At 65.4% G+C, this 55931-nt stretch carries 53 protein-coding genes (2 of these 53 running past the window's edge); 28 read left to right on the top strand and 25 right to left on the bottom strand.

Annotated features, from left to right (window positions below):
• Positions 1-1184 carry the 3' portion of an HlyD family type I secretion periplasmic adaptor subunit gene (locus tag AC1ROK_RS06955; protein ID WP_492845203.1) on the top strand. Its footprint begins 151 nt before the window's first position, so only the last 1184 of its 1335 coding nucleotides appear in the window; its start codon lies beyond the left edge, outside the window; the stop codon is at positions 1182-1184.
• Between the two features lie 38 nt (positions 1185-1222).
• Here the strand turns inward: AC1ROK_RS06955 and dgoD are convergent, their stop codons facing one another.
• From dgoD to AC1ROK_RS06940, 3 genes are read right to left on the bottom strand one after another with little or no spacing between them, the layout of a single operon-like run.
• A complete protein-coding gene (dgoD, locus tag AC1ROK_RS06950; RefSeq protein ID WP_492845201.1) occupies positions 1223-2398 on the bottom strand; it encodes a galactonate dehydratase in 1176 nt (391 codons plus the stop codon).
• An 18-nt stretch (positions 2399-2416) separates the two neighbouring features.
• On the bottom strand, positions 2417-3565 hold the full coding sequence (locus AC1ROK_RS06945; protein ID WP_492845199.1) for a mandelate racemase/muconate lactonizing enzyme family protein: 1149 nt from the start codon (positions 3563-3565) through the stop codon (positions 2417-2419).
• A 53-nt stretch (positions 3566-3618) separates the two neighbouring features.
• On the bottom strand, positions 3619-4320 hold the full coding sequence (locus AC1ROK_RS06940) for a GntR family transcriptional regulator (RefSeq protein WP_492845197.1): 702 nt from the start codon (positions 4318-4320) through the stop codon (positions 3619-3621).
• Positions 4321-4521: 201 nt separating this feature from the next.
• Here AC1ROK_RS06940 and AC1ROK_RS06935 point away from each other — a divergent pair, with 201 nt between their 5' ends.
• Complete coding sequence (locus AC1ROK_RS06935; RefSeq protein WP_492845195.1) at positions 4522-6003, top strand: ABC transporter substrate-binding protein; 1482 nt, start codon at positions 4522-4524, stop codon at positions 6001-6003.
• Between the two features lie 131 nt (positions 6004-6134).
• On the opposite strand, the gene AC1ROK_RS06930 is transcribed toward AC1ROK_RS06935, so the two are convergent.
• Genes AC1ROK_RS06930 through AC1ROK_RS06920 form a run of 3 tightly spaced genes read right to left on the bottom strand, consistent with a single transcriptional unit; the run spans position 6135 to position 9253 of the window.
• Positions 6135-7025 (bottom strand): SMP-30/gluconolactonase/LRE family protein, encoded by an 891-nt coding sequence (locus tag AC1ROK_RS06930; RefSeq protein WP_492845193.1) that lies wholly within the window; start codon positions 7023-7025, stop codon positions 6135-6137.
• Positions 7022-8134, bottom strand: coding sequence for a cellulase-like family protein (locus tag AC1ROK_RS06925; RefSeq protein ID WP_492845191.1), 1113 nt, complete (start codon positions 8132-8134; stop codon positions 7022-7024). The genes AC1ROK_RS06930 and AC1ROK_RS06925 overlap by 4 nt, the downstream gene beginning before the upstream one ends.
• Positions 8135-8137: 3 nt before the next feature.
• Complete coding sequence (locus AC1ROK_RS06920; RefSeq protein WP_492845189.1) at positions 8138-9253, bottom strand: cellulase-like family protein; 1116 nt, start codon at positions 9251-9253, stop codon at positions 8138-8140.
• 146 nt (positions 9254-9399) lie between these two features.
• On the opposite strand from AC1ROK_RS06920, the gene AC1ROK_RS06915 reads away from it, so the two are divergent.
• The 6 genes from AC1ROK_RS06915 (at position 9400) to AC1ROK_RS06890 (ending at position 14912) form a co-directional block, all read left to right on the top strand.
• A complete protein-coding gene (locus AC1ROK_RS06915; RefSeq protein ID WP_492845187.1) occupies positions 9400-10140 on the top strand; it encodes a FadR/GntR family transcriptional regulator in 741 nt (246 codons plus the stop codon).
• Positions 10141-10171: 31 nt separating this feature from the next.
• On the top strand, positions 10172-11371 hold the full coding sequence (locus AC1ROK_RS06910; protein ID WP_492845185.1) for a mandelate racemase/muconate lactonizing enzyme family protein: 1200 nt from the start codon (positions 10172-10174) through the stop codon (positions 11369-11371).
• A 26-nt stretch (positions 11372-11397) separates the two neighbouring features.
• Positions 11398-12378, top strand: coding sequence for a substrate-binding domain-containing protein (locus tag AC1ROK_RS06905; RefSeq protein ID WP_492845183.1), 981 nt, complete (start codon positions 11398-11400; stop codon positions 12376-12378).
• Between the two features lie 70 nt (positions 12379-12448).
• On the top strand, positions 12449-13429 hold the full coding sequence (locus tag AC1ROK_RS06900) for an ABC transporter permease (protein WP_492846357.1): 981 nt from the start codon (positions 12449-12451) through the stop codon (positions 13427-13429).
• A complete protein-coding gene (locus AC1ROK_RS06895; protein ID WP_436092249.1) occupies positions 13426-14157 on the top strand; it encodes an ATP-binding cassette domain-containing protein in 732 nt (243 codons plus the stop codon). Before AC1ROK_RS06900 ends, AC1ROK_RS06895 begins: the two co-directional genes overlap by 4 nt.
• Entirely contained in the window at positions 14157-14912 is a 756-nt protein-coding gene (locus AC1ROK_RS06890; RefSeq protein ID WP_492845181.1) for an SDR family oxidoreductase, read from the top strand. The genes AC1ROK_RS06895 and AC1ROK_RS06890 overlap by 1 nt, the downstream gene beginning before the upstream one ends.
• A 129-nt stretch (positions 14913-15041) precedes the next feature.
• On the opposite strand, the gene groL is transcribed toward AC1ROK_RS06890, so the two are convergent.
• Both groL and groES read right to left on the bottom strand, forming a co-directional pair.
• The gene (gene groL, locus AC1ROK_RS06885) at positions 15042-16670 is read right to left on the bottom strand and encodes a chaperonin GroEL (protein ID WP_492845180.1); all 1629 of its coding nucleotides are present in this window, start codon (positions 16668-16670) and stop codon (positions 15042-15044) included.
• A 51-nt stretch (positions 16671-16721) separates the two neighbouring features.
• Positions 16722-17036: a co-chaperone GroES gene (gene groES / locus AC1ROK_RS06880; protein WP_492845178.1), complete on the bottom strand. Its 315-nt coding sequence runs from the start codon at positions 17034-17036 to the stop codon at positions 16722-16724.
• Positions 17037-17509: 473 nt separating this feature from the next.
• On the opposite strand from groES, the gene AC1ROK_RS06875 reads away from it, so the two are divergent.
• Complete coding sequence (locus AC1ROK_RS06875; RefSeq protein WP_492845176.1) at positions 17510-18169, top strand: L,D-transpeptidase; 660 nt, start codon at positions 17510-17512, stop codon at positions 18167-18169.
• Positions 18170-18295: 126 nt separating this feature from the next.
• Positions 18296-18583, top strand: coding sequence for a hypothetical protein (locus tag AC1ROK_RS06870; RefSeq protein ID WP_492845174.1), 288 nt, complete (start codon positions 18296-18298; stop codon positions 18581-18583).
• 60 nt (positions 18584-18643) lie between these two features.
• Here AC1ROK_RS06870 and AC1ROK_RS06865 read toward each other — a convergent pair whose 3' ends face one another.
• From AC1ROK_RS06865 to AC1ROK_RS06810, 12 genes are all read right to left on the bottom strand, one after another.
• Complete coding sequence (locus AC1ROK_RS06865) at positions 18644-19216, bottom strand: dihydrofolate reductase family protein (RefSeq protein WP_492845172.1); 573 nt, start codon at positions 19214-19216, stop codon at positions 18644-18646.
• Positions 19216-19731 carry an SRPBCC family protein gene (locus tag AC1ROK_RS06860; RefSeq protein ID WP_492845170.1) on the bottom strand — a complete coding sequence of 172 codons (516 nt, stop codon included), beginning with the start codon at positions 19729-19731 and terminating at the stop codon, positions 19216-19218. Before AC1ROK_RS06860 ends, AC1ROK_RS06865 begins: the two co-directional genes overlap by 1 nt.
• Positions 19731-20069 (bottom strand): ArsR/SmtB family transcription factor, encoded by a 339-nt coding sequence (locus tag AC1ROK_RS06855; RefSeq protein WP_492845168.1) that lies wholly within the window; start codon positions 20067-20069, stop codon positions 19731-19733. Before AC1ROK_RS06855 ends, AC1ROK_RS06860 begins: the two co-directional genes overlap by 1 nt.
• Before the next feature lie 142 nt (positions 20070-20211).
• The gene (locus tag AC1ROK_RS06850; protein WP_492845166.1) at positions 20212-21444 is read right to left on the bottom strand and encodes a metal-dependent hydrolase family protein; all 1233 of its coding nucleotides are present in this window, start codon (positions 21442-21444) and stop codon (positions 20212-20214) included.
• A gap of 13 nt (positions 21445-21457) precedes the next feature.
• Positions 21458-22423: an ABC transporter ATP-binding protein gene (locus tag AC1ROK_RS06845; RefSeq protein ID WP_492845164.1), complete on the bottom strand. Its 966-nt coding sequence runs from the start codon at positions 22421-22423 to the stop codon at positions 21458-21460.
• On the bottom strand, positions 22416-23408 hold the full coding sequence (locus AC1ROK_RS06840; protein ID WP_492845162.1) for an ABC transporter ATP-binding protein: 993 nt from the start codon (positions 23406-23408) through the stop codon (positions 22416-22418). Before AC1ROK_RS06840 ends, AC1ROK_RS06845 begins: the two co-directional genes overlap by 8 nt.
• 12 nt (positions 23409-23420) lie before the next feature.
• On the bottom strand, positions 23421-24368 hold the full coding sequence (locus tag AC1ROK_RS06835; RefSeq protein ID WP_492845160.1) for a succinylglutamate desuccinylase/aspartoacylase family protein: 948 nt from the start codon (positions 24366-24368) through the stop codon (positions 23421-23423).
• An 18-nt stretch (positions 24369-24386) separates the two neighbouring features.
• Positions 24387-25229 (bottom strand): ABC transporter permease, encoded by an 843-nt coding sequence (locus tag AC1ROK_RS06830; protein ID WP_492845158.1) that lies wholly within the window; start codon positions 25227-25229, stop codon positions 24387-24389.
• Between the two features lie 4 nt (positions 25230-25233).
• A complete protein-coding gene (locus tag AC1ROK_RS06825; protein WP_492845156.1) occupies positions 25234-26214 on the bottom strand; it encodes an ABC transporter permease in 981 nt (326 codons plus the stop codon).
• 34 nt (positions 26215-26248) lie between these two features.
• Positions 26249-27421, bottom strand: coding sequence for a M24 family metallopeptidase (locus AC1ROK_RS06820; RefSeq protein ID WP_492845154.1), 1173 nt, complete (start codon positions 27419-27421; stop codon positions 26249-26251).
• 290 nt (positions 27422-27711) lie between these two features.
• A complete protein-coding gene (locus AC1ROK_RS06815; protein WP_492845152.1) occupies positions 27712-29247 on the bottom strand; it encodes an ABC transporter substrate-binding protein in 1536 nt (511 codons plus the stop codon).
• A 95-nt stretch (positions 29248-29342) separates the two neighbouring features.
• The gene (locus AC1ROK_RS06810) at positions 29343-30383 is read right to left on the bottom strand and encodes a GntR family transcriptional regulator (protein ID WP_492845150.1); all 1041 of its coding nucleotides are present in this window, start codon (positions 30381-30383) and stop codon (positions 29343-29345) included.
• Positions 30384-30639: 256 nt separating this feature from the next.
• Here AC1ROK_RS06810 and AC1ROK_RS06805 point away from each other — a divergent pair, with 256 nt between their 5' ends.
• Together AC1ROK_RS06805 and AC1ROK_RS06800 are read left to right on the top strand one after the other, a co-directional pair.
• A complete protein-coding gene (locus AC1ROK_RS06805; RefSeq protein ID WP_492845148.1) occupies positions 30640-31806 on the top strand; it encodes a hypothetical protein in 1167 nt (388 codons plus the stop codon).
• Positions 31806-32306, top strand: a complete 501-nt coding sequence (locus tag AC1ROK_RS06800) for a hypothetical protein (protein ID WP_492845146.1) — start codon at positions 31806-31808, stop codon at positions 32304-32306. The genes AC1ROK_RS06805 and AC1ROK_RS06800 overlap by 1 nt, the downstream gene beginning before the upstream one ends.
• 144 nt (positions 32307-32450) lie before the next feature.
• Here the strand turns inward: AC1ROK_RS06800 and AC1ROK_RS06795 are convergent, their stop codons facing one another.
• Positions 32451-34445, bottom strand: a complete 1995-nt coding sequence (locus AC1ROK_RS06795; protein WP_492845144.1) for a family 43 glycosylhydrolase — start codon at positions 34443-34445, stop codon at positions 32451-32453.
• A gap of 203 nt (positions 34446-34648) precedes the next feature.
• Between AC1ROK_RS06795 and AC1ROK_RS06790 the strand changes: the two genes are divergently transcribed.
• The 6 genes from AC1ROK_RS06790 to AC1ROK_RS06765 all read left to right on the top strand — a co-directional run bounded on the left by AC1ROK_RS06790 (position 34649) and on the right by AC1ROK_RS06765 (position 41597).
• Entirely contained in the window at positions 34649-35269 is a 621-nt protein-coding gene (locus AC1ROK_RS06790) for a hypothetical protein (protein WP_492845142.1), read from the top strand.
• Between the two features lie 393 nt (positions 35270-35662).
• The gene (locus tag AC1ROK_RS06785) at positions 35663-37585 is read left to right on the top strand and encodes an ABC transporter substrate-binding protein (RefSeq protein ID WP_492845140.1); all 1923 of its coding nucleotides are present in this window, start codon (positions 35663-35665) and stop codon (positions 37583-37585) included.
• A gap of 202 nt (positions 37586-37787) precedes the next feature.
• Complete coding sequence (locus tag AC1ROK_RS06780) at positions 37788-38792, top strand: ABC transporter permease (RefSeq protein ID WP_492845138.1); 1005 nt, start codon at positions 37788-37790, stop codon at positions 38790-38792.
• A 6-nt stretch (positions 38793-38798) separates the two neighbouring features.
• Positions 38799-39656: an ABC transporter permease gene (locus tag AC1ROK_RS06775; protein WP_492845136.1), complete on the top strand. Its 858-nt coding sequence runs from the start codon at positions 38799-38801 to the stop codon at positions 39654-39656.
• Positions 39657-39660: 4 nt separating this feature from the next.
• Complete coding sequence (locus AC1ROK_RS06770; protein WP_492845134.1) at positions 39661-40689, top strand: ABC transporter ATP-binding protein; 1029 nt, start codon at positions 39661-39663, stop codon at positions 40687-40689.
• A complete protein-coding gene (locus AC1ROK_RS06765; RefSeq protein WP_492845132.1) occupies positions 40686-41597 on the top strand; it encodes an ABC transporter ATP-binding protein in 912 nt (303 codons plus the stop codon). The genes AC1ROK_RS06770 and AC1ROK_RS06765 overlap by 4 nt, the downstream gene beginning before the upstream one ends.
• A 255-nt stretch (positions 41598-41852) precedes the next feature.
• Here AC1ROK_RS06765 and AC1ROK_RS06760 read toward each other — a convergent pair whose 3' ends face one another.
• Positions 41853-42554: a GntR family transcriptional regulator gene (locus AC1ROK_RS06760; RefSeq protein WP_492845130.1), complete on the bottom strand. Its 702-nt coding sequence runs from the start codon at positions 42552-42554 to the stop codon at positions 41853-41855.
• A 104-nt stretch (positions 42555-42658) separates the two neighbouring features.
• Positions 42659-43669: a LacI family DNA-binding transcriptional regulator gene (locus AC1ROK_RS06755; RefSeq protein WP_492845128.1), complete on the bottom strand. Its 1011-nt coding sequence runs from the start codon at positions 43667-43669 to the stop codon at positions 42659-42661.
• A gap of 122 nt (positions 43670-43791) precedes the next feature.
• Between AC1ROK_RS06755 and AC1ROK_RS06750 the strand changes: the two genes are divergently transcribed.
• From AC1ROK_RS06750 to AC1ROK_RS06730, 5 genes are all read left to right on the top strand, one after another.
• Positions 43792-44760 (top strand): hypothetical protein, encoded by a 969-nt coding sequence (locus tag AC1ROK_RS06750; RefSeq protein WP_492845126.1) that lies wholly within the window; start codon positions 43792-43794, stop codon positions 44758-44760.
• Positions 44757-45926 carry a serine hydrolase domain-containing protein gene (locus AC1ROK_RS06745; RefSeq protein WP_492845124.1) on the top strand — a complete coding sequence of 390 codons (1170 nt, stop codon included), beginning with the start codon at positions 44757-44759 and terminating at the stop codon, positions 45924-45926. Before AC1ROK_RS06750 ends, AC1ROK_RS06745 begins: the two co-directional genes overlap by 4 nt.
• A 96-nt stretch (positions 45927-46022) precedes the next feature.
• A complete protein-coding gene (locus AC1ROK_RS06740) occupies positions 46023-47321 on the top strand; it encodes an ABC transporter substrate-binding protein (RefSeq protein ID WP_492845122.1) in 1299 nt (432 codons plus the stop codon).
• Between the two features lie 2 nt (positions 47322-47323).
• Positions 47324-48265, top strand: a complete 942-nt coding sequence (locus AC1ROK_RS06735) for a carbohydrate ABC transporter permease (protein ID WP_492845120.1) — start codon at positions 47324-47326, stop codon at positions 48263-48265.
• On the top strand, positions 48262-49086 hold the full coding sequence (locus AC1ROK_RS06730) for a carbohydrate ABC transporter permease (RefSeq protein ID WP_492845118.1): 825 nt from the start codon (positions 48262-48264) through the stop codon (positions 49084-49086). Before AC1ROK_RS06735 ends, AC1ROK_RS06730 begins: the two co-directional genes overlap by 4 nt.
• Positions 49087-49121: 35 nt before the next feature.
• Here AC1ROK_RS06730 and AC1ROK_RS06725 read toward each other — a convergent pair whose 3' ends face one another.
• A complete protein-coding gene (locus tag AC1ROK_RS06725) occupies positions 49122-50156 on the bottom strand; it encodes a LacI family DNA-binding transcriptional regulator (RefSeq protein WP_492846355.1) in 1035 nt (344 codons plus the stop codon).
• 158 nt (positions 50157-50314) lie between these two features.
• Here AC1ROK_RS06725 and AC1ROK_RS06720 point away from each other — a divergent pair, with 158 nt between their 5' ends.
• The 5 genes from AC1ROK_RS06720 to AC1ROK_RS06700 all read left to right on the top strand — a co-directional run bounded on the left by AC1ROK_RS06720 (position 50315) and on the right by AC1ROK_RS06700 (position 55261).
• On the top strand, positions 50315-51355 hold the full coding sequence (locus tag AC1ROK_RS06720; protein ID WP_492845116.1) for a Gfo/Idh/MocA family protein: 1041 nt from the start codon (positions 50315-50317) through the stop codon (positions 51353-51355).
• Positions 51352-52293: a sugar phosphate isomerase/epimerase family protein gene (locus tag AC1ROK_RS06715; protein ID WP_492845114.1), complete on the top strand. Its 942-nt coding sequence runs from the start codon at positions 51352-51354 to the stop codon at positions 52291-52293. The genes AC1ROK_RS06720 and AC1ROK_RS06715 overlap by 4 nt, the downstream gene beginning before the upstream one ends.
• A 65-nt stretch (positions 52294-52358) precedes the next feature.
• Complete coding sequence (locus AC1ROK_RS06710; RefSeq protein ID WP_492845112.1) at positions 52359-53360, top strand: substrate-binding domain-containing protein; 1002 nt, start codon at positions 52359-52361, stop codon at positions 53358-53360.
• Between the two features lie 66 nt (positions 53361-53426).
• A complete protein-coding gene (locus AC1ROK_RS06705) occupies positions 53427-54209 on the top strand; it encodes an ATP-binding cassette domain-containing protein (protein ID WP_492845110.1) in 783 nt (260 codons plus the stop codon).
• Positions 54206-55261 carry an ABC transporter permease gene (locus AC1ROK_RS06700; protein WP_492845108.1) on the top strand — a complete coding sequence of 352 codons (1056 nt, stop codon included), beginning with the start codon at positions 54206-54208 and terminating at the stop codon, positions 55259-55261. The genes AC1ROK_RS06705 and AC1ROK_RS06700 overlap by 4 nt, the downstream gene beginning before the upstream one ends.
• 58 nt (positions 55262-55319) lie before the next feature.
• On the opposite strand, the gene AC1ROK_RS06695 is transcribed toward AC1ROK_RS06700, so the two are convergent.
• Positions 55320-55931: the 3' portion of an ABC transporter ATP-binding protein gene (locus tag AC1ROK_RS06695; RefSeq protein ID WP_492845106.1), read on the bottom strand. 477 nt of this gene lie beyond the right edge of the window; only the last 612 of its 1089 coding nucleotides appear in the window; its start codon lies beyond the right edge, outside the window — the gene reads right to left on this strand; its stop codon occupies positions 55320-55322.

Genomic DNA, 55931 nt, shown 5'->3' with positions numbered 1-55931 from the left:
CCGCGGTCGTCGCCGACGGAATTGTCACCGTCGAGGGCAGCCGCAAGCCCGTGCAGCACCTCGAAGGCGGCATTGTCGGAACCATCGGTATTTCTGACGGCGCGTTCGTTCATGCCGGCGCCACGCTGATGACGCTCGACGACACCACTGCGCGCGCCCAGTACGACATCTACTTCCAGCAGTTGGCGCTGGCCCGGGCCATGGAGGCGCGGCTCACCGCCGAACTGAACGGCAGCAGCGAGATCGCGTTTCCGGAGGATCTGCTCGCCAGCGACGCCCCCTACGTGCTGCAGACGATCGCCAGCCAGCGCGACGAGTTCACCGCTCGCAACGACTCGCTGCTGGGCGCGCGGGACATCCTGCTGCGGCGTGTCGACCAGTTGCGGGAACAGGCCAAGGGCAGCACCTCAACCCGGCTGTCCTATGAGGAGCAGCTTGCCTCCCTGACCGCAGAACGCGAACGCCTGGATAAGCTCCTGAAAGATGGGCTGGCCACCCGCGGCCGGGTCAGTGATCTCGAGCGCAGCATGGCCGACGTCCAGGGCCGGCTAGGGACGGTTGCTGCGGAAGACTCCAGCAACGACCAGAAGATTGCGGAAATCGAGCAGCAGATCAATCAGCTGGGGCGCGACCGGCAGAGCGAAGTGGCCGAAGCGCTGGCGACAACGCAATCGAAGATCCTCGAAATCGTCCCTAGGCTGCAGGATGCGCAGTCTCGGCTCGAGCGGTCGATCATCCGGGCGCCGGCGGACGGTCGCATAGTCGGCCTCGCTGTCCATGCGGCCGGCGCCGTGGTGCAGCCAGGCCAGGTTCTGCTCGAGATCGTGCCGGAAAAGGCAACGCTGGTGGTCGAAGCGCGGATCCGCGTAGAAGATATCAGCGAGCTGCGGGCGGGGATGCCGGCCGAGCTGCGCTTCTCGTCGTACAAGCAGCACGTATCGCCGCTGATCCGCGGCGCAGTGCTGCAGGTCTCTGCCGATCGCATCACCGACGAGCGGACGCTGGCGGTCTTCTACAAGGCGATGATCGAGGTCGACCCGGCGGACCTGGCCGGTCACCCGGAGATTTCGCTCCATGCCGGCATGGGCGCTACCGTTCTGGTCACCACCGAGCAGCGCACTGCGCTCGATTACCTGCTGAGCCCATTGGTCGCAAACTTCGACCGGGCGTTCAAGCAGCGCTGAACGCCCGGGGGCCGCCACGGCTTTCGCCCGAAGGTGAACTACCAGTTGGCTATGCGCCCGTCAGCGAGGACCGACTCCGTCGCCGGGATTACCTCCTGGGCGAAGGGGTGGCGGGCGGCGGCCTTTTCGTCGATCTCGATGCCGAGGCCCGGGGCTTCGGGGATCGGCCAGGCGCCGTCCACCAGGGTTAGCGGGTAACTCGAGCAGATCTCCTCGAACCAGGGAACGATGCCGACCGCCTCTTCCTGGATGACGAAGTTGGTGGTGGCCGCGTCGAACTGCAGTGCCACGGCGCCGGCCACCGGGCCCATCGGGTTGTGCGGGCAGACCCCCAAATGCGCCGCTTCGGCGATGGCCGCGATTTTGCGGCCGCCGGTAAAGCCCATGCAGTGGGCGAGGTCGGGCTGGATATAGGCGACGGCGCGGGTCTGCGCGACCTCGAGGAATTCGCGCGGCGTGAACAGCCGCTCGCCGGTGGCCAATGGGCAATCGACCCGGCGGGCGATGTCGGCCATGCCGGCCGTGTCGCCGGGCTGGATCACTTCCTCGCAGAACAGCGGTTTGATCGGCTCGATCGCCTTGATGTAGGCGATGGCGGCATCGAGCGAATCCGGGCGGCCGTGGAAATCGGTCATGATCTCGACGCCGTCGCCGACCCGCTCGCGCACCGCCGCGGCCAGTTTCTCGACGTGCCGCACGGCGGGCAGGGGCGCGTCGTACCCGGTATAGGGGACGAAGCCGAGCTTGATGGCGCTGTAGCCCATCTCGACCGTTTCCTGCACCGCATCGCAGAAGCGCGAGATGTCGGTGTTGGGAACGCGGGCCGAGCTGTCGCCCCGCCTCAAGTGGGTGTAGACGCGGACGCTGTCGCGCACCCGGCCGCCGAGCAACTGCCACACCGGCACGCCCAGTGCCTTGCCCTTGATGTCCCACAGCGCCTGCTCGATGCCTGAGACTGCGGTGAGGCCGATCGAGCCGAGCGGCCAGAAGCTGAAGCGGGTCATGGTATTGACCAGATGCTCGATCCGCAGCGGATCCTGCCCGATCAGGAACGGCAAGAGGTCGTCGATGGTGCCTTTCACCGCCCGGGTCTTCCATTCGAGTGTCGCCTCACCCCAGCCCCACAGGCCGGGCTGGTCGGTCAGCACCTTCACGAAGATCCAGTTGCGGTGCACGGCGTTGACGACGACGGTTTCGATGCCGGTGATTTTCATCGTTGTTCTCCTCCCGACCTAAGCCGTCTTGATTTCGTTGGCTTCGAGGTAGTCGCGGTTCATCTCGATGCCGAGGCCGGGGACGCGCGGTAGCTTCAGCGCGCCGTTGGAATTGTCGAGGCGGGTGTGCATCAGTTCGTTGTAGCCACTGAGGTCCCAGCGAGAGGTCTCGAGCCGGTAGAAGTTGGGCACCGTCATCATCACGTGCGCGCCGGCGAGCACGTTGATCGGGCCGCCCGCATCATGCGGCGAGATCGGCACGTAATAGCCCTCGGCGAGAATGGCGATCTTCTTCATCTCGGTGATGCCGCCGGTCCAGGTCACATCGGGCATGATGTAGTCGGCGAGTTTCTGCTCGAGGATCGGCACGAAATCCCACTTGGTATGGGCGCGCTCGCCCACCGAGATGGCGGCATTCACCTTCTCGCGCACCTGCTGCAAGGCGCCATAGCTCTCGGGCGGCACCGGCTCCTCGAACCAGTCGATCTGGCCCGCCTCCTCGAGCGTGCGGCAGAGGCGGATGGCGGTCGGCACATCGAAGCGGCCATGCGCATCGATCAGGATCTCGACTTGCGGCCCCGCCGTCTGCCGGATCAGCGCCGTGAGGTCGGCCGCCTTCTTCTCGTCGGCGCGCGACAGCATGCCGTCGAGATAGCCATCGCGGCGTTCGCGATCGCCCTGGTAGGGGAAGGGGTCGAACTTCAGCGCCGTGTGGCCGGATTTGACGATATCGGTGATCTCGGCCACCACCGCGGCGTCGGAAGTGAACTTGCTCTGGTCGGGGTGGGTGTAGAGCGAGATCTCGTCGCGCACCGAGCCGCCGAGCAGCTCATAGACCGGCAGCCCCAGCACCTTGCCGCGGATATCCCACAGCGCGATATCGATGGCGCTGACGCATTCGCAGGCGGCGCCGCGGCTGCCCATATAGGTGAAGCTGCGGAACAGCTTGTGCCATAGCCGCTCGATCCGGCTCGGGTCCTCGCCCTCGATCTGGCCGCTCACCTGCTTGAGGATGGCGGCGAGCGCCCGGTTGGCGATCTTGGTGGTCGAGGTGATCTCGCCCCAACCGGAAATCCCTTCGTCGGTCGTCACTTCGACGAACAGGTACTCACCCCAATAGGAGGTGCTGGCCTTGACCAGCCACGGCCGCACGCCGGTAATCTTCATTGCAAGCTGGCTCCCTCAAACCATTGTGCACGCTGCTGGCGTGCGAAACTGCCTCAGCCGGCGCGCCGTGAGCTGGCCGCCCGCATTTGCTCGAGCACGTGCCGACCGGCGCCATCGACATGCACGGCGATCAGGTTGGCGGCCTTCTCGGCATCGCCGAGCTTGACCAGCCGGATCAACTCGCGGTGCTCGCGCATCACCTGGGCCTGGCGGACCAGGGTGTACTGGTAGCGCCGAGCCACTGCCCGCAGCACCTCGCGGTGCTTCCACCAGAGCTCGGCGGCGAGGTGATTGTAGTGCCGCTCGTACATGACGTTGTGGAACTGCGTGTCGAGCTCGCCGTGGAGCACCTGGTCGGCGAAGTTGTTGGCCTCGATAGCGTCCTGGATCTGTTCCAGCGCGGCGATGTCGGCGGTGGTCGCCATGCCGACGAACCAGCGGACCATCGAGGGCTCGATGAGCACACCGATCTCGTAGGTGTCGCGCACGAAATCCTGGTCGATCGGGCGGACCCGAGCGCTCTTGTTGTGGACGATCAGCACGAAGCCCTGCGAGCGCAACAGCTGCAGCGCCTCGCGCACCGCATTGGCTGGTGAATTGTGCCGTTCCGACAGCTCCGCCACCACCAGCCGGGAGTTCGCTTCCAGCCGGCCCGAGATGATGTCGTCGCGGATCAACTCGTAAACCGCAGCCCCTTCTTCCGACACCCCGGTTGGGTCGATGCCCACGGGCGGCCGAGCCTTGTATGCGCTCATCTCTCAATCGATTCCGACGGTTGGTCTGAGGGGCAGCTTTGCCGGTTTCTTGCAGAATTTCCAGATAGAGTTCCAGGATTTTGCAAAATTCTGATTGCCTGTGCTGAAATCCGGGCGTTAATTCGCGTAACCGGCGGGTTGCCGGACAGGCATTCTCGGCCGGCGCGAGGGGCGTCGGCCGCAGCAGGAGGGAGGAAGTTCATGTCAGAACACGGAATTGGCCGTGCGCTTTTGCGCGGCGTGTTGTCGGCCGCCTTGGCCACAAGTCTCATGGCCTCGACGGCCTTGGCCGCAGGCATAGACATCAGCAAGTGGTCGCCCGAATACGTACGCTCGATCGCCGGTACGGAGACCTTCGACACGGTCGGTCACTGCAACTCGGTCACCCCGACCGACTACAAGGGCAAGCTGACCTTCTGGTACCAGGGCATGTTCGAGGCCGATCCGCAGATCATGCACGACAACTACCGCGATTTCTTCGCGGCGTTTCGCGCCACCTATCCGGGGATCGAGCTGACCGAACAGGGCATCACCTATAACGAGCTGCTCGACAAGTTCCGCACGGCGCTCCTCGGCAACAGCGCGCCGATGGCGATCCGGCTGCAGATCCTCGGGGGGACCGAGTTCGCCTCCAAGGGCTATCTCGAAGAGCTCAAGCCCGAGGATGTCGGCTATAAGCCCGACGATTTCTGGCCCGGCGCCATGAAGGCAGTGACCTGGGACGGCAAGATCTACGGCATTCCCACCAATAACGAGACCATGGCGTTCATCTGGAATGCCGACATCTTCAAGCGCGCCGGGCTCGACCCGGAAAATCCGCCGGCCACCTGGGACGATGTGGTCAGCTATTCCAAGCAGATCCACGACAAGCTGGGCATTTCGGGCTACGGGCTGGTCGCCAAGCAGAACGCCGGCAACACGCCCTATCGCTACATGCCGCAGCTCTGGGGCTATGGCGGCGGCGTCTTCGACGAAGCCGATCCCAACCCGACCTATGGTGAAGTGCGGCTCGACAGCCCCGAGAGCATCCGCTCGCTGCAGGCCTCCTACGACATGTATGTGCGCGACAAATCGGTGCCGGTCTCGGCGCTGACCAACACCCAGGGCGAGAACCAGGCGCCGTTCATCTCGGGCCAGCTGGCGATGATGATCTCGCACCCCTCCGAATATGCCCGGATGGTGGAACTCGCCGGCAAGGCAACCGGCTCGGACAAGGCGGTCGCCGAGAGCGTGCTCGAGAACATGCGCTATGGCCTCATTCCCACCGGTCCGACGGGCAAGCGCGCCGTGGTGTTCGGCGGCTCCAACATCCATATCGTCAAGTCGGAGTTCGTCGATGGCGGCAAGGTGGATGAGCCGGCGGCCAAGGCGCTGATCTGCATGTGGACCAGCCCCGAATGGTCACTGAAGCTGGCCTGGGCCGGCTCCAACCCGGGCAACGTCAACGGCTTCAAGACCGAGTGGATGAAGGAGCGGCTCGACACCATCAAGTTCCTCGACGTCACCACCTCGATGCTCCCTAACGGCATCCCGTTCCCGGCCCTGCCCGAAGCGCCGGAGATCATGAACATCATTGTTCCCGACATGATGCAGAACGCCCTCACCGGCACGATGACGGTCGAACAGGCCGCCAAGGACGCGGCTGAGAAGGTGCGGAAAATCCACGGTGGTGGTGGGCTGTAAGGCGCAACTGCGGGGCCGGCCAAGTGGGCCGGCCCCGCGAAGGCTCCGGCGGCGGTTCGGATGGCGCCGCCGAGGCGCAGTGGCACAGGTCCCCCCGACTTGTCTGGATAGGTCGTGGTTCAGCCCATCGGCTATCCAAACGCCGTCGTTGGAGCGCCGATGCCGGCGCCAGCAATGGCGAACAGTCCGCCGTCTGTGACGTTGCCCTCGAGCTCGGCGGGGGGCATGCCGAAGCGAGCCGAGGTGACATAGAGTACATCGAGATCCCGGCCGCCGAAGCAGCAACTGGTGGGCGAGCGGCAGGGGAGGTCGAGATAGTCGACCCGCCCCGAGGCTCCGCTGATCCGGGCGATTGCACTGCCGCCGGCAACCCGGGCGTTGAAGACGGCGCCGTCTGCATCTCTCGTTGACCCGTCGGGCAGGCCACGGTCGATCGGCCCGGCGAAGGGGCGGCGGTTGCTTAGCGCTACGGGGGTCGCGAGGTCGTATTCATAGAGCTGGTTGGCGACGGTGTCGGCGGTGATGAACCGCCCATCATCGGTCCACACCATGGTGTTGGTAATGCCGAAGCGATCGTCTGAGAGCAGCGCGACCGCGCCATCGGGGGCGATGCGGTAGAGCCGACCGGTATTGCCGCGCATCGGCTGCGGGGCGCCATCGGGGCCGATATTGTCGGCCATGGTCCCGACCCAATAGCTGCCATCGGGCGCCACGGCCCCTTCGTTGAGCCGGTTGCCGGGGATGTCTGGCTCGGGGATGGAGAACGTTTCGAAGCTGCCGCCGGGCGACCAGAGCACCACGCGCCGGCGCAGCCCGACGATGAAGCCGCCGGCTTTCCTGAGCCCGATCGAGGTCGGGTATTCGGGGGTCGGCCAGACCTGGTGCTCGCCGCTCTCGGGCACGAAGCGATGGATGCGGCTGCCGACGATATCGACCCAGTAGAGCGCCTCTTCGGCGGCCACCCAGATTATGCTCTCGCCGACAATGTCGGTGCTGGCGAGAACCAGCGCTGCGGCGCTCATTGGCGGAGCTCGGCGTCGACCGGGCCGGCCTTGATCAGGTCGGTCAGCCGTCGGTGCCAGGCAATATCGCGCCACATGCCGCGATATTGCGGCCCGCAGAAGTTCGAGGTGCAGATCGCCGTCCAGCGGCCGGTAGCCGAGGCCTGTTCGACGCCGGCGGCGCAGACATCCATCATCCAGTCCCAATCGGCCATCGGCCAGTCGCGATACATAACCGAGGCCCAGGCCTCGGTGGTGACCAGCGGCAGCTTGCTGCGCCGAGACCAGTCGGCGGCCTTGCCGATCCACTCGGTGAGGGTGGCGTCGAAACGCTGCTTGTTGGCGAGGTAATGCGGCTTGGCTTTGCGGATCAGCGTCTGGAACTCGCGCTGTTTGAACGAGTAGCCGATATCGGCATAAAAGCTGCTCATCGCCGGATTGGTGATCCAGATATGCGGCTCGAGGAAATCGAGCATCGACACATCCTGCTGCTGCCAGAGCTCGAACTGGTCCGACTGCGAGAAGGTATAGTCGAGCTCGGGGTAGCGCTGGCGCAGCAGGGCGATGCTGTCGCGCATCCAGCCGATGACCCGGGGAGCGGTCAGCAGATCGGGCGCGGTCTGGCCGGGCGGATAGAGATAGGGCGCCCATTTCAGATTGGGGAATTCATTGCAGAGATCGACATAGAGGATGGTGTCGATCAGGCCGGCCGCCTTGATGAGATCGAGTGTCGCTAGCCAGACCCGCGCCTGGTCTTCGGCGGTCCTGATCAGCATCCGGGCATCTTCGTTGTCGCGCTTGTACCAGGTGGAGAGGCCGACCACGATGCCGCGCGCCTTGCACTTGGCGATGAACTCGACCAGCGCCTCGCCGACCCTGCTGATGTCGACTTCGCCCGGCGCGCCCCAATCGCCATCCTGGCCATCCGAATGGATGGTCCAGGTCTTGTGCGGGTCGGCGGCAATCAGATGCGGGAAGGCATCGATGCGCACGGCGTCGTAGCCGCGCTCGGCCAGCTCGTCGAGGGCCTGGTCCCAATCCTCATAGCCGGCGCCGGGCCAGCGGCGTTCGATCCAGGAGAATTCCCACATGGTGATGGCGTAGGGGCGGGCGGTGCGGATGGAGGGCATGGCTCAGCGTCTCAGGTCGGAATCGATGGGCGAGGTCTTGATCAGGTCGGTGAGCCGGCGGTGCCAGGCGATTTCGCGCCACATGCCGACGAATTGCGGACCGCAGAAATTGGAGGTGGCGATGCCGACCCAGCGGCCCTTCCTCGCGGCGTGGGTGACGCCGAGCTCGCACAGATCCTTGATCCAGCCCCAGTCGAGCAGCGGCCAATCCTTGTAGTCGACCACCGACCAGCATTCGGTAGTGACCAGCGCCTTGCCCGAGGCGCGCGACCAGTCGGCGATATTGTCGATCTCGCTGGTCAGGGCCGCATCGTAGCGGGCCTGGTTGGCGCGATAGGTCTCGTAGCCGCGCGCTACGATATTGTCGAAGCCCACGGGCGAGAACTTCTCGAAGTTGTAGCCGACGGCGGCGTTCCAATCGCTGGTCGAGGGGTGCGACATCCAGATATGGGGCTCGAGGATATCGAGCATCGACACATCCTGCTCGGCCCAGTCGCGATACTGGGTGCAGAACGAGAAGGTGTAATCGAGATCGGGATAGCTCTGTTTGGCGATGGCGATGCTGTCGCGCATCAGGGCGACGACCTCGGGGTCGCGGCGTGACCGCTCCTCGCCCTCGATGCCGCCATAGAGGAAGGGCGTCCAGAACGGGATCGGGAACTCGTTGCAGAAATCGACATAGAGGATGGTGTCGGTAAGGCCGGCGCGGTCGATGAGGGCGAGGGTATCGACCCAGACCTTGGCGAGATCGGCGGCCGACCGGATATTGAGGCGGACATCGTCCCGGTCCTGTCGCCACCAGGTGGAGAGGCCGACGCCGATGTGGCGCGCCTTGCACTTGGCGATGAACTCGACAAGCGCCGGACCCACCGTCAACCGGGTGAGCGACTGGGCGCCCCAACTCACCTGGTTCCAGGTGGGGAGAATCTCCCACTCCCGCTCGGCGCCGGCCGAGACGAGGTGCGGGAAGGCGTCGATACGGACCGCGTCATAGCCGCGCTCGGCCAGCTCATCGAGAGCCTCGTCCCAATCTTCATAGCCGGCACCGGGCCAGCGGCGCTCGAGCCAGGAAAAATCCCACATCGTGATGGCGTAAGGCTTCAGAAAGCTGGGTTTCATCCCCGGTCGACCTCCCTTTGGATCGCAGCGTGCTTGCTACCTGTCTGCTTGTCCGGGGCGTATTCGTAGACTGGATAGCGTCGTATTGACAACAGGTATCTGGCATGCTTGTTACAAAATCAACGTGACCTAGTAGACAGGTTGAGATGAGCAATAGCGGGTACCCCAGGCCGGTCGAGGCTGCCGACGAAGAAGAGGCGCCGACCTCGCTGGTGCAGAAGGTGATCCTCGGCATCCGCCAGATGATCCGCTCGGAGGGCATGAAGGTCGGCGATCCGCTGCCCAGTGAAACCACGATCGGCGAGCAGCTCGGCGTGTCACGCGCCGTGGCGCGGGAGGCTTATCGGTCGATGGCGGCGCTCGGCCTGATCAGCGTTTCCAACGGCCGTCGGGCCCGCGTCTCGGCGGTCGATCCTCAGGTGCTGGCGCTGGTCATCGACCATGGGGTGCAGACCGACCAGGTATCGGTGCAGCAGATCCTCGATGTGCGCCGCACCCTCGAGATGCGCACCGTGGGGCTCGCGGCGCTGCGCCGTACTGACAAGGAAGCGCGCGAAATCAAGGCGCTGGCGGCAGCGATGCGGGCCGACTTCCACGAGATGGACAAGGTGATGGAACACGACATCGCCTTTCACGAAACCATCGCCCGCGCCTCGCGCAACCCGATGTTCGCGCTGATGGTGGGCTCGTTCCACGTGCTGACGCGGCAGACCTGGCGTGTCGGCTGGCTGGCGCGCGAGAGCGACGCCGACCGTTACGACAATGTGAGCTGCCATGAGGCCATCGCGCAGCACATCGAGGCGGGCAACCGCAGCGCCGCCGAAGCGCAGATGGCGGCGCATTTCGACAACACGGTGAAGGTGCTGCTCGCCAGCGGCGTCAACTGACCAATTCTCAGGCCCGGGGGAGGGGCTGGCGGTGAAAATCCAGAAGATCGAAACGATCCGGATCGCCGAACACGCGAATATCTGCTGGGTCGAGGTGCACACCGATGAAGGTGTGACGGGGCTCGGCGAGACATTCTTCGGTGCCGAGGCCGTCGAGGCCTATATCCACGAGACCGCGGCGCCGCTGCTCATCGGCCGCGACCCGCTGCAGATCGAAGCCATCTCGCGGGCGCTCACCGGCTATCTCGGTTTCGCCTCCACGGGGGTCGAGATGCGCGGCAATTCGGCGATCGATATCGCGCTGTGGGACATTTTCGGCAAGGTCAGCAACCAGCCGATCGCGCAACTGCTGGGTGGCTTCACCCGCAGCGAGATCCGCACCTACAACACCTGCGCCGGCACCGGCTACATGCAGGAAGGTGGGCAGACCGTCGCCAATTACGGGCTCAGCGGCGCACGCACCCAATATGCCGATCTCGAGGCATTCCTCAGCCGCGCCGATGAGCTCGCCGAAGAGCTGCTCTCCGAAGGCATCACGGCGATGAAGATCTGGCCGTTCGATGTCGCGGCGGAAAAGAGCCGCGGCCAGTACATCGGCGCGGCCGACCTTAAGAAGGCGCTGTCGCCGTTCGAGAAGATCCGCAAGCGGGTCGGCGACAAGATGGATGTGATGGTCGAGTTCCACTCGATGTGGCAGCTCACCCCGGCCATCCAGATCGCCCGGGCCTTGGCGCCGTTCAACACGTTCTGGCACGAAGATCCGATCCGCATGGACTCGCTGGGCGACCTCAAGCGCTACAGCGAAGCCTCCATCGCGCCGGTCTGCGCGTCGGAAACCCTGGCGACGCGCTGGCGCTTCCGCGACCTGCTGATGGCAGACGCGGCGGGGGTCGTGATGCTCGATCTCTCCTGGTGTGGTGGGCTCACCGAAGCCAAGGCGATCGCCTCGATGGCCGAGGCCTGGCACCTGCCGGTGGCGCCGCATGATTGTACCGGGCCGGTGGTGCTGTGCGCCTCGACCCACCTGTCGCTCAACGCGCCGAACGCCCTGGTGCAGGAGAGCGTCCGCGCCTTCCATCGCACCTGGTACGGCGACCTCGTCACGCAACTGCCCCCGATCAGCAACGGCAAGATCACCGTTCCCAAGGGGGCTGGGCTGGGGATGGAACTCCATCCCGAACTCGACCGGCGGTTCACCACGACCCGACGGACTAGCGACCACAAGAACTAAAAGCAGATTTTCCAGGGAGGAAAACCATGAAGACGCTTATTGCCGCCATGCTGGCGGCCACGGCCCTCTGCGCAATGCCTGCGCTGGCGCAGGACAAGCCGCCGCTGCGCATCATCTACGCCACCCATGCCGACAGCGGAAACACCTTCTGGCTGACGGTGAAGAAGGGCATGGACGACGCCTGCGCCATCGTCAAAGCCGATTGCCAGATGCTGTTCATCGCCAAGGCCGGCGACGTGGCCGGCCACATCGCCAACATCCAGGCCGCCATCGCGCAGCAGCCGGACCTGCTCATCACCTCGATCACCGACGACACGGCGTTCGATGCGGTGGTCAAGGAAGCCGTCGATGCGGGCATTGCGGTGATCTCGTCGAACGTCGATGACAATCAGGGCGCCAAGGGCAATGCCCGCGCCGCCTTTGTCGGCCAGAGCTTCTTCACCGCCGGTGAGGCGCTCGCCACCCGGGTGGCCGGCGATTTCCCGGCCGATGGCCCGATCCGCGTGCTGATCGGCGTCAACGCGCCGGCCGACAACTGGTCGCGCACCCGCGCCAACGGCATTATTGCCGGCCTTGAAGCGTGGAAGGCGGCGAACCCGTCGCGCGATATCAGCTGGCACGAGATCGATGCGGGTCTCGACTATGGCACCAGCGCCGATCGCTTCGGCAGCTACTTCACCAGCGAGCCGAACCTTACCGCCTATTTCGACACCGGCTTCTGGGATGTCGGTGTCGTGACCGTGCTGAAGGACCGCGGGATCGAGCCGGGCAAGGTGATCCTCGGCGGTTTCGACCTCGTGCCCGATGTGCTGGCGCAGATGCAGGCCGGCTACATCCAGTACCATGTCGACCAGCAGCCCTATCTCCAGGGCTGGGCCCCGGTGATGCAGGCCGGGCCGATCCGCGACTACAAGATGGCCGCCTATGACGTCGATACCGGCAGCGCCATCGTCACCAAGGACATGGTTGGCGCCATCGAAGAGCTGTCGAAGGCCGGCTACCGCTGACCCCTGGCGGCGGTGGCCCGGTAACGGCCGCCGCCGCTTCGTTTTCGGTCTCGCGAGGAGGAAGCGACCAATCATGCGACTGCTAAAAATCTACATGCAGCGACCCGAGCTCGTCGCCCTCGTGGTGCTGATCGTGTTCACCACCTATTTCGCCGCGGCCAGCAACGGGCTGTTCCTGTCCAACGCCAATGTACGCGGCATGTTCAGCCTCTATCCCGAACTGGCGATCCTGGCGCTCGGCTTCAGCCTCCTGATGATCGCGGGCGAGTTCGATCTGTCGATCGGCTCGGTGATGGGCCTGTGCCCGATCGTCTTATGCGCAATGATAAACTTCGGCATCCCGTTCTGGCCGGCCTTCGTCCTGGCCCTGGTGGTCGCCGCCGCGGTCGGATTGTTCAATTCGGCGGTGACGCTGCGCTTCGGTATTCCGAGCTTCATCACCACGCTGGGCACCCTGTTCATGGCGCGTTCGGTGGCGGTGGTGCTTTATTCGAGCGGCCTCGCTACGACGCTCGATATCGATGTCGTTCCGACCTGGGCGTTCTCCGAACCGCTGGGCATCTTCCGCGTCTCGGCCATCTGGCTGATCGCCCTGGCGCTCTTGGTCTGGCTGCTGCTCGAAAAGACCAATTTCGGCAACTGGATCCGCGCCACCGGCGGCTCGGTGGAAGCGGCCAAGGCGATGGGCATTCCCACTTCGCTGGTGAAGACCGTCTGCTTTATGATCTGCTCGACCCTCGCCGGTCTGGCCGGCATCATCCAGGTGGTCCGCATCGGCTCGCCGATCCCCTCGATGGGCGAATCCATGGAGCTGCAGGCCATCGCCGCCGCGGTGATCGGCGGCATCGCGCTCTCGGGGGGCGTCGGCAACATCGTCGGGGTGGTCATCGGCATGGCGATCATCCGGGTCATCGACTCCGGCATGATCATGAGCCGCGTCGACGCCAGCTGGTTCAAGTTCGCCATCGGCTTCCTCATCGTCTGCGCCGTCATCGCCAACCATTGGCTGGAGCGCCGGGCGCGCAACATCAAGCTGGAGGTGGCCCAATGAGCGCGCCGCTGATCGAATGCACCGGGCTGCAGAAGTGGTATTCCGGTGTCCACGCCCTCAAGAATGTCAGCCTCCGCGTCGAACGCGGCGAAGCGGTCGGCCTCGTGGGCGATAACGGCGCCGGCAAGACGACGCTGATCAAGATCCTCTCCGGCGTGCACCGGGCCGATGCCGGCAAGATCAGGATCGACGGCAAGGATGTGACCATCAGGAATGCCCGGCACGCCATGGAGCTGGGGCTGGAGACGATCTACCAGTACAATTCCATGGTCCCCACCATGACCATCGCGCGCAACGTCTTCATCGGCCGCGAACCGCTCAGCTGGTCGCTGTTCGGATTCGGCGTGATGGACCAGAAGAAGATGCGGGCCGAAAGCGTCCAGGCCATCGCCGATGTCGACCTGCATTTGCGCTCGCCCGATGCGCTGGTGGGTGAGCTCTCCGGCGGTCAGCGGCAGGGTGTCGCCATTGCGCGCGCCATGCACTTCAAATCGAAGGCGCTGATCCTCGACGAGCCGACCAACCACCTGTCGGTGAAGGAGACCGACAAGGTGCTGGGCTTCGTGCGCGATTTGAAGAAGCAGAACGTCACCGGCATCTTCATCTCGCACAACATGCAGCACGTGTTCCAATGCTGCGACCGGGTGGTGGCGATGGCGCGCGGCGAGATCGTGTTCGACAGCCCGATCTCCAAGACCAGCATCGACGAAGTGCACGGGTACTTGTGATGAGCGAGTTCGCGGGCAAGACCGTCCTCATCACCGGGGCGCTGGGAACGCTGGGCACCGCGCAGGCCGAGGCGTTCGCCCGGCTCGGCGCGCGGCTGCTGCTGCTCGATCGTCCCGGTGATCCGAGGGGCGGCGAGCGGGCCCGCGAACTGGCTGCCCGGCATGGCGTGGTGGCCCGCTACATCGGCCAGGACCTCGGCCAGCTGATTGAGAGCGAAACGCTGGTGCGCGGGCTCAGCGACGAGTATGGCGGCATCGACGTGCTGGTTTCCAACGCGGCGCTGATTATCAACAAGCCGTTCGAGGAGTTCTCGATCGAGGAGTATGAAGATCAGCTCAGGGTCAACTCCGCCGCGACCTTCGCTCTCGTCCGTGCCGTGGCGCCGGCGATGAAAGCAAAGCGCGACGGCAAGATCGTCAATTTCTGCTCGGTGACGCTCAATGGCCGGTGGGATGGCTATGTCCCCTATGTGGCGAGCAAAGGGGCGATGTTGGGGCTGACCAAGTCGCTGGCGCGCGAACTGGGGCCGTTCAACGTGCGGGTCAACGCCGTATCCCCCGGCGCGGTGGTATCGGACGCCGAGAACCGCGTCTTCGCCGATCGCCTGCAGCAATACAATGACTGGATCCTCGAGAACCAGTGCCTCAAGGATCGCATCCAGGCGAGCGATGTCGCCGACCTGGTGCTGTTCCTCGCCTCGGACCGCTCGCGCATGATCACCGGCCAGAACATCGCCGTAGATGGCGGCTGGTAGGCGGGGGGGGGGGAGACTGTCGGCTCCGGTGTTCAAGGGGCGGATGGCGGGGGGCACCGAACTCGGGCCTGGCCCGCTTAGTCCGGCGCAGCATAAGCAAAGGGGCCGGCGAACCGGCCCCTTCTATGCCTAGAAATCCATGCCGCCGCCCGGGGGCATGGCCGGCGCGGTTTCCTTCTTGGGCTTTTCCGCGATCATCGCCTCGGTGGTGATCAACAGCCCGGCCACGGAAGCGGCGTCCTCGATGGCCGTGCGGACCACCTTGGCAGGGTCGATGATGCCCCACTGGTAAAGGTCGCCATACTCACCGGTCTGGGCGTTCCAGCCATGGGCGTAGTCGGAGTTTTCGAGCAGCTTGCCGACAATGATCGACCCGTCTTCGCCGGCGTTGAGGGCGATCTGGCGCGCCGGAGACTGGATGGCGCGCCGCACGATGTCGACGCCGGTGCGCTGATCGGCATTTTCGGGCTTCAGTGCTTCGAGCGCCTTGACCGCCCGCAGGAGCGCAACGCCGCCGCCTGGCAGGATACCTTCCTCGACTGCTGCCCGCGTGGCGTGCATGGCATCGTCCACCCGGTCCTTCTTCTCCTTGACCTCGACCTCGGTGGATCCGCCGACGCGGATCACGGCGACGCCGCCGGCGAGCTTGGCCAGCCGCTCCTGCAGCTTCTCGCGGTCGTAGTCGGAAGTGGTCTCCTCGATCTGGGCCCTGATCTGAGCGACGCGGCCCTGGATGTCGGCCGTGGAGCCGGCGCCATCGACGATAGTGGTGTTCTCCTTCTCGATGCTCACCTTCTTGGCGGTGCCGAGCATTTCGAGCGTCACGTTCTCGAGCTTGATGCCGAGATCCTCGGAGATGACGTTGCCGCCGGTAAGGATGGCGATGTCTTCCAGCATGGCCTTGCGGCGGTCGCCAAAGCCAGGCGCCTTGACGGCCGCGATCTTGAGGCCGCCCCGCAGCTTATTGACCACGAGGGTCGCGAGAGCCTCACCCTCGACATCCTCGGCGACGATCAGCAGCGGCTTGCCGGTCTGCACGATCGCTTCAAGCACCGGCAGCATCGGCTGCAGGTTCGAGAGCTTCTTCTCGTGGAGCAGGATGTAGGGATCTTCCAGCTCGACGCGCATCTTTTCGGGGTTGGTCACGAAATAGGGGCTGAGATAGCCGCGGTCGAACTGCATGCCTTCGACGACATCGAGTTCGGTTTCGGCCGTCTTGGCTTCCTCGACCGTAATCACCCCTTCGTTGCCGACCTTCTGCATTGCCTCGGCGATCATCTTGCCGATGGCCGTCTCGCCATTGGCCGAGATGGTGCCGACCTGGGCTATCTCGTCATTGGACGTTATCTTGCGGGCATTCTTCTTGAGCTCTCCGACGACGGTGCCGACGGCAAGATCGATGCCGCGCTTCAGATCCATCGGGTTCATGCCGGCGGCTACGGCCTTGGCCCCTTCCTTGACGATGGCCTGGGCCAGAACCGTGGCCGTAGTGGTGCCGTCACCAGCCTTGTCATTCTGCTTGCTGGCGACTTCGCGCACCATCTGGGCGCCCATGTTCTCGAACTTGTCGGAGAGTTCGATCTCCTTGGCGACGGTAACGCCATCCTTGGTGATGCGGGGAGCACCAAAGCTCTTTTCGATCACCACGTTGCGGCCCTTGGGACCGAGGGTGACCTTCACCGCATCGGCAAGGGTATCGACGCCCTTGAGCATCCGATCGCGGGCATCAAGGGAGAATTTGACTTCTTTAGCAGCCATTTTGTCGTCACTCCTGAGACGTAACGAGTTTGACTCTGGGTAATGAAGGCCTCAGGCGGCCTTCCGGGCTTCGGCGACGGGCTCGATGATGCCCATGATGTCGCTCTCTTTCATGATGAGCAGTTCCTGGCCATCGAGCTTGACCTCGGTGCCGCTCCACTTGCCGAAAAGCACGCGGTCACCGGGCTTGAGGTCGATGGCGATCAGTTCGCCGCGTTCGTTACGCGCCCCGGGACCCACCGCGACCACTTCGCCTTCCTGCGGTTTTTCCTTGGCAGTATCGGGGATGATGATGCCCCCGGCCGATTTCTGCTCCGCGTCGATGCGCTTGACCACCACTCGGTCGTGCAAAGGACGGAACTTCATGAAGCTTCCTCCATTGGACAAAAACAACGATGTCTAGAGTGCCGGGCGTCAGCGCGCCCGTGCGGAAATGAGCTAGGAAACGCGGTTTTTGGCTTCAAGGGGGAGGCCAAAGATTTTTTCGCGGCGCGCCGATGGCTTGCTAGAGCGTTGAAATCGTTATGGAACGACGTCGAATGTGTGGCGCTGTGCGAGGGGCAACCACTTCGTCGCACCCGCCCTGGGCAGCAGCCTCCATTTTCGCGATCCCGATTGCGCGTTGCTCGAGTTCATCTCGCACCTGCAACAGCCACGTTTGCCGGCCGACACATAACGGCCTACTGTCGAGCATTGGGACGAATGCGGCTCCGCCCGTGTGCGCCCTATTGCCGACAAAGTCCTGGGCCGCATTCAAGCCGCCGGGACCTGCGGCCACTGCTGCGCAGTTACCGCAGCAACCGGGAAATCTTCGGGCGGAAAACGGGGGAGTTCGGGCGATGATTGACGATGAGGGCAAGGGCGTGATCGGTCGTCGCGCCTTTCTGTTCGGAGTCACCGCCGGTCTTGGTGCGCTGGCGCTGGCCGGTTGCGCGCCGGCCGGGATGAGCGTGGCGGAAGCGGAGCGGGTCTACGGACCGCGGCCGAACGAGCGTTTCCCGATCCCGGCCGCCAAGATCAGCAAGATCGACCCGAAATACTACCGCCGGACGGTGCGCTACGACAGCAAGGAGGCGATCGGAACGATCATCGTCGATCCGCGCAACCACTACGTCTACCGCATCGAAGGCGACGGCATGGCCACCCGCTATGGCGTCAGCGTCGGGCGCGCCGGGTTCCTGTGGAGCGGCGATGCCTATATCGGGCGCAAGGCCGAATGGCCGATCTGGACGCCGCCCAAGGAGATGATCGAACGCCAGCCGGAAGCCGCCAAATATGCCGGCGGCATGAAGCCGGGCCTCGACAATCCGCTCGGCGCCCGCGCGCTCTATCTCTACCAGAACGGCGTCTACACCCTCTACACGCTCTACAGCACCAGTGTGCCCGAAACGATCGGCAAGGGCATCTCGAGCGGCTGCATCGGCCTCATCACCCAGGACATGCTCGACCTCTATGACAAGACGCCGGTCAATACGAAGGTGATTGTGCTGAAGGCATAGGCCGTCACTGGCGAGCGTCCCTCCTGGCTTCCGCTAGCGTAGTCAGAGTCGGAATGCTCGCACACCGCTTGTTCTTGTTTCGTTCTTGGTGTTATCCTCTCTTCCTTCCGCGCAAGGAGGACAGGAATGTACCGCCAACCCCTCACCACGCCCGGCACGGCGCCGGAACCCAAGGCCGAGAAAACCAAGCTGATCGTGCTGCTGGCGTTCGATCGCGGCGACGACGGCGAGCTGCTGCCGTCGTTCGAGCCGCGCGAGATGCCGGATGAGCGGCGCGCCGTGCAGACGGCGCGCGAGATGGCCACGCGGCATCCCGGCGTGATCACCTGGTCGCGCGACGCCAACCTCAGGGAAGGCGAGTTCGGGCCGCCGGTGGTGCTGTTTCAGTCCGGTGACGTGCCGGATCTCGAGTGACGAACTCTCGCCGCTGGCAGCGCAGCGGAACGCGCCATCGCCCGGCGGCCAGCTCAGGCGCTACCGCCTCGGCTCGTAACGCAGCGCCACGGCGCCCGAGCTGAGCTCTATCCGGTCGACCAGCTTCAACTCGACATATCTGGAGAGCCCGGCGAACGGGGTGGGGCCATGACCGGCAATCCGGGGTTGCACCACGAATTCGTACTCGTCGATCAGGCCCAGCTCGGCCAGCGCCAGCGGCAGCTTCACGCCGCCGGTGAGCAGCGCCTTGCCCGGCTGCTGCTTGAGCTTCTCGACGGCTTCGCCCAGGTTGCCGCTGAGAAGTTCGGCGTTCCAGTCGACCCCGCTGAGCGTGCTGGAAACGACGTATTTCTGCATCGCGTCGATGGTGCGGGCGAAAGGTTCTGTCCACTCCGGCGGCTTTGAGGTTCGCGTCGCCAGCCGCCACGCCCCTTCCATCATCTGGTAGGTGACACGGCCAAACAGCAGGGCGTCGGCCCGGCCGATGCTCTCGGTGGCGTGGCGATGCGTGGCGCGCAGCATCGCCTCCTGCAGCGCCGGATCGGTCGGAATGGCGTTGTGGTCGACGCAGCCATCGAGCGTCACGTTGATGGAATAGAGAAGCGGTCGCATCAGGGTCGTTGCTCCTTGCTGGCGCGCGCCGCGATGGCCCGCTCGAACCGTTCCAGCTGGGTGGTCAGCGCGAGGACTGCGCCGCGCGTCATCTCGGGATCCGGGTGACGATCGGCCGTCAGCACCATCCGTACGCGCCCGGCCTCGGCGTGGAGCTCGACCAGCATGTCGTAGGGATAGGACTCGACGCCGGGGACGAAATCGATGTCGAAGCGGATGCGCAGCCTCTGGTGGCGCACGATCTCGAGGAATCGGCCACTCACCCAGGCCGAGAGCGGCCTTTCGAGGTTCGCCAGGTAGGCGACCTGCTCGGCGCCCACCGCGGTCATCACGTGATCGAATGCGCCACCGACCCACGGCTCGAGCACCGACACCTCGAAGCGCATGCCTTCCGGCGCGAACCATGCCTCGAGCCCGTCTTTCGTGGTCCACAACGCCCAGACGTCCTCGATCGATGCCTCGTAGATCCGCTCGAAACTGACGGTTGCCGCGCCCCACTCAGTTACGGGCTCCATCACCTCTTCCCCTCGATGTCCCCTGCGCTCTGCCGTCGCGCCAGGGCGGCGTCGAAACGCTCGAGCCGGCTCTCCCAGAGCTTGCGATAGCTCGCCACCCAGCCGTCGATCGCCTGGAATGGTTCCGCTCGCAGCGAATAGAGGCGCCTCGCCCCATCGGGCCGCATGGTGACGAAGCCGGCTTCGCCGAGGATCCTGAGGTGCCGCGAAACACCGGACTGATCGATGTCGACGGCGCGAACCAGCTCGCCCACAGCCTGTTCGCCGCTCGCCAGGGCCTCGACGATACGAAGCCGCGTCGGGTCGGCCAAAGTCTGGAATACGCTTTGTTGCATCATGATGCATATGTATGACGGTGCATATGACAAGTCAAGCCGCGCTGGCCTGAGATGCGACGTTCGAAACGTGGACCGCGTTCCGTGACCAGGACCGCCGGAGGTGGTGAGAATAGCTGGGTGGTCGTCGCTGCCGCGTCCCGCCTCAGATCCTGTCCTTGAACACCTCACCACCCCGCATGATCAGCGGCATATGCGCGCCATCACCCTGCAGCCGGGTGATGTCCGTCAGCGGGTCCCCGTCGACCACGATCAGGTCGGCATGGGCGCCAGCGGCGATGGTGCCGATCTCGCCGGTCATGCGGCAGAGCTCGGCGCCGACCGTGGTGGCCGAGCGGATGATTTCGGCAGGGGTCAGCACCTTGGCGAGGAGTTCGAACTCCATGCAGTGGTACTTGCGCAGGCCGCCGAGGAGGTCCGAGCCGAAGGCCATGGGGAGACCGGCGTCACGCATAATGGCCAGCGAGTTGAGCCCGCCCGAGCGCACCACTTCGATCTTCTCGAACTCGGCCGGCCCCAGGCCCAGCGCCTTGCCTTCGAGCCACAGCGCGTCATAGGCGACGAGGGTGGGAACGGCGATGCAGCCTTTCTCGGCCGCGAGCTTTGCCGTTTCGGCGCTGATCAGGTTGCAGTGCTCGAGCGAGTGGACGCCCAACTCGACGCAGCGGCGGATGGCGGCGTCGGTGTAGACATGGGCCGAGACGTAGAGCCCGGCATTCTCGGCTTCCTCGACCATGGCGAGGATTTCCTCGCGTGAATACTGGATCGAGTGGATCGGATCGTTCGGCGAAGAGACGCCGCCATTGGCCATCACCTTGATGAAGTTGGCGCCCTCCTTGATCATGGTGCGGCAGGCGGTGCGGACCGCATCGACGCCATCGGCGATGTAGCCCATCGAGCCCAGCCGGTCCGACATCATGCCCGGGCGGTCATCAGTGCGCTTCCTGAGGTCCGCATGGCCGCCGGTGGTGGTGAGGCCCTTGCCGCAGATGACGATGCGCGGCCCGTCGATCAGCCCTTCCTCGATACCGCGGACCAGGCCGTGATCGGCGCCGCCGAGATCGCGGATGGTGGTGAAGCCGCGCTGCAGCATTTCTTCCATGACGCGGGCCGAGCGGAGGCCGGCAAGCGAGGAGGGGGCGATCATGTTTCCCCACAGGTCGAGCGTTTCGGCGACCACATGCACGTGGCAATCGATCAGTCCGGGCATCAGGGTACGGCCGCCAAGGTCGATGACGCGGGCGTCGGCGGGGGCGGCGAGGCCGGCGCCGACTTCGGCAATGCGGCCATCGCGCACCAGCACGACCAGCCCCTCGCGCAGCACGCCCTCTGCGGCATCGAGCACACGGCCATTGATGAAAAGCGTCGTCTGGGGCATCGGGGAGAACTCTCTATCTGTGGTGGCAGGCGGCGAGGCGCCCGTCGGGTCGTTCGGTCAAAGCCGGCTCGCTGGTGCGGCAGATCTCGGTCGCCAGCGGGCAGCGGGTGTGGAAGGGGCAGCCGCTCGGCTTGTTGATGGCGCTCGGCACATCGTCGCTCGAGGCGCTGAAGCTGTGGCGATGGCGCGGGTCGAGCGTCGGGGCCGCGCGGGTCAGCATCTCGGTGTAGGGGTGGGTCGGCGCAGCGAACAGCAGCGCCTTGGGGGCGATCTCGACGATCTTGCCCAGATACATCACCGCCACTCGGTGCGAGATGTGCTCGACCACCCCGAGGTCGTGCGAGATGAACAGGTACGCGATCCCTAAGTCGCGCTGCAGGTCGGCGAGCAGGTTGAGAATCTGCGCTTGCACCGACACATCGAGCGCCGAGACCGGCTCGTCGCAGACGATGATATCGGGCTTGAGCGCCAGGGCCCGGGCGATGCCGATGCGCTGGCGCTGGCCGCCCGAGAACTGGTGCGGGAAATTATCTGCCTGGTCGGGCCGGAGCCCGACGCGCGCCATCAGTTGCGCCACCTCGGCGTCGCGTTCGGCCCTGGTGCCGACGCCATGGATATCGAGCGCCACCCGGATGGCGTCGCGCACCCGGCGGCGCGGGTTGAGCGAGGAGAACGGATCCTGAAAGACGATCTGTACCCGCCGCCGGTAATCCTTGAGGTCGCGGCGGCGGAAGCTGCCGATCTCGGTGCCGGCGAAGCGCACCCGGCCGCCGGTCGGCTTCACCAGCCCGAGCAGCGCCAGCCCGGTGGTCGACTTTCCGCAGCCGGATTCGCCGACAAGGCTCAGCGTTTCGCCGCGCTCTATCGAAAAGCTCACCCCATCCACCGCCTTGACGGTGGCGGACTGGCGCTGGAACACCCCGGATCGCACCGGGAAATGCACCTGGAGATCATCGACGGCGAGAAGGGCTTCAGCCATCGACATGCTCCCAGCAGGCGGCGAAATGGCCGGGCCGCTTTTCCTCTAGGGGTGGCCGTTCCTCGAGGCAACGGGCCGAGGCGCGCGGGCAGCGCGGCGCGAAGGCGCAGCCCTTGGGCAGGTCCCAGGGCGGCGGCACGGTGCCGGCGATATCGACCAGCCGGTCAGTTGCTGGCCGGCCGGCCACTGGGCGGGGGATCGCCCCCATCAGCCCCAGCGTATAGGGGTGGATGGGGTGCTCGAACAGGTCGTAGACGCTGGCTTCCTCGACGCGGCGGCCGGCATACATCACCACCACCCGGTCGGCGACTTCCGCCACGACGCCGAGATCATGGGTGATCAGCACCAGCGCCGTGCCGAGCCGCTTCTGCAGGTCGGAAATCAGCCCGAGGATCTGCGCCTGCACGGTGACATCGAGCGCCGTGGTCGGCTCATCGGCGACGAGAATCTTCGGGTCGCAGGCGAGCGCCAGGGCGATCATGGCGCGTTGCCGCTGCCCGCCGGAGAGCTCATGCGGAAACTGTCCGGCCCGACGGGCGGGGTCGGGCATCTGCACCAGCTGCAACGTCTCGACGGCTCGCGCCATCGCCGCCTTGCGGCCGAGCTTTTTGTGCCGGCGCACCGACTCGGCGATCTGCTCGCCGATGGTCAGCACCGGGTTCAGCGCCGTCAGCGGCTCCTGGAAGATCATCGCGATCTCGACGCCGCGCAGGTCCTCCACCCGATGTTGGGACATGGCGAGGAAATCCTCGCCATTGATTTCGATCGTGCCTTTGCTGGCGCTCGCCGCATCGGGCAACAGGCGCAGCAGCGACAAGGCAGTCATCGATTTGCCGCAGCCGGATTCCCCGACGATGCACAGCGTCTCGCCGCGCTGGACGGTCAGCGCCATGTCGGCGACGACAGGATAGGAGCCGCGCTCACCGCGGATCCGGATCTCCAGGTCCTTGACGGCAATCGCCGCGCCGACCGTGCTCGTCGCCAACTGCGCCACCCGTTACTGCTCCGCGCCGTCGAGGTTGCCGACCATGAAGCCGTAATCCCCGGCCTCGACCAGGTTGCGGCTCAGATGCTGCATCACCATGATGCCGTTCTCGAACGGGGTGGGGATCTCCTCGATGGTCTCGAAATCATAGGGGCTGACGACCCGGCCGAGCAGTTGCCCGCCCTTGATGATCTCGCCATTGGCGGGGCTGAGCGGTTCGAGCCAGCCGCCATGCTTGGGCCGGATGCCGACCAGCTCGGTCACCACCACCTGCTTTGGCGGCGCCTGCACCGCGCCGGCGATGACGCCGAGATAGCGCAGCTGGTTCAGCATGCCGTCGACGGTGCGCTTCACATAGGGGCCCTGGTCGACGATGCCGCCGCCGAGCTCGATGGTGGTCACCTTCATTTCGGGCCGGCGGTCGATGGTCACCGTCTTGGTGGTGCCGGTATAGACCGTGCCGGTCTTTCCGGTGGTCGGGCGGTAGAGGATCTTTGAGCCGAAGGCGCGCGAAAGCCCCTCGTCGCTCCAGATATAGACATAGTCGACGGTCGGGCGGTCGGTGCCCGAGTGGAGATCGATATTGGCGTCGAGCTTGTCGAAATAGTCGCGCGCCAAGGCGAAGGCGAGCTGCTGGGTGTAGTTGCCGCGATCGTCGCCCGGGAACTCGCGGTTGAGGTTGAGCTCATCGAGCGGGGTGAAGCGGTGGTTGACCGCGAAGGCCTTGGGGTTGGCAACCGGCAGCAGCAGGATGCGGCCCTTGAGCGGCATGTCCTTGAGCACCCGATAGAGCTCGAGGATGGCCTGCGAGCCGGCATTCTCGTTGCCGTGAATGGAGGCGGAAATGCCGACGGTGGGGCCGTCCTGTTCGCCGACCAGTTCGTGGATGAACAGCACGGCATCGCTGCCATCGGCGTGGGTAGTGAACTTGGGCCTCAGCTTGTTGATCTGCTTGACCATCGTTTGTCGTCCTTAGTCCTACTTGTTGGCGCCCAGGCGCGTGAGCTGGCGCGGATCGAGGATGTCCCTCAGCCCGTCTCCCAGCAGGTTGAAGCCGAGCACCGTCACCATGATGGTGGCCCCGGCAATGATGGAGAGCCACGGCTCGTCGCGGATGAAGCGGGTGCCGTACGAAAGGGTCCAGCCCCAGGTCGGGGTCGGCGGCGGCAGGCCGAAGCCGAGAAAGCTCAACGCCGATTCAATGATCACCGCGGTGCCGAGCCCGAGCGAGGCGAGCACGATGATCGGCCCCAGCGTATTGGGGAGGATTTCCATGAACAGGATGCGCGGCCAGCTGGCGCCGAGCGCCTTGGCCGCCTGCACATAGTTCTGCTCGCGCAGCACCAGCGTCGTGGCGCGCACCACCCGGGCATATTCGGTCCAGGTGACAGCGATGATGGCAGCCGAGATGTTGACGATCCCCGGCCCCAGCACCGCGACGATGGCGAGGGTGAGCACCACGGCGGGAAAGCCGAGGAACACGTCGGTGATCCGCATCAGCAGCATATCCACCCAGCCGCCGAAATAGCCGGCGGCAAGGCCGACACTGGTACCGATCAGCGCCGCGACGGTGACCGAGATGATGCCGATGGAGAGCGAGATGCGCGCCCCGAAGATCAACCGGGACCACAGGTCGCGCCCCAGATTGTCGGTGCCGAGCCAATGGACGGCCGACGGCAGCGAGAAGCGGTTGCGCATGTCGGGCTGGTCGACGCCGTGCGTCGCGAGCAGCGGGGCGAACACGGCGAGGAACACCAGCGCGAGGATGATCAGGCCGCCGATCACCAGCGAGGGGTTGCGCAGGGGTTTTGGGATCCGCATGGCGCTAACCCAACCGCACGCGCGGGTCGACCAGCGCATAGAGCAGGTCGACGACGAGGTTCACCAGCGCGAAGATCAGCGCGAAAGTCAGAACGATCCCCTGGATCAGCGGCAGGTCGCGCTGCGACACGGCCGAAAAGGTCAGCTGCCCAAGGCCCGGCCAGGCAAAGATCATTTCGACCAGCACGGCGCCGCCGAGCAGCGCGCCGAAACGCAGCCCGATGACGCTCAGCACCGGCAGCAAGGCGTTTCGCAACGCATGGCGCACCACGACGCGCGGCCGGCGCAGCCCCTTGGCATAGGCGGTGCGGACGAAATCCTCGCGCAGCACTTCCAGCATCGAGGTGCGCACCAGCCGCGAGATGATCGCCGCCGAATTGGCGGCGAGCGCCAGAGCGGGGAGGAGAATGTGGAGGATGGAATCCCACAACACCTGCGGACGGCCGCTCAGCGCCGCGATGATCGCCTCCGGCATCGGCGCGCCGCGACCGATCGCCGGCAGCCAGTTGAGCTGCACGGCGAAGGCCAGCATCAGCAGCAGCCCCAGCCAGTAGACCGGCATGGAGACGCCGAGCTGCGCCAGCAGCATCGTCGCGGTGTCGATCAGCGAGCCCTGTCGCACCGCGGCGAGGACGCCGAGCGTCACCCCGATCAGGCTCGCGAGCAGCAGCGCCACCACGGCGAGCTCGATGGTCGCCCCGATGCGGCCGCCGATGATTTCGCTGACCGGCGCGCTCTGGAAGATCGAGCGGCCGAGATCGCCGTGCAGCAGTTGCCAGAAATAGGCGCCGAGCCGCACATACCAGGGGTCATCCAACCCGAGCGTGCGCCTCAGGTTGGCGATCATTTCGGGCGACGCCTCGGGGCCGAGCAGCACCGCGGCCGGATCGCCCGGCACCAGCAGCAACAGCCCGAAGGTGACGACGATCATGCCGACCGCCATCGGGATCAGCAGCAGCAGCCGGCGGATGACATAGGCTAGCATCGCTGCAGCCCTCGGGATGGGTAGGCGGCTCGCCTCATGCGATGACGATCTCTTCGATGCGGCGCGGATAGTGGGTCATGCTGTCCGGGCCTTCGGCGGTGACCAGCACGGTGTCGGCGATGCGGTAGCCGGCAAAGCCGGGGATGGTGATCGAGGGCTCGCTGGAGGCGATCATGCCGGGTTCGAGAATGGTCTGGTCGCCGGCCTCGATCCAGGGGGACTCGTGGAACATGATGCCCATGCCGTGGCCCACCCGGTGCAGGGCATTGTCGGCCATGCCCTCTGCGCGGATATAGCCGAGCGCCAGGTTGTCCGAGGAGGCGCAGGTGTGGCCGGCGATCAGTGCGGCGGTAGCCAGCTTCTGCGCCTCATAGGCTACCGAGTAATGCCGCTGCTGCTCGGCCGAGGGCTCGCCGACAAAGAAGGTGCGCTCGCTCTCGGCCGCTCGGCCGCCGACCCGGCAGCCGAGCGACAGGATCAGGCTTTCGCCGCGCTTCACCGGATTGCCGGTCGGCATGCCGTGCGGAAAGCTCGAGCGGATGCCGGAATAGACGAGGCCCGAGGCGAGGCCCTGCACCAGCATCAGCTCCTCGTGCTCGGAATACATGATGTTCATGGCGTGCCGCGACACGTGCTGCTCGATCTCGATCTCGCTCGGCAGCTCGCCGCCTTTGCGCACGGCCTCGCCGATCAGTGCCACGCCGGCGCGCACCATCTCGTCGGAGATGCGCGCTGCTTCGCGGTGCAGCACGATCTCCTCGGGGTATTTCCTCAACCGCATCTGCTGGACGATGCTGGAGGGCGCCACCTTGGCATTGGGGAATGCCGCCGCGATCTGCGCGATCCGGCCGAAGGCAATGCCGTAGCTGTGGGCGACGGTGCCGGTCTGGGCCGGGAGCGCCCGAGCGAGCACGTCGAAGGGTTTGTCGACCCCGGGAAACTCGAAATAGATCACCGGCTCGGCAGCGATGATCTGGTGCGCCGCATGCCCCTGTTCGAGCCGCGGCAGCAGCAGCCAGGCGCCGCTCTGGCTGATGGCGAAGACCACCGGCCTCTCGGTGGTGTAGTGCGAAAAGCCCGTGGTGTAGATGACATCGTCATTGGCATCGAGCAGCAGCAGGTCGACCCCGGTCTCGGCCATGCGGGCGCGGATGTCGCGATGGACGCGGGCATAAAAATCGGCGCCAAGGCGCTGCGAAAACGTCATGTCATCTCCTCGATGCGCTCCAGGCAAAGCGCAGTAAAATTCAAACGTCTGCATCAGTTCGCGGATGGGTTGATTCATCCGCGGTGTCAGGTTCGGCACTCGATCGCGCCCCGCCCGCCGGCTGTCACCCCAGCGAAAGCTGGGACCCAACTCACTGCTGGCACGGGCCGCGAGACGGATCCCGGCTTTCGCTGGGATGACGCCGTGGTGGTGTCGACCATCTGTGACCCAAAAACCAAGGTTCCGGCCGGCGCCTGGGAGGGAACGCCGGCCGGGGGAGGGGCAGGGACTTATTCGTCCATGCCGATCAGGCCGCGGAAATTGCCGCGTGGGGTCGCCTGCACTTCGACCGGGAAGGGCTGCTTGTAGAACAGCTGGTAGCCCTGGTCGGAGATGATGAAGTAGGGCAGGTCGGACGCAAGGATCGTCGCCGCCTTCTGGTAGGCGGTGGCGCGCGCCGCCTGGTCGAGCGACGAGCGGCCCTCCTGCAGCAGCTTATCGACCTCGGGGTTGGAATAGCCGCCCCAGTTGGTCGAGCCGCCGGTCGACAGCTGGCCAAACAGCAGCCGGTCCGGATCGACGATGTTGAGCCAGCCGAGCAGCGCGATCTGGTGCAGGCCCTTCTGCACATAGTTGGTGGAGAAGGACGGCCAGTCGGTGATCTGCACCTGCGCATCGACGCCGGCGGACTGCATCAGCGCCTGGGTCAGCTCGACCGATTGCACGCGGTTGGGGTCTTCGCTGTGGGTGGAGAGCGTCACCGTCAGCTTCTTGCCATCCTTGTCGAGGATGCCGTCGCCGTCGGTATCCTTCCAGCCCAGCTCGTTGAACTTGGCCACCGCGCCTTCGACGCTGAAGGTCGGCTGCTTGATATCGGCCGAATAGGCCCAGGACGAGGGCAGGATGATCGACGACGCGATCTCGTCGACGCCCTGGTAGATGTCGTTGACGATAGAATTCTGGTCGATCAGCATCGAGAAGGCCTGCCGCATGCCGGGGTCGGCCAGCACCGGGTCCTTGACGTTGTAGTTGATGTAGGTGACGCCCAGCCCGGCCGTGATGACGTTGCCGAACCGGGCATCGGCCTTCAGCCGGGCGATATCGTTGGGCGACAGCGGCGACTGGATCACGTCGAGGTCGCCGGCTTCGAAGGCCTGGGCGCGGGCCGAGTTGTCGCCGATGATCTTGACGGTGACATCGGTCACCTCAGGGGCGCCGCCCCAATAGCTCGGGTTGGCCTTGAGCACGATGTCGCTGCCGCGGTTCCAGGCGGTGAGCACCATCGGGCCTGCGCCGACCGGATCGGTGGCCGGATCCTTGCCTGCCTCGACCGCCGCCTTCGACACGATCCCCTTGTCGAGATAGCTGAGGAGCGGCGCATAGGGCGCCGACAGGGTGAACTTCACCGTCTGCGGGTCGATGGCCTCGATCTTGCTGATCGGGCTGTAGAGCGCGCGGTCCGGGGCGTTGAAATCGGGGTTGATGACGCTCTCATAGGTGTAGACCACGTCATCGGCGGTGAGCGGGGTGCCGTCGGAGAACTTGAGGTCCGGCCGAAGCTTGAAAATGTAGGTCTGCGGGTCGGGCGATTCCCAGCTCTCGGCCAGATCCGGCACCGCTTCGAGCTTGGCCGTGAGGTGCACGAGGCCTGCATAGATCAGGTCGGCGGTGCGATAGGCGGTGGTGTCCCGCGTCAGGCGCGGATCGAGCGTGCCGGCATCGACGTCGGTGCCGATGACGATGGCTTTGTCCTGGGCCAGCGTGACGGTCGCCGGCATCGCCCCCAGCGCCACGATGGCGGTGGTCAGCAGCAGTAGTTTGTTCATTCCCGTTCCCCTGTGAACTTTGTTGCAGTCATTGCCCTGCCGCCTTCAGGAACAGCTACGTTCCACCCTCGAAGGGAGACAGGGATTGGTTGGTCTCACCCCTCGGCGACGCCCCTTTCGGCGGCATCGCTGCCGCTTTCGGGCCCCGTTTCATTGCCGGCAATCTTGCTGCGGCGGAGGTCGGCGAGGTGCGGCACCAGCACGCCCTCCAGCGCGCCCGGATCCGGCGCATGCCGGTATTCGAAGCAGGGCACGCCTGGCTGGACCAGGTCGGCCACATGGTCGGCGCCCGAGGCAAAGATCACCGCGTCGCACTGCGCAATGACCTCGCCGAGGTCCGGCGAGGACAGCCAGGTGACGCGGATATCGGAGACGTGCGGCGCGAACTCGCGCACGCTCGGCCGCATGATGGCGATGTATTCCTCGAAATAGGTCACTGCGGCGATGCGGGTGCGCGGGTCGAGCCCGGCCAGCGCCTGCCGCGTGCGCACCGACGGGATGAAGCGCAGGCCCAGCACCCGCGCCGTGGGGATCAGCGCCTGCACCTCGGCTTCGCGATGGAGGAAGGTGAGGACGATATCGGCCTCGGTGCTGATCCGGCGTAGCTCCTCGGTCACCCTGAGGGAGTCGAGCGTCACCAGTTGCACCTGGTCGTTGGTCGCCAGCACCGGTTTCAGCTGCGCCACATAATCCCGCCCTGGCCCCTCGAAGATGGCGACGAAAACGATCTTCAACCCGGCCTTGGGGCGGCGCAGCAGCGATTGCGCGTTGATCATCGAATTGAGGGTGAGGGTGGAGATGCCGAGCTTTTCGGCCTTGCCGATCAGCACCTCGATATCGGCGCGGAGCGAGGAGACGGGCAGGTTGTCGATGCTGCGCTTCTTCACGTCGGAAACGGCGAAGGCGCCGAGCCCGTGCTTCATCTCGACGAGGCCGGCGTCGCGCAGCCGCTGATAGACCTGGGCCACTGTCATCGGGGCGATGCCGAGTTCGGCGGCGAGCTGGCGGACCGACTGCAGGCGGGTGCCATGGGCGATGCCGCCGAACGACAGCGCATAGCTCAACAGGCCATAGAGCTGCGTGCCGACCGGCACGGGCAGGGACTTGTCGATGCTGTTGGCGTCGAATGAGAACATGTGTTCTATCCACCTGATACACCAGGACGGTAGCGTTCCCTTTCCTCGATGACAATCGGGTGCGTACAAAATTCATGCAGTTGCGTTCGACTGCTCAAATGTCATGCAAAACATCGGGAAATCAGGGGTTTGGCGCGGCTAGAAGGCAGAGTTCCGCGTCGGTATGCAACGAAAGTCGATCTGTGCCACTGGCGGTGAGCCGGCTGATGGTGTTCTAGTTTTCTATGTCAATCAGGGGGCGATGGCGGCGATGAGCATGCAACTGGGATTGGAACTGGCGCGGCTGACGGCCGGCCTCGACCGGCTCTATCGCGATGTGCCACGCACCCAGAGTTTTCTCGATCGCGAGGGGCTGATCCCGGTCGCCATGGCGCAGGTCGAGCCCTATGCGCTCGCCAATTACGGCGAGGCGCGCGACCGGCTGGAAGCACTTGCGGCGCGTATTCCCGGCGAGGCCGAGAGCGAGTTGCGCCGCGCCTACCTCAGCGAAATGCTGGATTCGCTATTGGCGCTGCTGGATACCTTCGAGGGCCGGCAGATCTCGTATGCCGAGAGGCTGCGCCGGCAGATGCGGGTCGACACGCAACTGGTGAGTGACGAAATCCTCAATGGCTACCGCCGGACCATCCGCGAAAACCTCGACGAACTGGGCTATCGCGGCGGCTCGCTCGCCGAGGATGTCGGGCGGTTCGAGGCCGATACGCTGGTGCCGGCCGACCAGGTGCTCGCCACCATGGGCGAGGTGACGCGCGAGGCGCGCCGCCGCACCAGCGAGATGATGTACCTGATGAACGACGAATGGCTCGAGCCGGTGCGGCTCGATGATGTGCCGTTCACCGCCTATTGCGATTTTCCCGAGCGCAAGATGCGGCTCAACCTCGCGATGCCCTTCACCCGCTCGGCCATCAAGCACCTTGCGTGCCACGAGGCTTTCCCCGGCCACCTCGTGCATATGGCGCTGCGCCAGCGCTATGTCGCCGAAGGCAAGATGCCGCTCGACGGCGCGCAGGTGGTGACGAGCTCCGCCAGCAGCGCGCTGTTCGAAGGCATTGCCGATAATGGCTGGTTCTTCCTCGATTGGATCAACACCCCCGAGGACGTGGTGGGCATGACGCTCGAGCGGTTGCGCGCGGCGCTCCGCTGCAACGCCGCCTGGATGCTGCATGCCGAGGGCCGTTCGCACGAGGAGGTGGCGCCGATCATCGCCGAGGCCGGCTACCAGGATCTCGAGACGGCGAAGAACCGCATCGCCTTCCTCCGCCATGGCCTGAGGGCGCCGTTCGTCTATGGCTACTGGTGCGGCGATACGTCGACGCATGCGGTGTGGGAGAAGGTGCCCAAGGAGCGCCGCACCGAGTTCTGGGCCTATCTCTACGGCAACATGCACACGCCCTCGACGCTGCGCGATTTCTGGACGGTCTGATGGCTTCGCTCGACAACCATTGGCCGGCCTTTCTCGCGTTGGTGCGCCAGCCGGGTCCGGTTGAGCCGATGTTCGATTTCGTCGCCGGGCTGATCGGCGAAGCGATCGGCAGCAAGCTCACCACGGCGACGCTGTTCGATGTGCCAGCCGGTCGGCTTCGCCGTCTCTACACCCAGAACGCCGAGGCCTATGCGGTCGGCGGCTTCAAGCCGATCCCCGACAACAAGTGGACCGAAACGCTGATCGGCCGGCAGCAGATCTATACCGCGCTCAGCCTCGAAGCGATCGCCGTGGATTTTGCCGACTGGCAGCTCATCGGCTCGCTCGGCTGCGAGTCCATCGCCAACCTGCCCATTGTGGTCGGCGGCCAGACCATCGGCGCTTTCAACCTGCTGCATGAGGCGGGCTACTACTCGCCTGAGCGGTTGAGCCGGGTGGGCGAAGTGATGCCGTTTGCGACGATGGCCTACGTCGCGGGGCTGTATGAGGGTACGCGGTAGCGTCTCGATGATCCCGTCCCCGAGGTCGGGTCTGTCCGAGAGACGTAGCCCGGCTGCGCCGCCCGTACTGGCGGAGGCCATGCCGGGCGGTGTGATGCCGCGTGGATGCCGGCCGGCAAGGAGCCCGGACTGTCGGCCATTCCGTCAGGCCGCCGCGGTAAACCGGAACCGCGTGCCATCCTTGCCGTCGGGCGTCGGGCCGGGGCGGTCGGCCCTTACCGCGCCGTCCGGCGCGATGCGGAGGAACCGGTGCGTGGCGAGCGCCATCAGTGTCACTTCGCCGGTCGGGGTCTCCATCCACTGGAAATGCCTCGCTGTGCCGGCCACGCCGTCGACGGTGATCACGCCGCCCGCCGTCACTGACAGCACGCCGGCGGCATGACGCAGGACGACGCGACCGAGGCCGACCGGCTCGACGGTGAACGGCTCGGGCGTGCCGCCGATGACGGTGCCCAGCTCGGTGGCGAGGCCGATATGCGCGGCGTTCGCCAGGACGAGCATCCCTCTCTGCCCCTCGGGGATCGGGCGCATCAGGCCGCGTGGACAGGGCTCGTCGATGCTCACCCGGTCGAAATCGGCGTAGCCGCCCTCTCGGTCCTCCTCGTTGTAGGCGAACAGCGCATAGCGGATGCCCTGGAAGGTCTTGAGCTGGAACACCATGGTCATCGGCTCGCCGATGGGCGTGAAGCTCTCGCCATCGGCCGAAAAGCTGAGCTGTGCCTGCTCGGTCAGGAAGTCGCACTCGGCGCGCAGCCAGACGCGTGGCCCGGCCGCCGGCACCGTGATCGCCCGGCCGGTCTGGTAGTCGAAGGCGCGGATCTCGAAACCGCTGCCGGTGCGGGCGAGGCCGACCCAGCGCCAGGGCATGCCGAGCAGCGCCAGCCCCGCCACGTCACCTGGGGCCAGGCCGCTTCCCTCGAGCTCGGTCGTAGCCGTCGATAGCGGCCCGACAGCGCGCTGCGTCAGCGTATTCTTCGCCCACCAGAAATCGCTGGCGGGCAGCGTGTGTAGCCTGAGGTGACCGGGCCGCTCGCCGAGCGACCACTTGCTGTCGACCGGCACATGGTTCCACTGCCAGAGCGGATTGAGCGCGGCGCCGTCGAAATCGTCGCTGCGCTTGGGCCAGGGCAGGGCAACCGGCGAAGGCGATGCACTGCTGGGCTTGATCCAGGTGCGCGGGGTGCGACCAAGGTTGCCGGGTAAACCGAAATACGGCCAACCATCTTTCCAGGTGATCGGCGACAGGCAGGTCAGGCGGCCGAGCGAGTTGTAATCCATCATCGACCAGCCCCACCACTCGCCGTCAGGGGTATCGACAATGCCGCCCTGGTGCAGGTTGAGCCGGCCGTTGGCGGCGGGGTTGGGCGGCACCAGCTCGAAGGGTGGCTCGAGGGTGAAGGGGATGCCGGCGCCCTTGATTTTGTAACCTTCGACGAGCCCGAAATCCTCGTCGATCGAGATCGCCGGGTTGATTTCCCAGGGGCCATCGAGACTGTCGGCGCGGGCGCAGGGCATGCGCATCGGCCCGGCGAACCACGCGCTGGTGATCAGGTATTTGCCGTCGACCTTGTAGAAATGCGCGCCCTCGCCCATCAGGCTGTCGGGCGGCGTGAGGTCGCGTTCGGAGCCGGGGATGACCCGATGCAGGCTCTGGTCGAGCTCGGCGATCCTGAGGTTGCGATAGCCCCAGACCACATAGGCGCGCCCGTCATCGTCGAAGAACACTGTCAGGTCGTGGTAATTGTACTCGGCCTCGGTGCGCGTCCAAGGGCCGGCCGGGTCGGTCGCGGTGAAGATCTGGGTCTTCTGCCCGTTGACGTTGGAGAAGATGTAAAAGGTGCCGTCGCGATAGCGGATGCACGGGGCCCAGATGCCCTGGCCGTAGATTTCCCCACCCTCGAGCCGGAAGGCGGGCCCTAGGTCGAGCCGCTCGAAGGCGTAACAGACGAGGGTCCAGTTCACCAGATCGGTGGATCGAAGCACCGGCAGGCCCGGCATGCAATGCATCGTCGTGCCCGTCATGTAGTAGACGCTGCCGACCCGGATGATGTCGGGGTCGGAGAACTCTTCGTAGAACAGCGGATTGGTGAATGTCCCGTCGCCGTTATCCGCGGTCCAGGTGGGCTTTGCCGGTGTCATGGAGTGTTCCGTCAAGAGGGGGGTGTGAATCGGCCGCTGCTTCCGGCCCGTCTCTACCTCAATAGGCGATATGGATCACATACAAGGCCGGACTTGCGATGGATTGCGTAGACATTTTGTCCGATTGTACGCAATCCGTGGCCGGGCCCATATTGCCCGTGCTAGCATCGTCCCTGAGTTGGTTGCGAGTGAGGGTCTGCCGGGTGGAAGCGGGCGGTCTGTTCCAGGCCTCGGTGCCGTTGGGGCTCTATACGAGCTTCAGCGTCTGCGCCCCGTGCGGCTTGCGAGCCGTCGATGGCGTCATCGGTCTGCTCGATATGCCCGATACATTCCTCGATCCGGGACGGGTGAAGGCCGGGCTTCTCTGGTTTACCGGCGGCTTCGTCGAGTATCGCTTCCCCTATCGCTCCGGCCCACCGGTCCGGGCCCTCGAGTTCTCCATGGAGCTTGGATCCGATGCGCCCGGAACCTCGCCCGATTGGCCGAGTGCGATCTCGATTTGGGTCAATGACGTCGAGCTCGGCAACTGGACCCTGCGGGCCAGCCGCTATCGTCAGGACGAGCCGAGAGGCGGCTGGGCGCGCTACGGATCCGATCACGGCGAACTGACCAACTGGCGCGTCACCAGCGCCGGCAGCTTTCTCGATGGACAGAAAATCTCGTCGGTGTCGCTGGCCGACCTGCAACTCGATGCGGCCCAGTCGATTCGGCTGCGCATCGGCGTTGCCGCCGACGCCGCCTGTCCCGGCGGGGTCAACATCTTCGGACGCGGCTTCGGGCATCACGACCAGGAGATCATCATGCGACTTGAGACGCAGGACTGAACCGGGGCAGACGGTACGATCTGCCATATGTACCGTATATTCCGGTATTGATCGATTCTGGGCGCGGGACGGGTCAAGCGGCCGCGGGTGGTCGCGATGGCATCCGCCGTGAGGCGGACGATGCTCCGGTCCGACGCCGGGTTGATCTATTAGTACGCTGAAACATATGCACTATCTGAGATGTAAGGATTGGCCGTTGCGGCTGTTCCTGACCTGACGGGGTGGCGCGATACACGAGCCTCGCCTCCCTCGGTATTCATATTAGAATATCCGATGTACATCTAAACACAAGTTGACAAGGAGGGCTTCGCGGATAGGATGGCGCCCGAAAGCGGTGGAGCGCTTTCGGGATGGGAGCGCGAGAGGCGCTGCCGCCGTGGGAGGAAAAACAAAATGGATAGACGCAGCTTTCTGCTGGGTACTGCTGTCGGTGCCCTTACCGTTGCCGCCAATGGTTTGGCTTTTGCGCAGGACGCCGGAGGTACGGCGCCGGATCTGGCGCAGTTCCCGCGCGGCGAGACGGTCATCGTTCACAATCCCGAAGGGATCATCCGCAACCCGGGCTGGTTCAACCTGTGGGCCGTCGGCGCCGGCAACGGCACCAGCAACGGGTTGCACAACCTGACCACCGATACCTTGTGGTTCATCGATCCCGATGCGGGCATCGAAGGGGCCAGCGAGAACGCGGTCTACAACTCACTCGCTGACGATCTCTGGCAATACAATGCCGACTTCACCGAGATGACCGTCAAGCTCAAGCAGGGCATCTTCTGGAGCGACGGTGTTGAGTTCACCGCTGACGACGTGGTGTTCACGGTCGAAAAGCAGAAGGCCACGCCGGGCACGCCCTATAATGGCGCCTTCAGTGCGCAGGTCGCCGAAGTCACCGCGCCCGACAAATACAGTGTCCACTTCAAGCTCAATGCGCCGAATTCGCGCTTTCATGCGCTGTTCTCGGTGCGCTGGACGGCCGCCTGGATCATGCCCAAGCACGTCTATGAAAAGGTCGAGGACATCCTCACCTATGACGCCAACCCGCCGGTCAGCATCGGGCCCTATACGCTGCATTCGTTCGATCCGAACGGCACCTGGTACATCTGGCAGAAGCGTGAGGACTGGCAGCGCACCGCGCTCGGCATGATCGCCGAGCCCAAGCCGAAATTCATCATCTACCGCAACAACATCACCACCGATAATCGCCTGATCGAGATCCGCAACGGCAACCTCGACATGGTGCACGACCTGACCCCGGAAGGCACCTTCGCCGTGGTCAAGGACGATCCGCAGATCCAGGGCTGGTTCCCGGGCTTCCCCTACGCCCACCCCGATCCGACCCTGCCGATGATTATCTTCAACCACCAGAACGAGAAGTTCCAGGACAAGCGCGTGCGCTGGGCCCTGGCGCTGATGCTCGATGCGCGCGCCATGTCGATGGCCTCGTATCGCGGTGCGGCGACGCTCTCGGCCATCTCGGTCCCGCCGACCGGCACGCATCCGCGCGACTATCATGCGCCGCTGCAGGACTTCCTGATCAACTACGAGGTCGACACCGGCACTCGCAAGATCAAGCCGTACGACCCCAATATCGGCCTGCAGATTGCCGACATGGTGCGTCCACAGTTCGGCGACGCCGTGCCGACCGATGAAGCCGCGGTGCGCAACGCCTTCGGTTACGGCTGGTGGAAGCAGGATGTGGCGGCGGCAGAAGAACTGCTCACGGCAGCCGGCTTCACCAAGAACGGCAACCAGTGGATGATGCCGAACGGCGAGCCGTTTGCCTTCGAGGTGATGGTGCCGCAGGAAGGCGTGATCAACCGTCTCGGCGTGATGATTGCGCAGATGTGGTCGCAGGCCGGTGTGCAGGCAACCGCGCAGGTGGACAGCGATACCTGGGGCCGGCAGCGCGTCGGCAACTACGAAACCAACATCGCCTGGGCGGTGGAAACCTGGGGCGGTCACCCCGACCTCAGCTTCTTCCTCGACAGCTACCACTCGGCCTATGTCGCCAAGCCCGGCGAGTCGCAGCCCGACCGTAACTGGATGCGCTGGACCGATCCGCGGCTCGACACCATCATCGAGAACATCCGCAAGATCGACTTCAACGATCCCAAGGGCATCGAGTACGGCCACGAGTTCGTCAAGCTGCACCTCGAAGAGATGCCGAACATCCCGATCATGGCCTACAACGTGTTCTCCATTCAGTCGAACCGCTTCTGGACCGGCTGGCCCAATGCCGAGAACCCTTACGCCAATCCGGTCACCAACTGGTCGAACGGGCGTTACATCTTCACCCAGATCAGCCCCGTGGCTGGCTGACCGCTCTCCCAGGGTGAGAGGGGGCGCGGCGCTTTCCGCGCTCCCTCCCGCCTTTTGGTGGCCTATCGAGCCCTCGAGGCGCCATCAGAACGCGGGATCGTTGCCGTCGCCGGTGGGCCGGCCGGCAGGCAGCCCGATCTGTGCAATCCCGCGACCGAATGCGCCATGCTGCAGCGCGGCCGCGGGTGTGTGAGGAGTATTTATGCAAGGCTATCTATGGTTCGCCGCCAAGCGGTTCGTTCAGCTATTGGCGGTGATATTCTTCGGCGTATCGGCCATGTTCGTGGTGACCTACCTGTCGCCGATCGATCCCGTCGAACAGGTGCTCGGCCGGTTGTCCGCCCGCTCCAACCTGTCGCCTGAGGCCATCGCCGCCACTCGCCTGGCGCTGACCGAGATGTTCGGCACCGACCAGCCGGTGCTCACTCAATATGTCAACTTCTGGAGCCGGCTGCTGCGCGGCGACCTTGGCGCGTCGTTGATGGCGTTTCCGACGCCGGCAATGGAACTGGTGCTGCGGGCGCTCCCCTGGACCCTGGGGCTGCTGCTCACCTCGACCGCCATCACTTTCGTCGTCGGCAACCTCGCCGGCGGGCTCGCCGGCTACTTCCAGAACAGCCGCCTGCTCAAGGCCTTCGGCATCGTCACCATGGGGCTGCAGCCGATCCCCTATTACATCGTCGCCTTCATCATCCTGATCGTCTTCGGCTACCTCTGGCCGGTGCTGCCGATCTCCGGCGGCTTCGCCATGGATGTGCGGCCGGGCTGGACGCTGGGCTTCATCCTGTCGGTGCTGCAGCACTCGCTGCTGCCGGCGCTGTCGCTGGTCCTGGTTGGCCTGGGCGGCTGGTTCATCGGCATGCGCGCGCTGGTCTCCAACATCGTCACCGAGGATTACGTGACCTACGCCGAACTCGCCGGTGTGCGGCGCGATACCATTGTCGGCGACTACGTGATCCGCAACGCCCTGGTGCCGCAGGTGACGGCGCTCGCTATGGTCATTGGCGGCGTGTTCTCCGGCACAGTCATCACCGAGCAGGTGTTCAACTATCCGGGCATGGGGTCACTCCTCGTCGATGCGGTGAATGCCGGCGATTACTCGACCGTGCTGGCAGTCTGCACCATCTCGATCGCCGCGGTCGCCCTCGCCATCTTCATCGTGGACCTGCTGCACCCGCTGCTCGATCCGCGCGTCCGGGCGGAGTAATCCCAGATGTTTGCCGTCCTTCGCGATCTCATCCGCTACAACGCCGAATTCACCATCGGGCTGATCCTCGTCGGCATCGTGGCGATCTTTGCGGCCCTCAGCTTCTTCTCGCCGGTCGATCCCAGCCAGATCTACCTCGCCATTCCCGACCAGCCGCCCTCGGCGCAATACTGGTTCGGCACCAATTCGCGCGGCCAGGATCTGTTCTGGCAGCTCTCGGCGGCGTTCAAGAACAGCCTGATCTTCGGCATCACCGTAGCGGTGCTGAGCCGCATCATCTCGATCGCGGTGGGGCTCGCGGCCGGCTATCTCGGCGGCTGGGTAGACCGGGTGCTGATGTTCATCAACGACATCTTCGTCGCCGTGCCGATCTTCCCGATCCTGGTGCTGTTCTATTTCGTGCTGCGCAACCACATGGACAGCTTCACCATGGCGCTGATCATGGCCTGCTTCGGCTGGCCGTTCGATGCGCGGCTGATCCGCTCGGTGGCCCTGGGGCTGAAGCATCGCGAGTTCACCCGCCACGCGGTGTTCGCCGGCATGAGCACCCGCAAGGTGCTGCTCGAGGAGCACCTGCCTTACGTGATGCCGATCGTGTTCTCGACCTTCATGAACAACATGCTGTGGTCGATCGGCATGGAGGTGACCCTCGCCGTACTGGGCTTCACCAACATCAACAACCCGACCATCGGCACGGTGCTCTACTGGGCCAACTCGCACTCGGCGATGGTGGTTGGCGTGTGGTGGTGGGTGGTGATCCCGGTGGTTCTGATCGTCATCACCTTCATCGGGCTGTTCCTGCTCGCCGTCAGCATGAACGAATATATCGATCCGCGCAGCCGGCTGCGCCGCATGGGAGCCTGACGCCATGGGCGACAACATTCTCGAAGTCGAGGCGCTCAAGGCCTATTACCAGATGAGCTATTTCGGGGTGAACCGCGAGGTCCGCGCCGTCGACGGCATCACCATGAAGGTGAAACGCCGCGAGGTCTACGGCATCGCCGGCGAGAGCTCGTCGGGCAAGACCAGCTTCATCAAGGTGCTGGCCGCCGCCATCCGGCCGCCGCTGCGGGTTATCTCGGGCAACGCCACCTATGATTTCGGCGGGCAGCGGACCGACGTCACGGTGGCGACGCCGGCCGAGATCGACGCCATCCGTTGGCGGCACCTCAGCTACATCATGCAGGGCTCGATGAGCACGCTGAACCCGGTTCGCCGCATCGGCCGCATCTTCGAGGATTTCGCCGCCCGGCCGCTGGGGCTTTCGGGCAGCGCCTTCCGCCAGCGCGTGGTCGAGCACCTTGGCCATTTGAAGCTCTCGCCGAACGTGCTCAACGCCTATCCGCATGAGCTCTCGGGCGGCATGCGGCAGCGCGTCACCATCGGCCTCGCCACCGTGTGCAAGCCCGACTTCATCATCGCCGACGAGCCGACCACGGCGCTCGACGTCGTCGTGCAGAAGGATGTGCTGTCGCTGATCAAGAACCTGCAGACCGAAATGGGGTCCTCGATCGTCTTCGTCACGCACGACATGAGCGTGCATGCCAATATCGCCGACCGCATCGGCATCATCTATGCCGGGCGCCTGGTCGAGGAGGCGCCGACCCGCACCTTGTTCACCGCGCCCAGGCACCCCTATTCGGCTCACCTCGTCGCCAGCCTGCCGCGGATAGGCGATACGACACAGCGGCCGGCGCTCGAGGGGCGGCCGCCCAGCCTCGCCGCGCCGCCCGCCGGGTGTCGCTTCCACCCCCGCTGCCCGCTCGCCATCGACAAGTGCAAGACCGAGGCGCCGCCGCTGGTGGCGGTCGGCACCGATCACCGCAGCGCCTGCTGGCGCGCCAACGATGTCGAGCCGCTGGTGCCGGGGCACAGCCGCGCAGGAGTAGCCGCATGAGTTCGCTGCTCGAAGTTGCCGATGTATCCAAGCGCTTCCAGATGGGCGGTATCCTCGGCCGCCAGGAGGTTCGGGCCGTCGACCAGGTCAGTTTCGCCATCGCCGCCGACAAGCCGGAGATCTTCACCATCATCGGTGAGAGCGGTTCGGGCAAGACCACGCTGGCGCGCATGATCCTGGGGCTGGAGCGGCCGAGCACCGGCCGTATCCTGTTCCGCGGCGAGCCGGTACACCATGAAAACCGGGCCGACCGGCTGAAGTTCATGGCCAAGGTGCAGCCGGTCTTCCAGAACCCGTTCGAGGCGTTCAACCCCCTGAAGCGGGTCGACCGCTACCTGCAGTCGACGGCGCGGCGCTATCTCGGGGCGCGGGACAAGGCGGCGATCGATGCCGCCATGGATGGTGCACTGCAGAAGGTGGGCCTGAGCCTCGCCGAGATCGCCGGCCGTTTCCCGCACGAGCTCTCCGGCGGGCAACTGCAGCGCGTGGCCATCGCCCGGGCGCTGATCCCCAATCCACCGCTGCTGATTGCCGACGAGCCGGTGTCTATGGTCGATGCTTCGCTGCGCATGGCGATCGTCAATCTGCTGAAAGCGCTGCGTGACGATTTCGGCGTCTCGGTCATCTACATCACCCACGACCTCGCGACGGCCTACTACATCTCGGACCGGCTGATCATCATGCAGAAGGGCAGGGTGGTGGAGATGGGGCCGGCGCGAACGGTGCTCGATGCGCCGGAACACCCGTACTCTCAGCTCCTCAAGGCCTCGGTGCTCTCTGCCGATGACGCCGGCGCCGGCAAGTTGTCACCAGCCAACGATCTGCTGCAACTGAGCGACGAGCGGCTGGCGCGCGCCGATAGCAGCCGGCTGGAAGAGCGCGAGGATGGGCGGCGGGTGCGGGTTTAGGGCGGGGCGAGGGCCATTGTGCCCTACAGGACCCCTCACTTGCAAAATCTAAGGCTTAGCCAAACGGCTAAACCTTAGATTTCGCTTTCTCCCCCGCCAAGGGGGAGAATGGTCGGTGGCTTCCATTCGCATTGGCGCATCAGTCGGGAGTCTCCCCTTGGCGCGGGAGACAGCGAAAACTTGGGCTTAGCGCAGCTAAGTCCTTAGTTTTCGCAAGAGAGGGGGTCCTGGGAGCCCCCTGGCATCTGAAGTCCCTCAGCTCGCGATCGCCGCCCGCGAGCCGCGCAATTGCTCCAGCACGTGGCGGCCGGCCCCTTCGACATGCTGCTCGGCCAGCGCCGCCGCCCCGTCCGCGTCGCCGGCCTTGATCAGCCGGATCAGCTCGCGATGCTCGCGCATCAGTTGCGAGCGCCGGGCCAGGGTGAAGTTGTAGCTGCGGGTGACGGCCCGCAGCACCTCGCGGTTTCGCCACCAGATCTCGGTAGCCAGCCGGTTGTAGTGCCGCTCGTACATGAGGGTGTGGAACTGCGTGTCGAGATCGCTGTGCAGCACAGGATCGGCGAAGTCGTTGGCTTCCATCGCCTGCTGCAGGCTCTCGAGCCCGGCGATGTCTGCTTGAGTGGCCATCCCGACGAACCACCTGACGAAGCGGGGTTCGAGCGCCACCCCGATCTCGTAAATGTCGCGCACAAAATCCTGGTCGATCGCTCGTACCCGCGCGCCGCGATTGGGCACGAAGGTCACGAACCCCTGGCCGCGCAGCAATTGCAGAGCCTCGCGCACCGGGTTGGACGATGAATGGTGACGACTGGCAAGGTCGGCGACCACCAGGCGCTCATTGGCTTTCAGGCGGCCCGAAATGATGTCGTCGCGGATCAGTTCGTAGACCGTGGCGCCTTCCTCGGAGGCGCCGGCGGCGTCAATCCCCAGCGGTGGCTTGGCGTGGTAGTCACTCATGGCGTACTTGACCGCATCGGCAGTTCCTCGAGGCGCTGGCGCACCTTGGAAGCCGACCATGTTCCGCCGTCAGTGGTATTTCAAGGTGTGAAAAGACAGAGCGATCAGATCGAGGCGCGAACGACTACTGGCATGGAAACCAGGTGCTCGCCGCTGGTGTCGGGCGATAGCAGCAGCCTGACCGAGGCCCTGCCCATCTCCTCGTGCGGCAGCGCAATGGTGGTCAGCCCCGGGCGCAGGTAGCCGGCGATCTCGTCATTGTCGAAGGCGACGATGGAGATGTCGCCCGGAACAGCCCGCCCGACCTCGGCCAGCGCCTGATACGCGCCGAAGGCGAGGCGGTCGTTGAGGCAGAGCAGGGCCGTGACGTCGGGGTGTTGCGCCAGCACCTTGCGGGTCAGCTCGAAGCCGTGCTGCGGCTCCCATTCCCAGCAGCTCTCCTCGGTGGCGAACCGCAGCTTGTGCTTCGCCATCGCGGCGTGGATGCCGGCAATGCGCCGCCCCACCGTGTCCGAGCGGAACAATCCCTGTTCGGCGATCCGGTTGTGACCGATCAGGGCGATGCCGTCGCGATGGCCCGCCGCGTAGAGCAGCTCCACCGCAGTGTGGCCGCCGGTCAGCTCGTCCGGCAAGACCGATAGCGGGAAGCGGCTGCTGGTGCCGTTCAGCATCACCACGCGCGTCGCAGCCGGGAGTGTCGGCACGAAGATCTCACGGGCCCGCATGGCGGCGAAGATGATGCCGTCCACCTGCCGGTCGAGCGCCGCTTCGATCGCCTGCACTTCGCGGTCGGGCTCGCCCCCGGTTTCGAGCAGCAGCAGCACATGGCCAGCCTCCTGCGCCGCGGCGAGGGCGCCACGGATCAGGCCGTTGGCGTAGCGCGTGGTGGCGACGTAGTCGGAGATGAAGGCGATGGTCCGGGTCTTGTCGGTGCGCAGCGCCTGGGCCGCGAGGTTGGGGCGGTAGCCCAGCTGCGCGGCCGCCTCGTGGACACGCCGATGCGCCTCGGCCGAGAGCCTTGTATCGGGGCGGCCGGTCAGGATCATCGAGGCGGCGGCCGAGGAAAGGCCGGCGAGCCTTGCAACATCGGCGAGGGTAACGCGCTTCTTCGACAATCCCGCCATCGCTCCAGCTTCGCTCGGACTTTTCTTCATAGAAGGGGCGGACGCGATTTGACAACTTGGCGTCGCTCACATCGCCTGCTAAATCCATTTAGCAACTAGAGGGGTTGAAAGCGATGGCTTTTTCACTGCCCGACCACTGGGTCTGGGATTTCTGGCTGGCCGACGACGGCGCGAATTATCATCTGTTCTACCTGCATGCGCCGCACGCGCTGGGAAATCCCGACCTGCGGCATCGCAACGCCCGCATCGGCCACGCCACCTCGACCGACCTCGTGCAGTGGCAGGACCATGGCCAGATCTTCGAGACCGGCCCGGCCGGCAGTTTTGACGACACTGCCACCTGGACCGGCAGCGTGGTGCGCGGTCCCGACGGGTTGTGGCGGCTCTACTATACCGGCTCGCGCTTCCTCTCGCCCACCAGCAATGCCAACGTCGAGACGGTCGGCATGGCGGTCTCCGAAGACCTGTTCAGCTGGCGGAAGCTCCCCGGCCCGATCAGCGGCGCCGACCCCAGCCACTACGAAACGCTCGGCACGTCGAGCTGGCCCGAGGAGGCCTGGCGCGACCCTTGGGTGTTCGCCGATACGGCCGGGCAGTGGCACATGTTGATCACCGCCCGCGCCAATCACGGCGCCGACATGGAGCGCGGGGTGATCGGGCACGCCGTCTCCGCGGACATGCAGAGCTGGCAGGCCCAGCCCCCGCTCAGCGCCATCGACGGCGGTTTCGCGCATCTCGAGGTGCCGCAGGTTGTCGAGGTCGAGGGTACGCTGCACCTGATATTCTGCTGCGACAGCCCCAGGCTCTCGGGCCGGCTGACCGGGCAGCAGGGAGGCGTGTGGTCGGTGGCCATCCCGGGCGTGCTCGGGCCCTATCCGGTCGAGCGGGCGAGTCTGCTGGTGCCCGAGGAACTCTATGCCGGGCGGGTCGCCACCGATCGCAACGGCCGGGCGGTACTGCTCGCCTTCAACAACGTGCAGTCGGGCGGCGTCTTCGCCGGCTCGATCTCCGATCCGCTGCCGATCAAGCTCGGCCGGGACGCCGACGGACTGCCGAGGCTCGAACTGGAGGCGCAGCCATGAACCCTCGGATTCAAGGGACGGTGGCGGCCGGGTACGAGCCGATCCGCAGCGTCTTCGAGGCCGCGTTCGACGGCGCGCCGAGCATGGGCGCGGCGCTTGCCATCCTGGTCGATGGCGAAGTGGTGGTGAAGCTGCATGGCGGTGTCGCCGACGAACGGGACGGGCGGCGCTGGGACGAGGGCACCGCTTCGGTAGTGTTCTCGTGCACCAAGGGCCTGATGTCGCTGCTGGTGGCGCGCCTCGTGGAAGCGGGGCGTCTCGACTACGACGCCCCGGTGGCGCGCTACTGGCCGGAATTTGCCGCCGCCGGCAAGGGCGCGGTGACGGTGGCCGAGGCGCTGAGCCATCGCGCCGGGCTCTCGGCCCCACGCGAGGATTTCGAACTCTCCGACATTCTCGATTGGGATGCCGCCACCTCCAAGCTGGCGTCGCAGGCGCCGCTCTGGCCGCCGGGCGAGGGCTATGCCTACCATGCGCTGACCCATGGCTGGCTGGCCGGCGAGCTGGTGCGGCGGGTGACGGGCCAATCGCCCGGCGCCTATTTCCGCGAGACAGTCGCGCCGCTCGGCGCCGAGGCCTGGATCGGCCTGCCGCCGTCGCGCGGCAATGTTGCGCACCTGCAGGTGGCGTCCGAACTCGCGGCGCTGTGGGAGATGGACGCCAGCAAGGCGGTGGCGGGCGAGGTCAACTGGCCGTACCGCGCCATGACCCTGGGGCGGGCGCTGCCGGCGGCGCTGGTCACCAGCGATGGCGGTTTCAACGATCGGCGCGTGCTGCAGGCCGAGATTCCCGGCGCCGGCGGCATTGCTACCGCCGAGGGCCTCGCGACCATCTGGTCGGCGGCGGTCACCCCGACGCGCGGTGTGCGGCTGGCGTCGGCGGAGGTGCTGCGGCGGGCGACCGCCACGGTGACCGAGGGCGCCCCGGTGTTTGCGGCCGAGCCGCCTTATCCGCGCTGGGGCATGGGGTTCCAGCTCGATTCCGAAGCGCGGCGGTTCCTCACCGCCGAAAGCTTCGGGCACGACGGGGCGGGTGGCCAGGTGGCCTTCGCCGACCCGCGGCACCGCGTCGGATTCGCCTTTGTCACCAACTGGATGCGTGGGCCGGGCGACACGCGCGGCACGGCACTGGTCGACGCGCTGCGCCAGCTGCTCGGAGCCTCTTGACGACAGACGTGAACCTCGTGCTAAATCCATTTAGCAAAAACAGAACGCCAGCTGAGCAAGGCGAATGCTGGACGCATCCTTGGAGGAGGAATGACCATGAAGCTGAAATCCGTAACTGTCGCGGGCCTTGCGGCGCTGACTGCCGCCGCGCTCACCGGCACCGCCATGGCGGCGCCGAGCTGCGGCGCCGACCCCGTGGTGATGAACGCCTATTTCGAGACCGGCTTCCCGCTGCCGAGCAAGCTGGCGGAGGAGTTCACCAAACAGTTCCCGAACGTGACCTTCGACATCAAGGAAGATCAGTTCGCCAACATGATGGAAAACTCGCCGCGCATCCTCTCCGAGGACAATGCGCCCGATCTGATCCGTCTACCCTCGATGAGCGACCTCGTCGCCAACGAGTTGCTGGCCAACCTCGATGGCTACTTCACCGAATTCGGCTGGGATAAGTTCCCGCCGAGCCAGCTGATCCAGCTGCGCGTCGAAGAGGGCGGGCGTCCGCGCGGCGCCGGCTCGCTGTGGGCCATGGGGCTCAACTATTCGATGACCGGCGTGTTCTACAACAAGGAGCTCGCCGCCAAGATCGGCATGATCGAGCCGCCCAGGACGCTGGCCGAACTCGACGCGCTTATGCAGAAGGCCAAGGATGCCGGCCTCGTGCCGATCATGCAGTTCAACAAGGGCACCGGTGGCCTCGCCTTCCCGCTGCAGGACCTGATGGGCTCTTATGGTCCGCCCGAGCCGATCAATGACTGGATCTTCCAGAAGGACGGCGCCACCATCAATACCGAGGCCAACCTCAAGGCGGCCGAGCACCTCGAGAACTGGGTGAAATCCGGCTATTTCGCCGCCGACACCAACGCCATCGAATACTTCCAGATGATGAGCCGCTTCACCGGCGGCGAAGGCCTGTTCATGTTCAACGGCGACTGGGAGTCGGGCAATCTCGACAAGAACTTCGCGGGCAAATTCGGCTTCTTCCTGATGCCGCCGGTCGAGGCGGGCGGGCGGCACGCTGCGATGTCGGCGCCGCTCACCTTCGGCATCGGTGCCAAGGCCGCGCACCAGGATTGCGCCGCCTTCTTCCTCAACTGGGTGGCGACCAACGAAACCGCCCGCAAGATCAACGTCGAAGTCGGCGGCTCCAACCCCGGCGGCCCGGCCGACCTGCCCATTCCGGCAGTGACGCCCGGCTCAGTCACCGAGGCGACGCTTGCCGCCGGCAACGTGGTGGCCACCGAGAACGGCGCGATGGACTTCATCGCCAACGCCACCGGCGCCATCTTCGCTGCCGGCTGGACGCCCGAGCTGCAGAAGCTGGTCGGCGGCGTGCAGACCGGCAAGGGGCTGATCGAAGCCGTGCAGGCCGAATACGAAAAAGAACTGTCGCGCTGACCTTGATCGACCGAGCCAACCAGATCGCCGGGACCGCTGCGGCAGCCCCGGCAAAACCGCGGCGCGGCAGCGGCGTCAGCCGGCGCACGGCCATCGTGGCGCTGCTGTTCGCGGCGCCAGCCTTCGTCATGTATGCGGCCTTCGTGCTGGTGCCGCTGGGCATGTCGGTGTTCTATTCGCTGCAGCGCTGGGACGGCATCGGCAAGATGCGGTTCGTCGGGCTCAACAACTACCTGATCGTCTTGACCGATGCCGACCTGCTGCAGGTGATCGGCAACGCTTTCCTCCTCGCCCTCTGGTTCACGCTGATCCCGGTGGTGCTGGGGCTGGCGGTCGCCGCGGCGATCCGCGAGCATCTGGGCGGGCCGTTCGGCACCGCCACCCGCACCATCCTGTTCCTGCCGCAGGTCATCCCGCTGGTTGCGGCCGGCATCGCCTGGAGCTGGATGTTCGCCAATACCGGGCTGGTCAACCAGGCGCTGCGAGGCATCGGGCTCGAGGCGCTGGCGCGCGGCTGGCTGGGGGATTTCACCTTCGCCCTGCCGGCGGTGGGCATTATCGGCGCCTGGGTGCTGCTGGGGCTCTGTACCATGCTGCTGGTCACCGGCATCACCAAGATCGACCCCAGCCTCTATGAGGCGGCCCGGCTCGACGGCGCCGGCCCCTGGGACGAGTTCATTTACATCACGCTGCCGGGGCTCAGGCAGGAGCTCGGCGTCTGCGTCACCGTCACGGTGATTGCGGCGCTGGCCAGCTTCGACATCGTCTACATCGCCACCGGCGGCGGGCCGGGCATCCAGACCACGGTGCCGGGGCTCGAAATCTACCGGCTCGCCTTCGCGCACCGGCAGGTGGGGCTCGCCTCGGCGCTCGCCATTTTCCTGATGGTGCTGGTGCTGGTCTGCGTGCTGCCGATCCAGTGGCTGACGAGGGTGCGGCGATGAAGGGCCTCGCTCTCGACGCGGCGCTGGCGCGTCTGCTCATCATCGTGCTGATGGTGCTGACGCTGCTGCCGTTCCTCTCGATGTTCAGCGCGGCGCTGGCGCCGTCGGGCAGCTACCCGCCGGGCCTCGCCTGGCCGGAGAATCCGCAATGGGTGAACTTCGCCAAGGCCTTCGAAGTGGCGAAGATGGATCAGCTGCTGTTCTCGAGCCTGTTGATCGTCATCGGCACGGTGCCGCTCAGCGTGCTGTTCGCCACCATGGCGGGTTATGGCCTCGCCAAGTTCGACAAGGGCCGCGGGCGCTGGTTCTACCTGGTGTTCGTGCTCGGGCTGACGCTGCCGTTCGAGGCGGTGATCACTCCGCTCTACTACGAGATCAAGGCGCTAGGGCTGCTCAACACCCGCTTCGCGATCATCCTGCCGTTGATCGGGCTTTACATGCCGTTCGGCGTCTACTGGATGCGCACGCATTTCGTGAACACGCCCAAGGAGCTGTCCGAGGCGGCTGAGATCGACGGAGCGAGCGAATGGAAGCAGTTCTGGCTGGTGCACGTGCCGCTGGCGCGACCGGCGATCATGTCGCTCGCCATCCTGCAGTTCCTCTGGACCTGGAACCAGTTCCTGCTGCCCGTTGTGCTGGTGCAGGATCCGTTGCAACGCACCATGGCGGGGGCGCTCGGCGCCTTCCAGGGGCAGTGGGGCACCGATATTCCGCTGCTCTGCGCCGGTGCGCTGCTGATCCTTGCGCCGACCATCGCGATCTTTCTGATCTTCCAGCGGCAGTTCGTGGCGGCGCTGTTGCAGGGGGCGGTGAAGGGCTGAGCGGGCGCCCGGCCGGCGCCCGCAATCCGGTCCGCTCAACCGTTGCGCGCGTTGTCGCTGTCGCCTTCGACCAGTTCCATCGGCCAGACCCGACGCACGATGCCCTGCGGATAGATGTCGGCATAGGCCGGCATCGAGGCGAGCAGCGATTCCCCCAAAGCAATCCCCAGGTCGCGCAGCGACACCCTGAAACAGGTGAGCGCCGGCGACAGAAACCGGGATAGCGGCGATTCCCGGAAGGCGATGACTGCCACGTCCTGGCCCGGGTTCAGCCCGGCGTCCCTGAGGCCCCGGTAGAAGCCGATCGCCATCAGCTCGTAGACCAGCAGGATGGCTGTCGGTCGCTGCGCCATGCCGATCAACTGATGCGCCGCCTGATATCCGCCCTGTTCCGACGACGAGGTGTAGATTACCAGGCTCTGCTCGAAGGCGATGCCGTGCCGGGCCAGGGCGTCCTTGTAGGCCTGCAGGAAAATGACGCCGAGATTGATATCGCTGCTCGGGACGGCAACGGCGATGCTGCGGTGGCCCTTGGCGACCAGCCGGTCCACAGCGCGGTTCGCCACCCCTTCGAAGTCGAGGTCGATCCAGGGATGGTCGCTCGGGGTGCCCGTCCGGCCGAGCGCGATGAACGGCACATGCGCCTTGTTCAGAAGCTCGACGCGGGGATCTTTTCGATGGGTCGCCGAAATGATCAACGCGTCGACCAGCCGCCGCGCGATCATGCGGCGCAGATACTGGGTGGGGTCTTCGTCGGTGGCGCAGGGGAGCACCACCAGGTCCAACTGGTGCCGGCTCAACACCGCCTGCACGCCGTCGAAGACGCCAAAAAAGAAGTTGTCCGGGTTCCCCGAGGTGTCGGCGCCGGACTCCATCATGAACCCGACGGCATTGGTCGTGCCCTGGCGCAACGTGCGTCCGGCCTGATTGGGCACATAGCCGAGTTCGGTTGCTGCATCGAGCACCCGACGGCGGGTTGCTTCATTGACGTCGGGACGTCCGTTCAAGGCACGGGAGACCGTGCCGATCGAGATGTTCAGATGTTCGGCAAGGCGGCGTATGCCCTTCATAATACTCGCTTTTCCCAGCGCGCCGGCGGGCGTCCGAAAACGTTTACGCAATTCTCTTGACACAGAAATGCCGGCGAATATAGCGTCGTAAACGTTTACGAAACCGTCATGCACGCCGAGACAAGGCGCCGAGGGTTTCCCTGGGGAGGGGCAAAAACGTGTCATTTCGTGCCGTTCTGGCCGGGTGCGGAGCTATGTCGAAAGGCTGGCTCAAGGCCATCGCCGAGACGCCGGCGCTCAGAGACCGCATCACCATTGTCGGCCTTAACGACATCAACCCCGATGCCGCGCATCGTCTCGCGGCCGAGTTCGGTCTCGGCAAGGCGGCGGTCGAAGGCGATCTCGAAGCTCTGCTCAACGGTACCCGGCCAGACCTGCTGTTCGATGTAGTGATCCCCGGCGCCCGGCATGACGTGGTCGCCACGGCGCTCGAACATGGCTGCCACGTGCTGTCGGAAAAACCGATGGCCGCCAGCCTCGGCGACGCCCGTGACCTCGTCGCCCGCGCCGCAAAGGCCGGCCGGATCCACGCGGTGGTGCAGAACCGCCGCTACATTGCCGGCGTTCGGCGCATTCGCCGGCTGATCGACAGCGGCGCCCTCGGCGAGCTGACGGCGCTGCACGCGGATTTCTTCATCGGCGCGCATTTCGGCGGCTTCCGCGACGCCATGCAGAACGTGCTGCTCCTCGACATGGCCATCCACACCTTCGATGCCGCCCGGTTCATGGCGGGCCGGGATGCGCGGGCCGTCTATTGCCTCGAAAGCAACCCACGCGGCTCGTGGTACCAGCACGGCGCCGCTGCCAACGCCATCTTCGAACTCGAGGGGGACGCGACCTTCACCTACCGTGGGTCGTGGGCCGCCGAGGGCGCCAACACCAGCTGGGAAAGCCAGTGGCGGATTATCGGCACCCGCGGCACGCTGCTCTGGGACGGTGCCGACCGGTTCGAGGCGCATGTGGTCGCCGGCGACGAGGGGTTCAACCGGCCACTGGCGGAGCTCGCCGTGCCGGAGCCGACCGATGACGGCCAGACCCACGGCCATGCCAGCGTCATCGCGGATTTCCTCCACGCCATCGAGACCGGAACGCCGCCGGAAACGGTCGGCAGCGACAACATCAACAGCCTCGCCATGGTGTTTGCCGCGATCGAGAGCGCCAAAACCCGCCAGCGTATTCTAATCGAGACCCCCAGATGAACGATCCCACCAAGACCATTCGCATCGGCACCATGGTCAGCGCTACGGCCGGCACCGCCGCGCCGCGCATCGCCGAGATCGCCGACCTCGGCTTCGAGAGCTTCGAGCCGTTCTTCTGGCAGACCACCAACGGACAGGACCTCGCTGAGCTCGGCAAGCGCTGCCTCGATGCCATCGGCAACCGCGACATCACCATCTCCACCCTCGGCATGTTCGGCAATCCGCTGGAAGACCAGGAGATGGACCGCCAGACGCTGGATGGATGGAAGGCCTGCATCGACAACGCCCATCACTTCGGCGCCACGACGGTTGCCGGCTTTACCGGCCGTATCAGGGGCAAGCCGCTGACTGACAGCCTGCCGCAATACAAGAAGGTCTGGTCCGAACTGGCGAAACGCGCCGCCGACAAGGGCGTCAGGATCGCCTTCGAAAACTGCGCCATGGATGGCAACTGGCAGACCGGCGACTGGAACATCGCCCACAATCCCGACGCCTGGGAGCTGATCTTCAACGAGACGCCGGACGACAATATCGGGCTCGAATGGGAGCCCTGCCACCAGCTGGTCTACCTGATCGATCCGCTGCCGCAGATCCGCAAGTGGGCGCACAAGTTCTTTCATGTCCACGGCAAGGACGCGACCGTCCGCTGGGACGTGATCAAGGAGCACGGCATCTTCGGCAAACAGAAGTTCGTGTTCATGCGCACGCCGGGCTTCGGCGACAGCAACTGGACCGACATCATCTCCGAGCTGCGGCTCGCCGGCTGGTCGGGCTCCATCGATATCGAGGGCTGGCACGACCCGGTCTATCGCAACGCGCTCGAAATGACCGGCCAGGTCCGGGCGCTCGAATACCTCAAGCAGGCTCGCGGCGGAGACTTCGTGAATCTGGCGGCGAACTACGAGGGCGGAGATCCCTCGCTTCGACGCGCCAGCTGATGAGTGGTGCCGGCGGGGGAGCCGGTACGCAACCCGTGCAAAGCACGAAAAGGGAGGACGTGACTATGACTAGGATTGCTCTGAAGGCACTGACGGCTGCCGCCTTTGCAACTGTCGGTATCGCCAGCCTGACCAGCGTCGCCATGGCCGAAACGCTGCGCGACAACTGGTGCAGCGACGTCAAGATCCGGTTCTTTACGGGTGGTGCCGAGGGAGATGCCTTTGCCTCGATCGTCTACAACGGCGCCGTCCAGGCGGCCAAGGATACGGGCGCGCAGGTCGACTACGTGTTTTCGGGCTGGAGCTCGGAAAAGATGATCCAGCAGCTGCGTGAGGCCATCGGCGCTGCTCCGAACGGCATCGCCATGATGGGTCACCCCGGCAACGCCGCGATCATGCCGCTGGCCGAGGAGGCGTCCGCCGCGGGCATCAAGATGATGTACCAGAACGTGCCCGTCGACGAGGTCACCGCCAAGTTCGGCGGCGGCTATGTCGGCGCGCAGCAGAAGCCACAGGGCAAGGCCCTGGGCGAGGAAGCCATCCGCCGCTTCGGCCTCAAGGCCGGCGACGTTGCCATCGTCATGAGCGATTGGTCGCAGATCGAGCGCGCCGAACGCGAACTGGGAACGCTCGAGGCCTTCGAGGCCGCCGGCCTCAAAGTGGTCAAGCTGCAGTCGCCGCAGGAGCTCGGCACCGACCCGAACACCGGCATTCCGGTGATCACTGCCGCCATCACCGCCAATCCGGACGTCAAGCTGATCGCCTATCCGGGCGGCCAGCCGCTCGGCAATGCTGCGACCTACATGCAGGCGGCCGGCAAGAACGCCGGCGACATCATCAATATCGGCTTCGACACCAGCCCGCAGATTGTCGAGGCGTTCAAGGATGGCTGGGTCCAGCTGACCTCCGACCAGCAGCCGTTCCTGCAGGGCTACATGCCGATCCTGTCGCTCTGCCAGCAGGTCGTCTACGGCCTCGGCGCGATCAATGTCGACACCGGCGCCGGCTTCGTCACGCCCGAAAACTACGGAGCTGTTGCGGACCTGGCCAAGGAAGGCCTTCGCTAACAGCACCCAGCGGCAGGGGGCCGGCTCCGGCCGGGCCCCGGCCTATCCATTTGCAGCGAGGGCATCGTGCAAAATCGCATCATCGAGCTCAAGGACATCAAGAAGTCCTATGGGCAGGTCTACGCCCTGGGCGGCGTCGACCTGCATGTCGACCAGGGCGAGGTCGTCGGCCTTGTCGGCGACAATGGCGCCGGCAAGTCTACGCTCATCAAGATCCTCGCCGGCGCGGTTCGGCCGACGACGGGCGACATTCTCGTCCGCGGCGAGCCGGTCTCGAACTGGAATGCCGCCCGCTCGCGCGAGGCGGGCATCGAGACGGTGTTCCAGGACCGAGCGCTGGCCGTGCAGCAGACCATCATCTGGAACATCTTCATGGGCCGCGAACTGGTGGGCCCGCTCGGCTTTCTCAAAGTCCGCAAGCAGCGCGAGGAGGCCGAGCGCCTGATGCGCGAGATCGGCTTCACCTCCAAGGTCTTCGGCCCGAGTTCGATCGTCGGCCAACTGTCCGGCGGCGAACGCCAGGGCGTGGCCATCGCCCGCGCCATGTACAACCAGAGCGACCTGATCATTCTCGATGAGCCGACCACGGCGCTCTCCCTCACCGAGACGGCCAAGGTTTTCCATTTCGTCCGGCAGGCGCGGGCGGCAGGGCGCTCGATCCTGTTCATCGGCCACAACATCCACCACGTGTTCGATATTTCCGATCGCTTCGTCGTGCTCGATCGCGGGCGCGTGGCGCTGCAGGCCACCAAAGCCGAACTCGGCTCGGCGGAAGCTCTGGTCCGCTTCATGGAGGAACTCGCCCATCCGGGCGGCGCCGGCGTTGCGTCCACAGGAGGGACAGTATGACCGATACAACCAACCATGACGGTCAGTCGCCGGCCAAGGCCCTCGATGCCGACAAGGTCCGTCGCGTTGCCGAAGGCAAGCACGCCGACCGCTCCAGGCTTCGCCGGTTCCTGCGCGACCATCGCCCCGCCGTCGGTTCGTTCGTCGTGCTGGTGGTGATGCTGGCCTGCTTCTTTGTCGGTAACCCGGAAGTGTTCTCGCAATGGAACATGTACCGCGCCGTGCTCATCGGCCTGCCGGTCGTACTCTTCGTCGTGGTACCGCTGGTCTATGTGGTGACCGTGGGCGAAATCGACCTGTCGTTTCCGGCGACCATCGGCATGGCAGGGTGGGTCTTCGCGCTGGTGGTCCAGGCGGGGTACGATCCGTTTCTCGGCATCATCGCGGCCGTGCTGACCGGCCTTGTCCTCGGGCTCTGCGTCGGCTGGCTGGTGGTCTATGCCAACCTCTCATCGCTCATTGCCACCCTGGGCATGAACTTCATGCTGCGCGGGCTGATCCAGATCAACACCGAGGGCAAGTCGATCGCCTTGGTGGGCCTGCCCAAGACCCTGACCTTCCAGATTTTCGGCGGCCAGTTCTTCGGCATTCCCGTGCAGGTGCTCTGGGCCCTGCTGTTCGTCGCGATCTGCTCGTTGATCTACAACAGGCACCGCTTCGGGGTGCATGTGCACATGGTCGGCGATAATCCCGACGCGGCGCAGCAGATGGGTATCAACGTCAAGCTGGTGCGGTTGAAGACCTTCGCCTTCGTCGGTCTTGGCGCAGCGCTGGCGGGCGTCGCCGCCGTCATGATCAACTACACCTGGTGGCCGACTTCCGGTGATGGCTATCTGCTACCAGCGCTGGCTTCCGTCTTCGTCGGCGGCACGGCGCCATGGGGCGGCATCGGCACGATCATCGGCAGCGCCATCGGCAGCTTCACGGTGTCCTTCATTCAATCGGGCGTGGTGGGCGCCGGTCTCTCCGGCTTCTATGTGCAATTCTTCTACGGGCTGATCATCATCCTGTCGCTGCTCGGGCACCGCTGGAACCAGGTCCGCTACCGCTAGCCGCTCAGGCACCGCTCCTGCCGGAGCGGTGCCCCTAGGCCCGAACAGCCCGCGCGTGCTAGAGGCGCTGCCCGTTGGCGTCGAACGCCAGCGCGGCGTCCGGCTCGATGCCGACGCTGATCGGGGTGCCGGTGGCGATGCGGGAGTGGCCCTTCTGCTGGATGGTCACCTTGGTCTCGCCGTCCCGGCCGACGGCGTAGACGTAGGAGACGCCGCCGAGCTGCTCGACCACCTGCGCCGTCGCGGTCAGCGCGGCCCCCTCGGGACCGGCCTCGGCAAAATGCTCGGGCCGCACACCGACGCTGATCTTTTGGCCGATACCGACGCCCTTGCCGCGGCAGCGGACCGAAAGGTCCGGCGCCTCGAAGGCGGTGAGCGAGGCGGTCACGCCATGATCGTTGACGCCGGTCACCGTCGCTTCGAGAAAATTCATGCGTGGCGAGCCGATGAAGCCGGCGACGAACAGGTTGTCGGGGTCGTCGTAGAGCTCGATGGGCGTGCCCTGCTGCTCGATCTTGCCGGCGCGCAGCACCACGATGCGGTCGGCCAGGGTCATCGCCTCGACCTGGTCATGCGTCACATAGACCATGGTGGCGCCCAGCTGCTGATGCAGCTTGGCGATCTCGATGCGCATCTGCACCCGCAGTTCCGCATCGAGGTTGGACAGCGG

The sequence above is a fragment of the Devosia sp. GW821-FHT12F11 genome (assembly GCF_058806655.1).
This window is presented reverse-complemented; position numbering and strand designations above follow the sequence as displayed.

Excerpts from the sequence above, each read along its gene's own strand:
- dgoD (WP_492845201.1), bottom strand. The coding sequence starts at position 2,398 with ATGAAAATCACCGGCATCGAAACCGTCGTCGTCAACGCCGTGCACCGC.
- AC1ROK_RS06945 (WP_492845199.1), bottom strand. The coding sequence starts at position 3,565 with ATGAAGATTACCGGCGTGCGGCCGTGGCTGGTCAAGGCCAGCACCTCC.
- AC1ROK_RS06940 (WP_492845197.1), bottom strand. The coding sequence starts at position 4,320 with ATGAGCGCATACAAGGCTCGGCCGCCCGTGGGCATCGACCCAACCGGG.
- AC1ROK_RS06935 (WP_492845195.1), top strand. The coding sequence starts at position 4,522 with ATGTCAGAACACGGAATTGGCCGTGCGCTTTTGCGCGGCGTGTTGTCG.
- AC1ROK_RS06930 (WP_492845193.1), bottom strand. The coding sequence starts at position 7,025 with ATGAGCGCCGCAGCGCTGGTTCTCGCCAGCACCGACATTGTCGGCGAG.
- AC1ROK_RS06925 (WP_492845191.1), bottom strand. The coding sequence starts at position 8,134 with ATGCCCTCCATCCGCACCGCCCGCCCCTACGCCATCACCATGTGGGAA.
- AC1ROK_RS06920 (WP_492845189.1), bottom strand. The coding sequence starts at position 9,253 with ATGAAACCCAGCTTTCTGAAGCCTTACGCCATCACGATGTGGGATTTT.
- AC1ROK_RS06915 (WP_492845187.1), top strand. The coding sequence starts at position 9,400 with ATGAGCAATAGCGGGTACCCCAGGCCGGTCGAGGCTGCCGACGAAGAA.
- AC1ROK_RS06905 (WP_492845183.1), top strand. The coding sequence starts at position 11,398 with ATGAAGACGCTTATTGCCGCCATGCTGGCGGCCACGGCCCTCTGCGCA.
- AC1ROK_RS06895 (WP_436092249.1), top strand. The coding sequence starts at position 13,426 with ATGAGCGCGCCGCTGATCGAATGCACCGGGCTGCAGAAGTGGTATTCC.
- AC1ROK_RS06890 (WP_492845181.1), top strand. The coding sequence starts at position 14,157 with ATGAGCGAGTTCGCGGGCAAGACCGTCCTCATCACCGGGGCGCTGGGA.
- groL (WP_492845180.1), bottom strand. The coding sequence starts at position 16,670 with ATGGCTGCTAAAGAAGTCAAATTCTCCCTTGATGCCCGCGATCGGATG.
- groES (WP_492845178.1), bottom strand. The coding sequence starts at position 17,036 with ATGAAGTTCCGTCCTTTGCACGACCGAGTGGTGGTCAAGCGCATCGAC.
- AC1ROK_RS06875 (WP_492845176.1), top strand. The coding sequence starts at position 17,510 with ATGATTGACGATGAGGGCAAGGGCGTGATCGGTCGTCGCGCCTTTCTG.
- AC1ROK_RS06870 (WP_492845174.1), top strand. The coding sequence starts at position 18,296 with ATGTACCGCCAACCCCTCACCACGCCCGGCACGGCGCCGGAACCCAAG.
- AC1ROK_RS06865 (WP_492845172.1), bottom strand. The coding sequence starts at position 19,216 with ATGCGACCGCTTCTCTATTCCATCAACGTGACGCTCGATGGCTGCGTC.
- AC1ROK_RS06860 (WP_492845170.1), bottom strand. The coding sequence starts at position 19,731 with ATGGAGCCCGTAACTGAGTGGGGCGCGGCAACCGTCAGTTTCGAGCGG.
- AC1ROK_RS06855 (WP_492845168.1), bottom strand. The coding sequence starts at position 20,069 with ATGATGCAACAAAGCGTATTCCAGACTTTGGCCGACCCGACGCGGCTT.
- AC1ROK_RS06850 (WP_492845166.1), bottom strand. The coding sequence starts at position 21,444 with ATGCCCCAGACGACGCTTTTCATCAATGGCCGTGTGCTCGATGCCGCA.
- AC1ROK_RS06845 (WP_492845164.1), bottom strand. The coding sequence starts at position 22,423 with ATGGCTGAAGCCCTTCTCGCCGTCGATGATCTCCAGGTGCATTTCCCG.
- AC1ROK_RS06835 (WP_492845160.1), bottom strand. The coding sequence starts at position 24,368 with ATGGTCAAGCAGATCAACAAGCTGAGGCCCAAGTTCACTACCCACGCC.
- AC1ROK_RS06830 (WP_492845158.1), bottom strand. The coding sequence starts at position 25,229 with ATGCGGATCCCAAAACCCCTGCGCAACCCCTCGCTGGTGATCGGCGGC.
- AC1ROK_RS06825 (WP_492845156.1), bottom strand. The coding sequence starts at position 26,214 with ATGCTAGCCTATGTCATCCGCCGGCTGCTGCTGCTGATCCCGATGGCG.
- AC1ROK_RS06820 (WP_492845154.1), bottom strand. The coding sequence starts at position 27,421 with ATGACGTTTTCGCAGCGCCTTGGCGCCGATTTTTATGCCCGCGTCCAT.
- AC1ROK_RS06815 (WP_492845152.1), bottom strand. The coding sequence starts at position 29,247 with ATGAACAAACTACTGCTGCTGACCACCGCCATCGTGGCGCTGGGGGCG.
- AC1ROK_RS06810 (WP_492845150.1), bottom strand. The coding sequence starts at position 30,383 with ATGTTCTCATTCGACGCCAACAGCATCGACAAGTCCCTGCCCGTGCCG.
- AC1ROK_RS06805 (WP_492845148.1), top strand. The coding sequence starts at position 30,640 with ATGCAACTGGGATTGGAACTGGCGCGGCTGACGGCCGGCCTCGACCGG.
- AC1ROK_RS06800 (WP_492845146.1), top strand. The coding sequence starts at position 31,806 with ATGGCTTCGCTCGACAACCATTGGCCGGCCTTTCTCGCGTTGGTGCGC.
- AC1ROK_RS06795 (WP_492845144.1), bottom strand. The coding sequence starts at position 34,445 with ATGACACCGGCAAAGCCCACCTGGACCGCGGATAACGGCGACGGGACA.
- AC1ROK_RS06785 (WP_492845140.1), top strand. The coding sequence starts at position 35,663 with ATGGATAGACGCAGCTTTCTGCTGGGTACTGCTGTCGGTGCCCTTACC.
- AC1ROK_RS06780 (WP_492845138.1), top strand. The coding sequence starts at position 37,788 with ATGCAAGGCTATCTATGGTTCGCCGCCAAGCGGTTCGTTCAGCTATTG.
- AC1ROK_RS06775 (WP_492845136.1), top strand. The coding sequence starts at position 38,799 with ATGTTTGCCGTCCTTCGCGATCTCATCCGCTACAACGCCGAATTCACC.
- AC1ROK_RS06770 (WP_492845134.1), top strand. The coding sequence starts at position 39,661 with ATGGGCGACAACATTCTCGAAGTCGAGGCGCTCAAGGCCTATTACCAG.
- AC1ROK_RS06765 (WP_492845132.1), top strand. The coding sequence starts at position 40,686 with ATGAGTTCGCTGCTCGAAGTTGCCGATGTATCCAAGCGCTTCCAGATG.
- AC1ROK_RS06760 (WP_492845130.1), bottom strand. The coding sequence starts at position 42,554 with ATGAGTGACTACCACGCCAAGCCACCGCTGGGGATTGACGCCGCCGGC.
- AC1ROK_RS06750 (WP_492845126.1), top strand. The coding sequence starts at position 43,792 with ATGGCTTTTTCACTGCCCGACCACTGGGTCTGGGATTTCTGGCTGGCC.
- AC1ROK_RS06745 (WP_492845124.1), top strand. The coding sequence starts at position 44,757 with ATGAACCCTCGGATTCAAGGGACGGTGGCGGCCGGGTACGAGCCGATC.
- AC1ROK_RS06740 (WP_492845122.1), top strand. The coding sequence starts at position 46,023 with ATGAAGCTGAAATCCGTAACTGTCGCGGGCCTTGCGGCGCTGACTGCC.
- AC1ROK_RS06730 (WP_492845118.1), top strand. The coding sequence starts at position 48,262 with ATGAAGGGCCTCGCTCTCGACGCGGCGCTGGCGCGTCTGCTCATCATC.
- AC1ROK_RS06725 (WP_492846355.1), bottom strand. The coding sequence starts at position 50,156 with ATGAAGGGCATACGCCGCCTTGCCGAACATCTGAACATCTCGATCGGC.
- AC1ROK_RS06715 (WP_492845114.1), top strand. The coding sequence starts at position 51,352 with ATGAACGATCCCACCAAGACCATTCGCATCGGCACCATGGTCAGCGCT.
- AC1ROK_RS06710 (WP_492845112.1), top strand. The coding sequence starts at position 52,359 with ATGACTAGGATTGCTCTGAAGGCACTGACGGCTGCCGCCTTTGCAACT.
- AC1ROK_RS06700 (WP_492845108.1), top strand. The coding sequence starts at position 54,206 with ATGACCGATACAACCAACCATGACGGTCAGTCGCCGGCCAAGGCCCTC.